Here is a 44,657-nt window from a genome sequence, read left to right on the forward strand (position 1 = left end):
CAAAGCCGGAGGCCTGCCAGACCGCCGCCATCACAATGGTGTAGATGGCGAAGTCGGAATTCACCAGCCAGTCGAAGCTGAAGGACGTCCAGCCCCAGTCGTGCATCAGTTTTTCCAGGCCCAGGCGCGGGTTAAGAATCCAGCGCCAGACGGTGCCGGTGACAATCATGGACAGCGCCATGGGATAGAGATAAATAGTCCGGATCGCGCCTTCCTGGCGGATGCGCTGGTCCAGAAAGATCGCCAGCACCACACCGATCAACAGGCAGATGCCGATAAAGAGCCCGCCAAATATCGCCAGATTCCATGAAGCGACGATCCAGCGCTCGCTCTCCATCAGCTTGGCGTATTGCTCAAGGCCGACGAAATTGTAACTGGGCAGGAAGCTGGAATTGGTAAATGACAGCACGCCCGTCCATAGCATGTAGCCATAGATCCCGATGCCAACCAGCAGGAAGGTCGGGGCCACCACCAGTTTGGGCAACCAGCGCTGCAGGCCATCCATCAGGCCAGACGATGCCCTGGCCACCCCGGTGGGGCGACGTTGAGTGTGTTCCATGAGGAATCCCCTGAAGAAACCCGAAGGCCGCCCATCGGGCGGCCTGATACGGCATTACATGGCGGACTGGATGGCGGCTGCCAGCTGGTCCGTGGTTTTTGCCGGGTCCGGGTTGTTGGAGTTTACGAAGTTGGTGACCACATCGAAGATCTGGCCCTGGATGTAGCTGGTGGTCGCCAGGCCGTGGGAGAAGCTTGGCACCAGACCGCCGTCATCCGCGCTGGACTTGAAGGTATCCATCGACGCCTGGGCACAGGTATCGAAATCACTCATGTCCATGTCGGTACGAACCGGGATTGAGCCCTTGTTCTGGTTGAACAGGGTCTGGAATTCCGGTTCCAGGATGGTTCGGGCGAGATCCTTCTGTGCCTTGATATCCTCCTCCTCGGACAGCGTGAACATGGCGAATGAGTCCACGTTGAAGGTGAACTGCCCGGTTGTGCCCGGGGCCGGCGCGCACACGTAATCCTCTCCTGGCGTCAGACCTGCGGCGGTGAATTCGCCCTTGGCCCAGTCGCCCATAATCTGCATGGCGGCCTCACCTCGAATGACCATACCGGTGGCAGTGTTCCAGTCGCGGCCCGCGGCATCGTCATCGACGTAGCTCATGACCTTGGCGAACTGTGCAAAGACCTCTTCCATTTTGTCGCTGTTGATCACGTCCATGTCGTGGTCGACAAAAGCCTTGCGGTAATCATCGGGGCCAAGCTCGGCAAGTGCCACGGCATCGAACACCGTTGCGTCCTGCCACGGCTGTCCACCGTGCGCCAGGGGAATGTAGCCCTCGGCCTTGAGCTTGTCGGCCACCTCGAAGAACTCGTCCAGCGTAGTGGGAACCTCAACACCAACATCTTTCATGACCTCCGGGTTCACCCACAACCAGTTCACCCGGTGGACGTTCACGGGCACAGCCACGTACTCGCCTTCGTATTTCATAACGTCGGAAATCATTGGCGGTATGAGCTGATCCCAGTTCTCCGCCTCAGCGACGCTGTCGAGGCTGGTCAGAAAACCCAGCTCCGCCCATTCACGAATATCCAGGCCCTTGATCTGGGCGGCAGCAGGAGGATTGCCAGAAACGGCGCGGGTTTTCAGGACGGTCATGGCGGCTTCACCACCACCGCCGGCTACGGCAAAGTCTTTCCAGGTGTGGCCCTAGTCTTCCATCATTTTCTTGAGGGCAGCCGCAGCACGCGCTTCACCGCCGGCGGTCCACCAGTGCAGAACCTCAACTTCTCCGGCCTGAACGGCCGCTGTTGGCATCAGGGCGGCAGAGACCGCCAGAGCTGTAAGATGACGCTTGAACGATTTCATATCATGACTCCTTATTCTTGTCGTGGAGACGTTTGTCAGGCTTAGAACCAGACTTCCATCTGGGTACCAAAGGTCCACTGGCTTCCGCCAAAGTCTTCCTGCCCCAGGGCATCGCCACCGTCGTAGCGGTTGAGCTCGTCGTCCCAGGTGGAGTAGGTAGCAAAAACCCGAATTTCCGGGCGGTTCCAGAAGCCGCCGACTTGAGGCTTGAAAGTCGGTGCAATGGTAAAGCGGGCGTAGTCACCATCCACATCACCACGGCCTTCGTAGCCTTCGGTTTGCAGGTCCATCACCTGCCAGGAGGCTTCGTACTGCATTTCAAAGTTGGCGCCAAGCTCATTGGCCAGGCGGGTGTTGAAGGTCAACCATTGGTACTCGTCCCCTTCCACATAACGGTCTTTGCTGGTTTCCGCCATGATCGCCGGGGCAATGCGCCAGCTATCACCCAGTCGGGTGGTGCCGTAGGCGGCGATTCGTGTGCTGGCGGCATCTTCATGCAGGTTGCCATCGGCACCAATGTTCTTGACCTCCGCGCCAAGCCCCTGGCCATGCAGCAGCGCCACCTTGAAGCTGCCATCGGAGAGTCCGAAGAAGCTGTCGCCGTGGTAGGCCAGCATGGTATGCACACCGGTGTCGGCCGCTTCCATAACACCATTGACGATGCGCTCGTCGTTATCCGCAGCGGACATGCCGCTGATCAGCCACTCAACGTTACCGAAATAGTTATTGGCGGTAAGAATCAGGTTGTCGGTGTCGGAAGTGCCGTCAGTGGTGGTGGGGTCGGAGGGGAAGTCCAGGAAACTGCGGCCATAGAAGGAAAAGTTGGATGTCACTGACTCGCTGAACGTCACGTCATAGATACCGGCGCCGGTGCCTCCCAGGAAGACGATATCGCTGTCGAGCCAATGGATGTCGAAATCCAGGTCGCGATCAAAGCGCTTTCCGGCCCAGATCGAGGCGTCCTCAAAGATACCCGTGAAGCTGGCCAGGTTACTGAACTGGACATAGGCCTGCCGCACGTTCAGGGCGCCATCATCAGCAGTCCAGTCGTTGCTGGAGGTTGTAGCGTCGGCAATCATCAGGCGGTAGTGAGCCTTGGTGCCGTTATCCGCCACGGTTTTGTAGTTGAGGATGGCCTCGAGATAGGTGTCCGGCTCGTTACCCAGCCGACCCACGGCCCCACCAACAGAGCCGGCGGGGGTCAGGTAGGGGCCGCCGGGGGCACTTTTACCATCGCTGTTGAGCAGCAGGCCCGAACGGGCGTAGGTGTTGAAGGAGAAGCCCTGCTCACCCTTGGCATGGGGTTCGACCTCAGCCAATTGTTGCTCCAGGGCGGACAAGCGTTCTTCCACGCTCTCCTGGGCATGCGCCTGGCCGGCAAACAACCCCAACGACGCCACGCCTACCGCGGCTGTCAGTCTGTGAAGAGGCTTGGCGCCCAGGATCAGGGCAGAACGATACGTTTTATGGGTATTCATAATGACTCCTTGTTTTTGTTGTATTAGCAATATCGGAGTCTATGGCAATACCTCGGGGAGGAACGTATCAAACTGAAAGGCCGATGTAACACGGTTGTTACATGCCACCTCAATGTCGGGGCAGCGTGAGGGTGACGTCCAGGCCACCGCCTGGCCAATTCGCGATTTCAAGGTCGCCACCATGGCTTTGGGCAATGTTACGGGCTATGCCGAGACCAAGCCCATGCCCTCGCCGGTGTTCCTGACCCAGGCGGTAGTAGGGCTCGAAAATCCGTCCAAGTTCGGCCTCCGGAATACCCGGCCCGTAATCCCGGACGTGGATCATCAACTGCTCTGGGGAGTCCTCCACACTGATGGTCGCAGAGTCCCCATACTTGACGGCATTGTCCACCAGGTTACCCAGGCATCGTTTGAGCGCCAGTGGTTTGCCGCGATAAGCAGCGCAGTTTCCTTCCACGACCACCCGCGGGCTCTCTCCTCCATACGCTTCCGCCATTCGCCGTAACATGCCGTCAATATCGACCAACTCCACGTTTTCATGGATGTCGGTGTCCTTCATACCCTGCAAGGCCCCCTTCACCAGCAATTCCAGCTCCTGAAGGTCGCTCTCGAATCGCTCGCGAATGTCGGCATCGTCAATCAGGTCGGCGCGCAGGCGAAGCCGGGTTATCGGGGTTTTCAGATCGTGGGAGATTGCGCGGAACAGCTGATCCCTGTCGCTGATGTAACTTTGTAGCCGCCGATGCATGGTATTGAAGCCACGGGTTACCGCCACAATTTCCGCACTACCCTGTTCTCTCAATGGTGATCGGTGTTCATCCAGCGGCAAGTCCCGCGCTGCCCTGGCCAGCTTGTGCAATGGTCGGGTCTGGCGACGCACCAGCCAGGCCAGCACCGGGAACAGAACCCCTATCATCACCAGGATAAACACGATCTGCTGGCCCGGGATGCTTTCATCATCCAGCGAGACATAGGGCGCCGGCAACAGCGAAGCCAGGTACAGCCACTCTCCTGTGGCTATCTCCACCTGAGTCACCAGAACGGGCGGTTTGATGGGTTCCAGCGTCAAAGCATAGTGGGCCCAGGATTTCGGCAACGCATCCAATGGCAACTGGGTATTCAGTATTCGCAGGTCATCGGGGTGAACAAATTCCACGTGCAGATTTATCGATTTGCCCAACCGGCTTTTCAACACCGCCACGACTTCGTCGGTCACCAGCCGCTTGCGTTCACTGTCAGGCAACGCACGCATATCGATGTGTTTGTCGTTGAGGGAGACAAAAAAGCGGGAGCCTCCCATATCCCGCAGCTGGTCCAGCACAATATGCCGGTATTCCAGTGGCAGGGACTTGAAGAACTGCGTTGTTGCCGCCGCTGATGAGGCCAGGTTGCGGGTGGTGCTGACCAGGCCCTCCACCTGCTGGGCGCGAAATGTGCCCACCCAGATCACGCTGGAGGCGATCTGGGCAACGCCCATGGCCAGCAGAGTCAGCAACAGAATGCGTCCGAGAAGCGACGAAGGCACAAGACGCCAGACTTTGCGGCCAGTTTCTAAGGCTCCCTCGTTATTCCGCGCCATGGGTCACCGTTGCCGCCAGCAGATACCCTGCCCCTCGCACCGTTTTGATCAGCCTGGGGCTCCGCCCCTGGTCTCCCAAGCGCTGGCGCAGGCGGCTGACCGCTACATCCACCACCCGGTCCAGCGGCATGGACTCCCGCCCCCGGGTAACGCCGGAAATGGTGTCACGGTCCAAGACTTCATTGGGGTGTGCCAGGAACAGTTGCAACAACGAAAAATCCGCGCCGGACAACGGCGTGGCCTCTCCCTGGTCCGAGATAAGCTCATGGGCCTGGGTGTCCAGCCGCCAGCGATCAAAGCATACGAACCGGGGATTGTCCGCACGATTGAACCCGGAGCGTCGCAACAGTGCCTTGACCCGGGCCTGCAACTCCCGGGCGCTGAAGGGCTTGGCCAGGTAGTCGTCGGCACCGATTTCAAGGCCGACCACACGGTCGGTTTCGTCCGAGCTCGCGGTCAGCATGATGATCGGCACCTGTGAGTGCTCACGAATCTCACGGCACAGCGTGAAGCCATCGTCGCCCGGCAACATGACATCAAGGACAATCAGATCGACCCGTGCCTCTGACAGAGTGCGGCGCATACTGTCGCCCTCGGCCGCGGTCATGACATCGTAGCCGACACGAGACAGGTGCTCATGCAACAACTCACGGATTGCCAGGTCGTCGTCAACAACCAGAATCGATGTTTTTACATCAGACATTCATAAGCCTTTATTGTTATTCATTCGAGCAGGGAGATGCCTGAACTTTGTCGGGCCGCTGTCAGACAAAATAACGCAAAACCCACATCCAAATGCTAGTCTTCAGTCAGCATTGTCAACAAAAGGGATGACACGGTCATCATGGATCTTCGGCCTATGGCCCTGAGCGTACTCGGCACCCTAGCTGTTTCCGTGTGCCACGCCGGGCCTCCCACACTCACTCTCTACACATTTGAATCCCCGCCTTACCAGATGTCTGCACAGACAGCGGATGGCGTAGCGAATGTGGTTGGCGAAACCGTAGATACCGTGACCTGCGCGGCCAACCAGGCCGGCTGGTCCACGAACATTCGGCTCGCTCCCCAGAACCGGGCTGCGCACTCACTCAGCCGCAATCTCATTGACGGATACTTTGCCATAGATCCGTCCACAGAGCTGGATATCACGGCAAAAAGAAGTGACCCGGTATCGCTGGAGAAGTGGTACCTTTTCAACACAGAACCCGGCCCCATCCCAGCCACCGCCCGTATCGGCGTTGTCGACGGCAGCAACGAGAAAGCCTGGCTCGAAGCCAATGGTTATAACATTTTTCTGAGCGTGTCATCACCAAGCCAATTGCCAGCCCTGCTCAGGCGCGGGCGAATTGACGCCGCTCTGATGGATGAGCGAACCATGAGTGGCCTGCAACACATGGAGGGTACGGGTTACAACGAGTTGAACGCACACTTTCTTCGCTACGCGCCGCTGTATCTGTATATGAGCGAGAATTTCACCGCCAACAACCCGGGCTTCATCTCAAGCTTTAACCGCTATCTACCCGGGTGCATGGAGGGGCAGATTACACTCTCCGCGGAGGAGGACAAGCGCATAAGGCAATTGGCGGAGCGGCTGTTCAGCGAGCTCGACAGCATGCTGGACCTGCAACAAGCCATTGATGCCGGCCCACGCCTCGAAACCCTGGCGGACGTACTGACCTTCGACAGCATGTGGCAGGCACGGGCACCGGAAAAGGCAACCGACCTTGCCACTACCATACTTGAGTTGCCGGGATCGCGAACTCTGAATGCCTGGACGCATACTCACCCGGAACTGGTCACCGAGGCATTGCTCTCCAATAACATGGGCACTCTGGTCGCCATGAGCCAACTCACCTCGGATTACTGGCAGGGGGATGAGCCAAAGTTCAACGCTGTCGTATCAAACATCCGCTCCGGTTTAACCGGGCTGGAGGCCATGTACCTTTCGGACATTCGATACGATGCCTCGACGTCCCGCTTTCAGGTGACGGTCAGCGCCCCCGTTGGGCCCATTACCGACAAGCTGCCAAAGGGCGTTATCTCCCTTGGACTCGACATCGAAGAGGCGCTGGCGAACAGCCGGCCTCACTGAGACTACGGCGGGCCGATTTCGCAGGCCAGCACCAGCGCCCAGAATTCCGAAAAGTCATTGACCACCACATCCGGCTTATCCGGATGCTTGTGAGTGCCCGGAAAGATCCGGTTCAGCCAGGGCAAATCCCACTGCGCACCGTTGAAAAACACTGCCGTCATGCCGGCGCGTTTGGCGGCTATCACGTCTGTGGTGCTGTCACCTACGTACCAGACGCTCGGGTCTGGCGGGTAATCCAGCTTCTGCACGGCAAGATAAAGCTGATCGGGATGAGGTTTTCTCAGCGGCGTGTCGTCTCCACAGACGTCCACATCAAACAGATGCGTCCAGCCGGTGTCCTCTACGGCGGCCAACTCATGCTCGAAGAATTCCCGGTCACGATTGGTAATAACACCCACCTGAATATTGATCCGCCGAAGTCCCTCAAGAACGGCCCGCACCTTCGGCTCAAAGGCTTTCACCGTGCCGTAGTGCTCGCGGTAGTGACGATTGAACGCTTTGTGGGCGATCTGCTTGGCCTCCTGATCCTCCCCGAACAAGACCTCGAAAATATCGGTGCGCGAAATCTTGCGGTCGGCCCGAACCTTGGGGTGAAGCTTGGCAAACTCCCGCACGTAAGCCACCAGCCGAGCGTCTTCCGGTGTCTTGCTGTCTTCCGGCGCCAGCATACGGCTGACCAGGCCCAGTTCCTCGAATTCCGGGAACATATCATCCACCGCGTGATACATGGCGTCCAGGGTATCCACCAGCGTGGCGTGCCAGTCAAACAACACCACCGACGGGCGGATCAGGCTGACCACGGCAGGATGCCAGTCCGGCTCAATGCGGGGCTGTGGCGGTTCCGGCCGCGGGTAGGGCCGTGGCCGGACTTCCGCCGGAGTGGCCCGAAACGCCTTTGGCTGATGTCGCTCCAACAACGCCAGCAGGTCTATGAGGTCTTCGAAACTGTCCAGTATGGCGGCCGGAGCGTCGCGGTAACTGAACCAACTGTCAATTCGATCCGGCTCCCAACAGGCGCCGTTGTAGAAAACACCCGATACCCCGGCACGGTTGGCCGTGAGCATATCCACGTAGCTATCGCCCACATACCAGGCCTGTTCGTCGACTGGCAGCCCCAGTTTCTCCAGCACGCGGGTAATCACTTCCGGGTCGGGCTTGTACTCGGTGACATCGTCGGCGCACACCGTAGCGTCAAACAGGTTGCGCCAGCGCCCCTCGTCCACCATGCTCAGCTCCTTGTCCAGGAACTCCCGGTTGCGGTTGGTGGACACCGCCAGCTGGATGCCCATTTCCTTCATGGCGGTCAGGTACTCGTAGGCGCCCTGCTGGAAGGGCCGTACCTTGCCGAAGTATTTCCGGTAACAATCGTTGTAGGCTTTATGGGCGACAAGCTTGGCGTCTTTATCGTCGCCAAAGATGGCGTTGAAGATGTCGGTGCGTGATACCCGCCGTTCCGCCAGAATGCGCGGGTGCAGCCGTCGGAAGATCCGTATGTAACGGACCAGGCGAGCATCGTCTGAGGTGCGACATTTGTCCTCGGGCAGCAGCCGGTCCACCAGGCCCAGGTCTTCCAACTGCGGCAGCATCTCTTCCATGGCGCTGAACATGGCATCGTGCGTATCCACCAGCGTGCCATGCCAGTCAAACATCAGCACCGAGGGTGCGGGCAGTCCATCGCTGAATCGGGCCATAATCAGTTTCCCGTTGGTTTCTTCGCGGTCTCCACGTGAACCACCCGCCCATTACGCAACTTGACGATGCGGCGGAACTGGGTCTTTCCAGTCTCGTACAGCCACTCTTCCACAGGCACCAGTTGATCGGCACGGTAGTGGCCGGCGACCGTTGATCCACGGCCAACGGGTTCCCAGGTGACCCGCCGGGAAAGCGGCTCACCGCAATAGGCCACCATTTCGAATTCGCTGAGCCCGCTTTGCAGCCGCGCCGGAGAGCAGTCACCGGCACTGTCGCCGGCGAAGCCATAGCCCAGGCTGTGCTCATGCCGGAGCTTGCCATTCCTGAATTCAAGGCGGCGAATAAATCCCTGTGGGCCGGGGTTGTAGTACCAATGCTCGACTTCGCCCACAACACCTATTCCGGGAACGGTGGCCGTTGGGTAGGTCGCTACGTAATCCGGCGCACCGCAGCGCTCTTCAACCTCCACTGGCCAGTCGCCGACGTCCACCAGTGACGAGCCACAGCGAAAAGCACCATTGGCGGCACCCGGCAAGGCAGCCAACCCCGGAAGAACCAAAAGCAACAACACTCTGATTGATAACGGCAACCGCATACCCTTCCTCCCCTGAACGCTCCTAACCTTCCATAGTAGAAGCATGAAAAGGAGTTGGGCACCCGTAAATCGTAAAAAACACGTAAACAACCACCGTCTGATCCTCGGCAATCAACGTTCACTGTTCAAAGGATCACGACTCATGGCCGGTTGGTAGTGGACTTTTCAAACGGTAGCCTCGCTCGAAGATGTTTCAAGGGCCCCTCCATATCAACGGTTGAAATACATCTTAAGACCCCAACGGATTTGTTTATCTACCGCAAAAAGGAGGACACATATGGCACGCCCACAAGACCTGTTTCCGACACGCCTCGAACGCAAACTTGGCATGTTTGAGCGACTGGATCTGTGGTACACACCCCTTCGGAGCGCCTGTCTGACGGCCCACTGTCCGCCAGACAGGTGCGAGAGTTCGATGAGAGGGGGTTTCTGTTTTTTGATTCCTTCTTCTCCAAGGACGAGATGGACGGGTTTATCAAAGAGCTTAAAGACTACGAGGACGATGACGACCTCAAGCTGTCTGAGGGCACCATCCTTGAGCCCGGAAAGGAGGAGATTCGATCCATCTTCGGCATTCATGACATTTCGGAACGCTTTGACCGGCTGACCCGTGATGCTCACCTGCTCAACATCGTGCGTCAGTTGCTGGACAGCGAGGTCTACATTCACCAGTCGCGGATCAACTACAAGCCCGGTTTCAAAGGCAAGGGGTTCAACTGGCATTCCGATTTCGAAACCTGGCACAGCGAGGATGGCATGCCGCGCATGCGCAGCCTCAGTTGTTCCATCGTGATGACCGACAACAACGAGTTTAACGGCCCGTTGATGCTGATTCCGGGTTCCCAGAAGTATTTTATCCCCTGCGTCGGTCGCACGCCGGAGGACAACTACAAGGAATCCCTCAAGAGCCAGGATCTCGGGGTGCCGGACGCCGCCAGTCTGACCCGGTTGATGGACGAGAACGCCATTGAGGCACCGAAGGGCCCACCGGGGTCGTTGATCATCTTCGAGTGCAACACGCTGCATGGTTCCAACGTGAATATGTCGTGCTGGCCGCGAAGCAACCTGTTTTTCGTTTACAACAGCATTCACAATACTCTGGAAGAGCCTTATTGTGGCAATAAACCACGGCCTGAATTTCTGGCCAACCGGAAAAATCTGGAACCATTGAAGCCGGTCAAGAACCCATAACGGTCTTGGCGGACAAACGGCAGGCGAACAACCATGAAAATTGGCGAAATCTCGAAAACCACAGGCATTCCGGTAGAAACCATTCGCTACTACGAAAAAATCGGGCTGGTGCCGGCACCCGACCGCCTGGCCAGTGGCTATCGCCAATACCGGCAAAGCCACCTTGATCGCCTGCTGTTCATCAAACGTTGCCGTAACCTGGATATGGCACAGGACGAAATCCGGGAGCTCATACGCCTGGCCGACCAGCCGGACTCTGATTGCAGTGAGGTGGATGCCCTTCTGGCTCGGCACCTCAGCCATGTACGCGAGCGTTTGCAGGAGCTTGAAAGCCTGGAAGATACCCTTGAACAACTGCAGCATGCCTGCTCCGAAGGCCGTACAGTCAGCGAGTGCGGCATCCTCGGCGGACTGACTTCGGAGCCGGCCCATGAAGCGTCCTCCGGCAACCACAACCATATTCCCGGCACTCACGGCTCTCGCTGAACACCAATTTCGCGACGGGGTTTGACTCTGTAGTAGCTACAGGGTTTTTAATGAATACAGTCTCACATAAGGAGGTATTCATGGCCTGCAGTAGCTGCTCCGCCCCCAACCCAAAATCCCCCGCTCCAGGCTTTCGAAAGGCATTGTGGATTGCGCTTTGGGTCAACCTTGCAATGTTTCTGGTGGAAGGCATCGCAAGCCTTCAATCCGGGTCGGTGTCGTTGATGGCCGATGCCATCGACTTCTTTGGCGACAGCGCCAACTACGTGCTGTCCCTGACCGTACTTTCCATGGGTATGCTTTGGCGCGGCCGGGCCGCCCTGGTGAAAGGTATTACGATGGCCGTTTTCGGTGTCATCGTACTCGCCCGGGCCATCTGGGTACTTCAGAGCGGCATCACACCGGAGCCGCTGACCATGGGGGTCGTGGGCCTTATGGCACTGGTGGCAAACGTCGTTGTGGCACTGATACTGTTCCGTTACCGGGATGGCGATTCAGACATGCGCTCGGTGTGGCTGTGCAGTCGCAACGATGCTATCGGCAATGTCGCTGTCATGGTGGCCGCCCTGGGGGTATTTGGTACTGGCACTGCGTGGCCTGACCTGGCCGTGGCGACCATCATGGGCGGCTTGGCTATTACCGCGGGTGTCAGCGTAGTGCGTCATGCCCGGAAGGATATTGAAGGCGCCAAACAGGCGTCAGTCAGTTCCGCCAGCCCGGAAGTCCGATAACTCGTACTGGCTGGCCCACACGGCCCTGACCACGAAGGCCTGCCGCGAATACTGCGGCCACAAGCCACCACCAGGAAACGGAACCGCCACCACCACCGCCTCCGGAATCCGAGCCGGTGGCTTCCGGCGTGCCTGATGTCGGTTCAGCGTCGTCCGGATCTCCCGTCGTCCCAGACTCATTGTCGGTAACCGCAATTTCCGTCAGTATCGAATCGTTTATCGGCCGGATATCCTTAACGTCACCGCTGTTGCTGGCCAGACTCACATTCTGCAGCAAACTGAAAGTTGGGCGATCGCCGGCAACCGCGTGAACGCTGAGCTGAAGCCCCGTTCTAGCCTGTATTTCACCACAGTCATAGGCATCGGTGCCCAGCAAGGTACAGGCTGCGCCACCTACACTGACGCCCAGCAAGCGCCCCTCCTGATCACCGATAGCCCCGGCAACGACAAGGCCGTCTGCTGGCTCGGCAGCCCGGCGATACGCAATGTCGAAATGCGCCTGAAACGACGACTGAGCCTGAACCTCACTCGGGTTTCCGGAGACGGCGGTGAGCCCCGCATCCGCCGGGAAGTTAAAACATTGTTCGACCGAATTTAGCTGGGAAATCCTGTTGGCGATGGCATCGTCGGAGCACTGGGAAAACTGCGTGGCCGAGGACACCACATAAGGGCTCATGATATTTACGCCTTCATCGCACCCATTATCTGGCGAGTCGTGGCTTGCCCCCAGGTTATGGCCAATCTCGTGGGCGATCACAACCGCAGTGGTTGCGTTAGAGTTATAAGCATTGGTAATACCGGAGGCATAGCCTTGCGAGTAACACACCGTACCAACCCACGCCAGACCTGCCGTGGAGCCAGCAAAATCGCGACCGCTGATCAGGTGAAATATCGACCGTTCGCTTTCCAGGAACGGTAAAATTCGGGCGCCTCTCCGGGCAGTTACGTCGTCCAGCAGGGTTCCCGCATCCGTGGTGCTGTCGAACGTCCCCGGCCCGGTGAACGTCAGCGATAAGGTATCGAACACAATCCCGAACTGATCGGCGTAGAAGCCCTCCACCATATTCAGTATGGCTCCTGCACGGCCCTGGAAGTCGCCCGGGAAGCGATCCAGGAACTGCTGGTCAAACGCCAGCTCAAGTTCCAGCATCAGGCAGGCGCCGTCTACCTTGTTTGCGCAGAGTGTGTCGTAACTGGCGGAGACCGCCTGCGCCATGGCACGACCGGTCAAGCTTTGCGGAGTGATGAATGTTCGGCCATGGAGATGATCAAGACCGCACTGCGGCGCCTCCAACTGGCTGGTACTAAAACTGGTCACCCGACTGGCACGAGGGGCATCGCCGATGGCATGCATGCGCCCGAAAACGTACGCCAAGCCTTCCCAGCCGCTGTCCAGGCGGGAAACCCTCACCCAACTGCCCGGGTATTCCGGGAAGTGCCCTTTATAGTGAGTGCCGGCAAGGTCGGAATCCCGGGCGTTGTCCACCCGCAAGTTCTCCTCCAGCACCGCTGCGTACTCATGGCCGTCGATCCAGATATCACGAACCGTGCTGGTGTCCGCAACCACAGGGGTTACAGCAAGGAGCATAAGGGTGATTATGGCCGCAACAACCTGTATAAACTTGAACTGCATTGAACATCCCTGTTTTGTTGTTTTGAGGGGGTGCACAAAATCTAATCACTTCGCAAGCAGGGCACCAGGCGTTTTGCGTAACGCCGTGTATTTATGACACACACACGATCACCACAACTATTCCCTTGCTGGCCGAGATTCACGGTACTGGCAGCGCTGCTGGCGGCTGCATTCCTGTGGCCGGCAAGCGCTCTGGAATGGTCTCGTGAGGGTATTCCTGGCGGCGAGTACTGGCGGCTGCTCACCGGCCACTGGACCCACCTGGGCCTGAACCACCTGCTACTCAACCTGGCGGGGCTACTGGTAACCGGCCTGTTGTTCACAAGGCATCCACCCCTGCCGAGCTGGATAAGCTACCTGATTCTCTCCCCTCTCGCCATCTCTTCAGGTCTGTTTCTGGCGGCGCCCGAGGTTGACTGGTATCGGGGGTTTTCAGGCTGTCTTCATGGGCTTCTGGTGTTTACGGCCTTGTTCAATATCAAAACGGATACCCGCTGGAGCATCACCATACTGGCATTCATTCTGCTGAAGATGGCAACGGAGGTGTTTCTATACCCGGCGGTTGGCGAAAACCCATTGATTGGGGGCCATGTCATCGTCCAATCCCACTGGCTTGGCGCGCTCACCGGCCTGATAGCGGGCTTGTTCACCTTACGCACCGCTCCCCGGGTTACGGCATAACCAGGGCCACCATCACCGGAATAAACGCCAGGGCAAACAAGGTGCTCAGCAAGGCGGTACCGGCGGCCTGTTTTGGCGCGGTGTCCAGCAGCGTGGCTATGACCACCGTATTGGCGGCAATGGGCGTTATGGAAATCAGGAAAATCGCCTGGTAGACGGCCAGGTTATAGATACCAAAGAAACGGGCATCCAGCCACCAGAGCACGATGGCCGCCAGCGGCCAGGACACGAACTTGCCGAAGAACGCCAGGCCGGTAAAACGCGGGTTGCCCGCCAGCCCGCGGAAACTGAGAATCCCCATGCCAATAATCATCATGCCGAGGACGCTGTAGGCCCCACGAAGGTTGTCGAAAAGCGGCGTGAAAACATCCGGGATGGAAAATCCGTTCAGGTTCAGCACAACCGCCAACATAAAGGCGTAGACTGAAGGCAGCCGCGCCACCCTCACGAGGGAATCCTTGAGGCTGTATCGTCCCCGGGCGGCCAGATAGAAGCCCACGGAATTCTCGAACAGCGTCGTACCCAGCATGCACACGATATAAAGCGCCAGTCCTTCCTGACCAAACAGCAGCAATGCCACCGGTATGCCAAAATAACCGGTATTGCCCGTGCCCACCGACAACGGAATAAGACTGGCACTGCCGTCCGAAATTATTCCGCGGGCAATCCTCATGTGCGCAAAACCGAGCACCGAACACAGCGTAAAAACCAGTAGTGGCAACAGGATCACTTCCGTCGAGAGCGGTGCCGCCATAACGCCGGAAAACACCACAGAGGGCGTTACAATGTAGAGCATGATACCGGCGATGTGTTTACCGCTGGCCTGAAGATAACGCCCGGCAACCCAACCCAGGGCAACCGTGATATACAGGGGGAGCAGTTTGTAGAACAGTGCGAGGGCCGCGGCCATGCTGACTCCGGTACAGGGCAAGAAAGGCACCGAGTTTAACACCAGCAGGAATATTGATTCAGCCGCTAAGACAAACTGGTTTAATTTATTTTGAATGTACCTATCCAGATGCCAAACTCCGACAACCGACTCAGCCAAGGTGCTCCCATGAAACAGGAACCGATTGCCAGCTCATCGCCCCCCTGCATGCTGGCAGAGCGACACCGGGATATTATCTGGCATGAGCCCGCGCCGGAGTCCCATGCGTTACTCAGCGGGCTCAGCCACTGCTTTGGCATTCATCTGAGCAACGACAGCGACAACCCCCAACAGCGCTTCGTCAGTGAACTGGGCGGACTGTTCCAGAAATGCCGGGTGGACGCTGAAACCGATCTGGAGCGACACAACCGCCCCTGGGGTAACGTGTACCTGATCCAGCACGGTGTGCTTCGACTGTTCCGGGAATCACTGGCGGGAAAGGTGGCCATCCACCATTTTTTCACGGAAGGGGATCTGATCTGGCCTGTCTTTGGCAGAAGCCGAACTTCCCGCAACACCCTGTGCCTCACAGCCGTTACCCCCGCAACACTATGGGTGGCCGATTTTTCCGCGTTCCGGGCAGCAGTCCAGGCACAGGGGGATGGCGCCTGGGAAAAGTTCGCCATTGTGCTGACGGAGGAAGTCGCCGAACTGACCAGCATGAGGGAGTTCCGCAAGCAAACCATGCCGGCCCAAGAGCGTTACCGGCTGTTGCTGGACGAGTATCCCGAGCTGATCAAGCGGGTGCCGGACAACCAGCTGGCGTCGTGGCTGGGCGTGGTGCCGGCAACTTTCTCAAGGCTGAAGAAGGCCACCGGCAACGGCCGCAGTTCGGGATAATCCGTCGAACAGCGTTCTTACAGGCTCGAGCTGAACAACACGTCACACTTCGTCTATTGCGTACACCTGTACGCTGAAGTACCGTAGCGGCATGACAGAACCGAACCAGGTACCCATGAAAGCTCGCGAGAACCCCGAAGAATCCGTCCATCACCGTATCGAGGAATGGCTGAACAGTGCCACCCACGGCCTCGGCGCCCTTCTTAGCGTGATCGGCACGGTTGCATTGATCGTCGCGGCCAGCCAACTGGGTGATGTCTGGAAGGTTGTAAGCTTCAGCATTTTTGGCGCGTCCCTGATCATGCTTTACCTGGCATCGGCGCTTTACCATGGTGCTCGCCATCCCCGGATGCGAGCGCTGTTCAAGACCCTGGATCACTGCGCCATCTTCGTGCTGATCGCCGGCACCTACACCCCTTTCCTGCTGGTCAACATGCGCGGTACCAGCGGCTGGACCCTGTTTGCCATCATCTGGTCCCTGGCGGCTACCGGCGTGGTTCTGAAAGTCATCTTCCAGAACCGCTTCAAACTGGCACGTGTAGGTATCTACATTGCCATGGGTTGGCTGATCACCTTCGCCTCATCGGACCTGGTAGCGAGCATCAGCGAGACAGCCCTCTACCTGACCATCGCGGGTGGCGTGGTCTATACAGCCGGCGTCGGCTTCTACCTCGCGGACCGCATTCCCTACATGCATGCGGTATGGCACCTGTTCGTCATCGGCGGCAGCGCCCTGCACTTCAGCGCAATCTACTACGGCGTCCTGCCCCATACCCTTTGACAGCGTGACTGTGCCATAACGGCCAGACGAGCCGGATTTTGGTTATACTGTATAACCTCACCATGTCGGGAGCCGAGCGATGGCAAAGTGGCTGGTCAAGACCGAACCGTCCGAATGCAGCATTGATGACTTTGAGAACGCGAAGGATCAGACCATCCCCTGGGACGGAGTGCGCAACTATCAGGCGCGAAATTTCCTGCAGGAAATGGCCGAGGGGGACGACGTGCTTGTTTACCACTCCAGCTGCAAACACATTGGCGTGGCAGGGATTGTCCGCGTCGTCACGTCCGCCTATCCGGACCCGACCCAGTTCCGGGAAAACTCGCCCTACTACGACCCCAAAAGCACACCGGACAAGCCACGCTGGCAGGCCGTTGATATGGCCTTTGAGAAAAAGCTGCCGCGACTGATCCCACTGGATGAAATCAAGTCCCTGCCGGGGCTTGATGGCCTGGCGCTGATCAGGCGTGGCAACCGCCTGTCGGTGATGCCCGTTACTGAAGAGCAGTGGCGGATCATACTCGCCAACGCCTGAGCACAGTTCCCGCTACCCAATCCGGCCCACTCCCTTTAGAATTCAGGCTCCGCGATCGTTATGGAGTTGCTGTTTTCCCATGTCTGCCCAACCAAGCCCCACAACCGGATTCGAACAACTGCGCCGCATTGAGTCCAGCCGGATATTCCAGAGCGTGGTTATCGGCATTATCATCCTGTCGGCGCTCACCATTGGCGCAAAGACCTATGAGCTTCCGCCACTGGTGGAGGGTTCCCTTAGCGTGATGGACAACGCCATCACCTTGTTTTTCCTGATAGAAATCCTGTTCCGTTTTGCTGCCTGCCCCAACAAGAAACGCTTTCTGATGGACGGCTGGAACCTGTTCGACACACTGGTCGTGGTTGGCAGCCTTATTCCACTGGACAACTCCGACGCCGTGCTGCTTGGCCGATTGTTGCGAGTGTTCCGGGTGTTGCGCCTGGTCTCTGTGGTGCCAGAGCTGCGATTCCTGATCAACTCTCTTCTGAAAGCCATCCCGCGCATGGGCTACATCGCCCTGTTGATGTTTATCATTTTCTACATTTATGCGGCCATGGGCTCAATGTTCTTTGCCGACGTGGACGAGACCCTTTGGGGCGATGTCGCCATAGCCATGCTTACTCTGTTCCGGGTGGCAACCTTCGAGGACTGGACGGATGTAATGTATGCCACGATGGAATCCTACCCGCTCAGTTGGCTCTACTACCTGACGTTCATATTCCTGACGGCGTTCGTATTCCTCAACATGATGATCGGGGCGATCCTGGAAGTCATGAGTGAAGAACAGAACGCGGAGCAGGCCCAGAAAGCCCACGATGAACGGGACGAGATCGCACGCCAGTTAAAGGCGGTTCAGCAACAGCTGCAGGAACTGACGAAGCAGGTATCCGAAAAATCCGGGGGGCGCTGACCTCCGGAGTCGTTGGCCAGGGTGGCGTCGCCATGGCGAAGTGGAAAATCGTCACAGAAAATTTGTGCCCGACTGCAAACTGCAACCAATGGTCAATAGCCTTAGCGGTAATACCAGCTAAAGTATAAGAAACCATTTTGTAACAGGAACACTGGCATTATGACCCCTGATCACTTTACCAAGGCCGATCTGGAAGCCTGCGGACAAGGCACGCTCTTCCCCGGCAAGATGCGACTGCCCATCAATGAAATGCTGATGATGGACCGCGTTACCCATTTCAGCGAAACCGACGGGCTCTATGGCAAAGGCAGCATCGTTGCCGAGCTGGACATCAACCCGGACCTCTGGTTCTTCAAGGTTCATTTTGTGGACGATCCGGTCATGCCCGGCTGTCTGGGCCTGGACGCCATGTGGCAGTTGGTGGGCTTTTTCCTGGCAGCCACCGGAGGTGAAGGCAAGGGGCGCGCGCTTGGAAGCGGTGAGGTGAAGTTTTCCGGCCAGGTGCTACCCACGAACAAACTCGTGCGTTATCACCTCGACATCAAACGGGTCATCCGCCGCAAGCTCACCATGGCCATTGCCGATGCCCGTATGGAAGTGGATGGCCGGGAAATATACACCGCCAAAGACCTGAAGGTCGGCATGTTCAATTCTACGGATGACTTCTAGGAGCCATTAAATGCGTCGTGTTGTTATTACAGGCATGGGAATCGTCTCCAGCCTCGGAACCAATAAAGACGAAGTAACCCGGTCCCTGCGGGATTCAATACCTGGCATTGGCTTTAGCCAGGAAGCCAAGGACAACGGTCTGCGCAGCCATGTGTGCGGACAGATTGACCTCAACCTGCCGGAACTGATTGACCGCAAGCTGATGCGCTTCATGTGCCCGGCCTCGGGCTACACCTACCTGGCGATGAAAGAAGCCATTGAGCAAGCCGGGCTGACGGAAGAGCACATCCGCGCCAACTCAACCGGCGTCATCACCGGTGCTGGTGGTGCGTCAACGGTCGAGCTGATGGATGCGATCGATACCCACCGCGAGAAAGGCATCCGCCGGGTAGGTCCGTACCGTGTGCCACGCACCATGGGCAGCGCCATCAATGCTTCTCTTGCTACGGCATTCGGCATTACCGGCATCAACTACGGCATTACCTCCGCCTGCGCCACCAGCGCCCACTCCATTGGCCACGCCGCCGATATGATTGCGCTGGGTCGCCAGGACGTGATGTTTGCCGGTGGTGGTGAAGACATCCACTGGACGCTGAGCCTGATGTTCGATGCCATGGGTGCGCTCTCCACCAAATACAACGACACTCCCGGAAAAGCCTCCCGCACCTATGATCGGGATCGGGACGGTTTCGTGATTTCCGGTGGCGGCGGCATTCTGGTACTGGAAGCCCTGGAGCATGCAGAAGCACGTGGGGCCAACATCCTGGCCGAACTGGTCGGCTTCGGCTCAACCTCTGATGGCGCCGATATGGTGGCGCCCAGCGGCGAAGGCGCCATTCGCTGCATGCAGCAGGCGATGAAAAACGTTGATGGCGAGATCAGCTACGTCAACACCCACGGCACCAGCACGCCGGCGGGGGATGTCACCGAACTCAAAGCGCTGAAGGAAACCTTTGGCGACAAGATACCGCCACTGAGCTCAACCAAGCCACTTTGCGGCCATGCCCTGGGCGCAGCCGGTGTGCACGAAGCCATCTACAGTCTGATCATGCAGCGGGGGAACTTTATTGCTCCGTCTGCCAATATCGAGAACCTGGATGAAGGCGCCGAAGGCTACCCCATCGTGAGAGAGCGGCAGGACAACGTGGACCTGCCTCTGGTGATGAGCAACAGCTTTGGATTCGGCGGCACTAACGGCACGCTGATCTTCAAGAAAGCCTGACCACCAGGCAACAAACCGCCGGGGCATGCACAAATTTGCGGCCCCGGCGTTTTCAATATTCCTTAAGCAACCCGCGAGCGGTAGGCTCCTGGCGATTTACCCATCCAGCGTTTGAACGCACGGCTGAAAGCACTGAGTTCGGAGAACCCGAGCTGTTCAGCGATTTCCACCAGGGGCTTACTGCGATCCTTCAGGTAGGCCAGCGCCCGTTCACGCCGGATGTCCTCAAGCAACGCAGCAAAGGTCAGATTTTCTTCTTTCAATCTTTTATGGAGCGTGTGCCGGCTCATGTGCAGTTGAGAGGCAACAGCCTCCACCCCTACCCGACCTCGCTCCAGATGCCCGGCAATCAACGAAGTCACTCGCGCACTGAACGGTGCCATAGCCGCGCGGGGCTTCATCGGTTCTGAGTGCATGTCACGGTCTCCTGATCATTCCCTGCAGGCACGCTTTACCTGCGCCGGTCAGCGTACACATGTTAGCCGAAAATAACCATATTGGGCTTTAGTCGCAGACAGGAAGACACGCACCGCCTAAAGGCACAAATAGCCTGGCTATCGACTCGATTACCGCACCCTTAGTGCCACAAGGGTCGATTAAGGTATAATCACGACACGCGCAATTTAATACCTGACTATTTTACTCTGGTATTGTATACTCACTCACCAGAAGAAACGGATATTGCCCTTGATTTTCAACAGGGCCGCACCCAATCCGTCATCCAAAAACCGATTGCAGGGCGCACCCAGATCTGGGGCGATCACTGCGACGCATGAATTTATGACATCCGCCCGGCAGCCCTGAACACGAGACTACCGGCGACACCAGGGGCTGCAAGGCCCGAGATGAGAGAATACGGAGCGACGATCATGGCGACCACCGATAAAGAGGTGAACGAGCTGATCAAACGGGAATACGAACACGGTTTCGTGACAGACATCGAAGCCGACACGTTCGAGCCCGGCCTTAACGAAGACGTCATTGCCCGCCTTTCCGCCATCAAGAAAGAGCCGGAATGGATGCTGGAATGGCGCCTGAAGGCCTACCGTCGCTGGCTGGAAATGGACGAGCCGGACTGGGCACACGTGGGTTACCCGAAAATCGACTACAACTCGATTTCCTATTACTCCGCGCCCAAGCGCAAGGAAGACATGCCCCAGAGCCTCGACGAAGTCGACCCTGAGCTGCTCAAGACCTACGAGAAACTGGGCATTCCACTGCACGAGCGTGAAAAGCTCGCCGGCGTGGCTGTTGACGCCGTATTCGACTCCGTTTCGGTGGCGACCACCTTCAAGGAGCCGCTGGCCAAGGCTGGCGTCATCTTCTGCTCCATTTCGGAGGCCATTCAGGACTACCCGGAACTGGTGAAAAAGTATCTGGGCTCTGTGGTTCCTGCAGGCGACAACTTTTTTGCGGGCCTGAATTCCGCCGTGTTTTCAGATGGCACGTTCGTGTACGTACCCAAGGGTGTTCGCTGCCCCATGGAACTGTCCACTTACTTCCGCATTAACGCGGCCAACACCGGTCAGTTTGAGCGCACCCTGATCATCGCCGAGGACAGCAGCTACGTCAGTTATCTGGAAGGCTGCACCGCGCCGATGCGCGACGAAAACCAGCTTCACGCTGCCGTTGTTGAACTGGTGGCCCTGGACGATGCACAGATCAAATATTCCACGGTGCAGAACTGGTACCCGGGCGATGAGAATGGCAAAGGCGGCATCTTCAACTTCGTCACCAAACGTGGCGCCGCTATTGGCAAGAACTCAAAGATCTCCTGGACCCAGGTTGAGACCGGCTCTGCCGTCACCTGGAAGTACCCGAGCTGCGTGCTGCGCGGTGACAACAGCGTGGGCGAATTCTACTCGGTGGCACTGACCAACAATTACCAGCAGGCGGATACCGGTACCAAGATGATTCATCTGGGCAAGAACACGTCCAGCACCATCATTTCCAAGGGCATTTCCGCCGGCAAGAGTTCCAACGCCTATCGCGGGCTGGTGAAGTTCGGCCCGGGTGCGGAAGGTGCACGTAACTACACCCAGTGTGATTCGCTGCTGATCGGCGACCGCTGTGGCGCCCACACCTTCCCTTACATCGAGAGCAAGAACAAGTCGGCCATCGTTGAGCACGAGGCAACCACCTCCAAGGTCAGCGACGAGCAGATGTTCCTCTGCCGCCAGCGTGGCATCGACCCGGAGCAGGCGGTTTCCATGATTGTGAACGGCTTCTGTAAAGAGGTGTTCAAGGAGCTGCCGATGGAGTTCGCCGTGGAAGCTGGCAAGTTGCTTGAAGTCAGCCTTGAAGGGTCCGTTGGTTAAGCCCAGGCTCATATACAGATTTTCAGATTCCAGTTTTCAGATTATAGAGAGACGCCAGAAATGCTAAGCATCAAGAACCTGCACGCATCCGTTGAGGGTGAAGAGATCCTCAAGGGCATCAACCTGGAGATCAAGGCCGGGGAAGTTCACGCCATCATGGGCCCCAACGGCTCAGGCAAGAGCACCCTGTCCCAGGTGCTGGCAGGCAATGAGACATTTGAGGTAACCCAGGGCGAAATCAGCCTGAACGGCGAGAACCTGCTGGACCTTGAAACCGAAGAGCGGGCTCGTGAAGGTATTTTCCTGGCGTTCCAGTATCCGGTGGAGATTCCCGGCGTCAGCAACCTGCAGTTCCTGCGTACCGCCGTCAACGCCATGCGCACACACCGTGGCGAGCCGGAGATGAACGCCGCGGAGTTCATGAAGCTGGCCAAAGAGGTTTCCAAACAGGTGGACCTGGACCCGGCGTTCCTCAAGCGCGGTGTCAACGAAGGCTTCTCCGGTGGCGAGAAGAAGCGCAATGAGATTCTTCAGGCGCTGTTGCTGCAGCCAAAGCTGGCCATTCTGGATGAGACAGACTCAGGGCTCGACATTGATGCCCTGCAGGTGGTTTCCAAGGGCGTAAACGCCCTGCGCGCCGAAGACCGTGCCATTCTGATGGTGACTCACTACCAACGCCTGCTGAACCACATTGTGCCAGACCATGTTCACGTACTGGCCGGTGGCAGGATCGTCAAATCCGGGGGTCGAGAGCTGGCCCTCGAGCTCGAAGAGCGTGGCTACGGCTGGCTCGGCGTGAAAGACGAAGAAGCCACCCCCAGTGCAGCCAGCTAAGGAGGCTGTGGAATGAAACCAGCACCAACCATTTCCAGCGCCTTCCTCGAGCCGGGCGGGCATTCGCTGCCCGAACCGTTGCTTGAGCTGCGCAAACAACGGGGTACGGCACTGGTGGATATGCCATTGCCCACCCGCAAAACCGAAAACTGGAAATACTCCAGCCGGCACCTGAAGCTGACCGACGAACTGGCCAACACCCTGCCCGCGACCGGCAAGGATGGCTATAGCTTGTCGATTCCCGGTTATCGCGTGGTGTTCCATAACGGCGTGATGATTCCAGAAGCCTCGGACTTTCCGGACCTGGACGGCATCCGCATTCAACGTTTCGCCGATCTGGACGATGACGAGGCCGCGGGCCTGGCCGAGCGCCTGGACAACACACTGGACACTCGTGCCGTACAGATGGCGCGACTGAACTCCGCCCGCTTTGAAGACGGCCTGTACATCCAGCTGGACAAGGAAGCGGTTCTTGATCAGCCCCTGTTCATCGTGCACGAAGTAACCGGCACGGCTTCAGGCTCGGCGTACCCGCGTATTTATGTGGATGCCGCACGTCACAGTCAGATTACGGTGGTAGAGGAATATCTCTCCAGCGGCGAGGAGCCGGTCATGGTGGATACCGTCACCGAGTTTGTATTGGCAGACGGGGCCCAGGTCACGAATGTGCGGCTGGTCATGGAAGGCGAAAATGTACAGCACATCGGGGCTACCGGTGTTCGCCAGGCCGCCAACTCCCGTTTCGAGAGTCACTGCGTGGGCTTCGGTGGGCCACTGCGTCGCCATGACCTGCAGGTTCGGCTGGAAGGCGAAGGCGGTGAGTGCAAGCTGAACGGCGTGGTTGTCACCCAGGGCAAGCAGCACTACGACAACCATACCTCTATTGAACACGTGGCCGCCCACTGCGACAGCGAAGAAACCTATCGCAACATCGCTGCGGACGAATCCCACGCCGTGTTCAATGGCCGCATCCATATCCATGAGGATGCCCAGAAGTCCAACGCGAACATGAACAACAAGAACCTGTTGCTCTCCACCGGTGCTGAGATCGATACCAAGCCCGAGCTGGAGATTTACGCGGACGACGTCAAATGTGCCCATGGTGCGACCATCGGCCAGCTTGACAGGATTTCCCTGTTCTACCTGGTATCCCGCGGCATCGGGCGTCGCGAGGCCAATACCCTTTTGACAATGGCCTTCATTAACGAACTTGTTGAACAGATTCCGGTTCAGGCGGTCAAAGACGCTGCCCAGCTCCGGCTGAATGAATTTTTCGATCAGACGTTTCAGGAGGCCTGACCGGTTATGACAGACCTTTCCATGGCCAAAAAGGCGGGCACTGCGGCGTTCGACGTCGAGGCGATCCGCCGGGACTTTCCGATTCTTGATCAGCAGATCAACGGCAAGCCCCTCGTGTATCTGGACAACGGCGCTTCGTCACAGAAGCCCATCGCCGTTCTGGACGCCATGGATCGCTATTACCGGGAAATGCATTCCAACGTCCATCGGGGCGCCCACACGCTTGGCGACCGCGCCACCAGCGCCTTCGAGGGCGCCCGGGAGAAGGTTCGCGCGTTCCTGAACGCTGGCAGCACCCGCGAGATTATCTGGACCCGTGGCACCACCGAGGCCATCAACGTGGTGGCCAATGGCCTGGCCGGCCGCCTCAAGCCTGGTGACGAAATTCTCGTCAGCCATATGGAACATCACGCCAACATCGTGCCCTGGCAGATGGTGGCCGAGCGCACGGGCGCGAAGGTGGTTCCCATCCAGATCACTCCACAGGGTGAATTGGATCTGGACTCGCTCAATAGTTTGCTGGGCGAGCGCACCCGGGTACTGGCACTGACGCATGTGTCCAACGTCCTGGGCACCGTGAACCCGATTGCACCGTTGATTGAGCAGGCCAAGGCTCACGGCGTGATCACCGTTATCGATGGTGCCCAGGCGGTGCCGCACTTCCAGCCGGACGTACAGGTGCTGGGCTGTGATTTCTACGTGTTCTCATCCCACAAATTGTTCGGACCAACCGGCGTTGGCGTACTGTACGGCAAGGCCCAGTTGCTGGAAGAGATGCCTCCTTTCCAGGGGGGCGGTGAGATGATCGAGCGGGTGTCGTTCGAGCGCACCACCTGGAACGTGCTGCCTTACAAGTTTGAGGCCGGCACACCACCGGTTGCTGAGGCCGTTGGCCTGGGCGCAGCCATTGATTATCTGGGCGACCTCGATCGCAATGGCATGGAAGCGGCGGAAAACGCGCTTCTCACCCGCGCCAACGAACTCGTCGAGTCAGTCCCGGGCATGGAAATCATCGGTACGGCCAGCCAAAAGGTGCCGGTCATGTCCTTTAAAATCGCCGGCCTGCACCCCAGTGATATAGGAACACTGCTGGATCAGCAAGGCATTGCGATCCGCACTGGCCACCACTGCGCCATGCCGTTGATGGACTTTTACGGGGTTCCCGGTACAGCCCGGGCATCCTTTGCGTTTTACAATACGCTGGAGGAAGTGGAACAGTTATTCACTGCCCTGCAGAAAATCCAGCGTCTGTTTGCCTGATGGAGGTGGAAATATGACAGCCGAAGTCTTCACACCAACCGTGGCGGTCACCATGACCCCGACAGCGGTAAAACACGTTCGCAAACAACTGGACAAGAAGCCTGAGGCGAAAGGTATTCGCCTGGCCATCAAGAAAAGCGGCTGTTCCGGCTTCAAGTATGAAACCCAGTGGGTGGAAGAAGCCGCGTCGGACGACAAGGTGTTTCACATTGATGGCGTGGACGTATACGTGAAGGAAGAGCATCTGCCTCTGGTGAACGGCATTGAAATTGATTTCGTGACTGAAGGGGTTAACTCCCTGTTCCAGTTCCGGAATCCGAACGCGACGGCAGAGTGCGGTTGTGGCGAGAGCTTTACAGTCGCCTGAACCCGACAAACCAGATAGAGAATACGAGGCCCATTAAGGCATGCAAGAACGGGAAGTGGTCCTGACCAAACGCGAAGTAGAGGCACGCCTGGTGCCCGCCGGAACCGAAATCATGATTCCGTCGGACACCTTCGTCACCATCACACAGTCACTCGGTGGTAGCTTCACCGTGGCGGTGAACGGCAACCTCGCTCGTATTGAAGGCCACAATGCCGATGCTCTGGGCAAGAAACCCCTTGAAAGCAGCTTCGACACCCCCGAAGACGGTACAGTGAACGAAAACCAGGTGTGGGAAGCGATGCGCAACTGCTACGACCCGGAAATTCCGGTCAACGTGGTGGAGCTGGGCCTGATCTACGAGTGTGAAATACAGAATGGCACGGAAGACGGCAACCATGTGTACGTCAAGATGACACTCACGGCCGCCGGCTGCGGCATGGGCCCGGTGATCACTGAAGACGTCAAGACCAAGCTTGAGCATGTACCCAATGTGGACAAGGTGACCGTCGAACTGACCTTCGATCCGCCCTGGAACAATGACATGCTCACCGACGAAGCCAAGCTTGAACTGGGGATGCTGTAATGACTGCCGCTGAACAGGAATTTTTGAACAATCCGCTCGGGAAAGACACCACCCTCGAAGACGTCCTGGATGGCTTTGAATTCCTGGACGACTGGGAAGAGCGTTACGCGTTCATTATCGACCTTGGCAAGCAGCTACCGGCATTTCCGGACGACGAGCGCAGGGAAGAGAATTACGTCCACGGCTGCCAGAGCCAGGTGTGGCTGATTCATCATTACGATGAGCAAAGTGGCAAGCTATACCTGCTGATTGACTCTGACGCCATCATCGTTCGCGGCCTTGCCGCCATTATCCTGGTGGCCCTGAATGGCAAGTCTCCCAGGGACCTGCTGGCTACGGACATCGACGAACTGTTCGAACAACTGGATCTGTTCCGCCACATCTCGCCCACACGGGGCAACGGCCTGAGAGCCATGGTTGGCAGGATCCGGGATGTGGCTGCGGAAACCGCCGCAGCCTGATTGAGCAGCCCTACCAGACGATAGCCACGTCATCCCGCTGTATATTGATCAGCCCGCCATAGACAGGAATGCTGCCGTTGCTGAAGTCCGGATGAACATTGTTCACCGTCATGGTGGCGCGGCTGTCCACCAGTTCCGGGGTCGCCCCGGGTGAATCGAAGAAACTGGCACTGCGATAGAGTTTCAGCTCATCCCCCGGGCGCAAGCCTGCCGTGGCTCCGGAATCCAGCGTGACCTTGTCGCCGTCGACTCTGGTCACCCGCGTGATGAACGGCTGACAAGCAAGCGCATCATTGACCGCAGACACCATGTTGTTCATCAATCCCGCAACAGCCTGTCCGTACTCGGTTTCCCGGAAACCCGCCGACCCGAACCCATCAGAAGACCCCGGCCCAGCATTCCAACGTGCCTCCGCCGAAAACCGCTCCTGATAGACAGGTGCGCCGCTGAAGCCGTCATAAACCATCATGTCCACCACAAACCGCCGGTTCTGGTTCGCCGCACCAATGCCCCGTTGCAGGCGGTCGATAACAGAACTTCCCCAGGCGTCCGGGTCGGACACGCCAACATCACGGATGACACCGGTAACCACGAACTGCACCCCGAGCTCGCGAGCCACCTGGATCACGTTGCTCAATCGATTGTTGAATTTCTGGTGCGTTGGGGCATTAAGCAGGTCATCAAACAGGCGCTGGGTGGTCGCACCAAAAACCTGGAGTTGGCCACTTCTCTGCAGATCTGCCTGCAACAATTGCGGCAAGACTTCGCCGGCATCCCCTATTCGACCTATCCGGGCCTGATCCGGATACACCATGGGAAAACCGGTCACGGCCACGCGCTTTCTCAACTCCGCGGCATCGCCGGCCTGGCACTGGCCGCCCGCTGACATGTCGGCGCGAACCGTGACACGTAACAGATTGCCCCGCCGGTACTCGTCCACCACTTCAACGGACTTTGCCCGCGCCGACGAGGCAACCTGCAGGCGGGATTCCGTCACCACACCGTTTTCCATGGTGTCGCGGCTACTGATCCTGGCTTCGTACTGCAGGGAAACATCCCTTAACGCCGCCTTCTTAGCCTCCTGCCGTGCGCTGTCGACGTCATCGTTGTAAATGGTGGCGTGGCCGACGCCCTCCAGCACCACTGCCTGGGCACCGCCACACGCAATTACCAACAGCGCTGTGACAACAGAAATAGCCAGCTTCATGGGAAATCGTTCTCTTATTCGAGGTAGTAGAGGGAATCAACGCCCCGGCTCTGGAAATCTCCGGTGCTGTCATTGCCTCTGGGCATCGGAATCGGGCACAGGTCCTGCACTTCCCGATCGGTTACGCGGGAAACACAGGCACGGAACCTGGGCTCCAGCTTGAGTTCCATAACGGTTTCCACCACGCCGTCACTGTGTTCATTCACGGCAACCATTTTGGCGCCACGGATGTAGCTATCAACGTAGGTGCGGAACATATCGTTCTGCAAAACGAAATCGTTCACCGTTGAGCTGCCGTAAATCACGGTGCCATAGACCCGCTCCGCCAGGTTGCGATAGGCATCCAACTGGGACGCACGCCGGGCAAGCAGGCGCTTGCGCGTGTTCAGGCGATCTTTCGACACTTCCTCATAGGTCCCGAAGCCGCTAACTCGCACGGTAATCGGGTCCAGTTCGGTCTGCTGCCCGTCGGCACCGGCGTTCCGGTGCTGGCCCACGGGGGCGCAGCCGATCATTGTCACCATCAGCGCAGGTATCAGTATCCACCGCAGGGTCATGTTGGTTCTCCGAAAAAACATCTGTTCACTGCCCTTATGAAAAATTCACGCCAACCTTTGTAACCGACTGAATTCCATAATTTCATGTCCCACCGGGCCCGCCACACAGAAACCAGGCGGCAAAAAACTACCGCTATTTACAGTAAAAAAACAAACCGTTACCGCATCACCGGTGAGTCACGGCGGCAACTGGATTAACCTGAACTGCATGTCACTTTTAACTTAGCATCATCGCTTCATCAGGACTCATCATGACCCCAACCCGTCTGACCAAGCTATCACTGGCCATCGGCCTTTCCATCGCCACCACCTCCGCCATCGCGAGCCCGCAGGCGTTCATGTCGTCACGCTCCTTTGCCATGGGCGGCACCGGTGTCGCCGTCGCCCATCCGGCTGCGGCGGGCGCCACCAATCCGGCGATGATGGCTGCGGACCACCATGAATGGTCCAACGATTTTGGTCTGATGCTGCCCTCCGTCAACGCCCGCTTTGCGGACGAAGAGGAAACCGTTGACCAGATCGACGATATTCAGGACACGATTGATCGCTTCCAGGAACTGGACAAGACGTCCAACCCGGACGATGCCCGCCAAGCCGCCGGCGACCTGAGACGTCAGCTCAACGACTTTGACCGCGACACCGTGCGGATTGACGGCGGCCTGGGCGTCGCCCTGGCCGTGCCCACGGAGTCTTTTGCCGTCGGCTTTTTCACCAACGGCAACATCCGCGCCACCGTCCGCGGGGAGTTTGACGAGGACGACGAGCAGTTTCTGGCCGACCTGGAAACCGCAAGCACCGTCGACCTGATTGCCGCCGATCTCGACCGTGACCTGGAGTCCCGCGGCCGCATCCTGGCCTCCGCTGTCGCCGAAGTAGGCCTTTCCATCGCCACTTCCATAGAGCTTCAGGACAGCTCACGGCTGCAACTCGGCGTATCGCCAAAATACGTTCAACTGCGCACCTTCCAATACACCGAAACCGTCTCCGGGTTTGAAGACGACGAGTTCGACAGCGACGAATACCAGACCGACAAGAGCGGGTTCAACCTGGACGTGGGCGCCGCCTACGCTTTCGGATCCCGCAACCAGTGGAATGCCGGCATTGCGGTCAAGAACCTGATCCCCATGGAGCTGGACTCTGCAGCCAGCCGCCCCGACGAGGAAAAGCGCACTCTGGAACTTGACCCGATGGTAACCGCGGGCATCGCCCATAAAGGCGACTTCCACGTGCTGACCGCAGAAGTGGACCTGACGGAAAAGAAAGCCTTCGGCTATGAGGATGACACCCAGTGGGTTGCCCTCGGCGCGGAATTCGACGCTTTCCGCTACGCCCAACTTCGCTTCGGCGTGCGCCAGAACCTGGCCAGCAATGACGACAACGATGGCATCGAGGAAGACACCCAGTTTACGGCCGGTATCGGCCTGTCGCCCTTCGGTGCCCGCCTCGATATCGGCGGCCTGATCAGCGATGCCGATCTGGGCGCGGCGATTGAGCTCGGTGCTGCATTCTGAGCCTGTTGTATAGAAGCAGTCCACCAAGCCCGGTTTGATACCGGGCTTTTTTGTGGCCAACCGGTTTGCCTGTGGCCCGCCTTGCCGGGATAATCCCTAGAGCAACATCCCTCAAGGAGCAGAACCCGATCCATGAAAACCTATCTGGTGGGCGGAGCCGTCCGTGATGAACTTCTTGGTCTGCCGGTCAAAGACCGGGACTGGGTGGTCACCGGTGCAACGCCGGAAGACATGTTGCGACAGGGCTTCAAGCAGGTAGGCGCGGATTTTCCGGTATTCCTTCACCCAGACACGCGGGAGGAATACGCATTAGCACGAACGGAACGAAAGCAGGGACGAGGCTACCACGGGTTTGCCGTGTACAGCGCCCCGGACGTGCCCCTTGAGGACGATCTGAAGCGCCGTGACCTGACCATCAACGCCATGGCAAAGTCCACCGCAGGTGAAATTGTCGACCCCTTCCACGGCCGCCAGGACCTGCAGGATCACAAACTACGCCACGTTTCCGAGGCCTTCGCCGAGGACCCGCTGCGCATACTGCGCACTGCACGCTTTGCTGCCCGCCTGCAGCCCCAGGGATTCACCATTGCCGAACCCACCATGGCGCTGATGCGGCAGATGGTGGACCAGGGAGAGGTCGGCGACCTGGTGCCGGAGCGGGTATGGCAGGAAATCCAGCGAGCGTTGCATGAGCAGGAACCCGGCACCTTCTTCGAGGTCCTGCATGAATGCGGCGCACTGGCCATCCTTATACCGGAGCTTGAGCCACTCAAGGCGTTTTCAGGCGCCATCGGCGCCTTGCGCCGTGCCCACGAAAGCAGCGACGACACCAGTGTCCGCTTCGCCGCGCTGCTTTCCCCCCTGGCGCCAGCCGAAGCCCGGAATCGAGCCAGGGCACTGAAAGCCCCCAACGACTGCCAGGATCTCACCCGCCTCATCACCGACGTGATACCAAAGATTCACACTATGACGTCTCACGACGCCGACCTGTTGCTGGACATGCTGGATGGAGCAGACGTGTGGCGTCGGGCAGACCGATTTTCCGGCCTGTTGGTTGCTCTGAAATGCGCGCTGCCGGAGACAGAGCGGCACAAGGTGGATTGGCTGGAATCCGCGCAACACGCCGCCACCGGGGTGCAGGCGAAAACCCTGATGGAACAGGGGTTTCGTGGAAAAGAACTGGGTGAAGCAATCCGCAAAGAGCGGTTGCGGCGTATCCTCGCATTTCTCAACAAAGAGTAGACACGCGATGGCATCCTCAACACCTGTAGTGCTCATTACCGGCGCAGCGCATCGGCTTGGCGCCCATACCGCCAGACATCTCCACCAACGCGGCTGGAACCTGGTCATTCATTACCGTTCGCGGGAGGCGGACGCGGATGCCCTTCGTGACGAGCTCAACAGCATCCGACAGAAATCGGCGGTTGTCATCCAGGCCGATCTTGCCGCCCCGGATCAGACAGAACTGCTGGCCCGCAAGGCAATTTCCACCTGGGGTCGGCTTGATGGCCTGGTGAACAACGCCTCGGTGTTCTACCCGAACCCTACACAGGACGCCAGCGCAGGTGACTGGGACGCGATCATGAACACCAACCTGCGGGCGCCTTTTTTTCTCGGCCAGGCCTGCCTCTCTGCCTTGAAACAGTCACAGGGCGCCATCGTGAATCTTATCGATATCTACAGCCAACGACCGCTGGCCGACCATCCGCTTTACTGCGCCAGCAAGTCCGGGCTCGCTTCACTGACCCAGTCGTGGGCGAAGGACCTGGCACCGGAGGTACGTGTAAATGGGGTTTCACCGGGCGCGATCCTCTGGCCAGAGGGTGATGCGGCGATCGACGAAGGTTACCAGCAGAGTATACTGGCCAAAACGCCCCTGGCCCGTACCGGCAAGCCGGAGGACATTGCTGGCGCCATCGCCTTCCTGCTGTGCGACGCCCCGTTTGTCACCGGCCAGATCCTCGCGGTGGATGGCGGACGCAGCCTCAATATGTAAGATCCCTCAATATTTAAGACCATCGCAGCTGCCTGCTTTGGCCCACTCTCGCTTTCCGATACAATGAAGCCAGCTTTTAAAATCTGCGTGCAAACCGGAGAGACTCCATGCGTGATGTAGTTATCGTAGCCGCCAAACGTACCGCCGTCGGCAGCTTCGGCGGCGGGCTGTCCAGCCTGAGTGCCGATAAGCTGGGCAGCGCCGTTATCAAAGCCCTGCTTGAAGAAACCGGTGTTGCTGCCGATCAGGTCAACGAAGTGGTCCTTGGCCAGGTTCTGACGGCCGGTTGCGGACAGAATCCGGCACGCCAGGCGTCCATCAACGCCGGCATCCCCGCCTCTGTACCGGCAATGACGATCAACAAGGTATGTGGCTCGGGACTGAAGGCGGTGCACATGGCGGTCCAGGCCATTCGCTGCGGCGATGCCGAGCTGATGATTGCCGGTGGTCAGGAGAGCATGAGCCAGGCTCCCCACGTGCTGCCCAACAGCCGCAACGGCCAGCGCATGGGTAACTGGAACATGGTGGACACCATGATTTCCGATGGCCTTTGGGACGCCTTTAACGACTACCACATGGGCGTCACCGCAGAAAACATCGTGGAGAAGTACGGCATCACCCGTGAAGAACAGGATGAGTTTGCTGCCGCGTCCCAACAGAAGGCGGCCGCCGCGATCGACGCGGGCTACTTCGAAAGCCAGATTGTTCCCATCACTATTCCTCAGCGCAAGGGCGATCCACTGATCGTCAACACGGACGAGAACCCGCGCGCTGGCGTAACCGCGGACAGCCTGGGCAAGCTTCGTGGCGCGTTCAAAAAGGATGGAACCGTCACCGCCGGCAATGCGTCTTCCCTTAACGACGGCGCGGCGGCCGTCATCGTGTGCAGCGCCGACAAGGCCAAGGAACTTGGGCTTGAGCCTCTGGCCACGATCAGGGCTCATGCCAATGCCGGTGTCGACCCGGCCATTATGGGCACCGGCCCGATCCCGGCAAGCCAACGCTGCCTGAAACTGGCCGGTTGGTCGGTGGACGATCTGGATCTGGTGGAAGCGAACGAAGCCTTCGCCGCCCAGGCCATTTCCGTTAATCGGGACTTGGGATGGGATACCGCGAAGGTCAATGTGAACGGTGGTGCCATCGCACTGGGCCATCCAATCGGGGCTTCCGGTTGCCGGATTCTGGTCAGCCTGCTGCACGAGATGGCTCGCCGGGATGCAAAGAAGGGTCTTGCCACCCTGTGCATTGGCGGCGGCATGGGTGTTGCCCTCGCCGTGGAGCGTTGATCACAGGATGTTGAACGTGGTGCTGTTCGAGCCGGAGATACCGCCGAATACCGGCAATATCATCCGGCTTTGCGCCAACACCGGCTGCCGGCTGCATCTGATTGAACCCCTGGGTTTTACCCTGGAGGACAAGCAGATGCGCAGGGCGGGCCTGGACTACAGTGAGTACGCAACGGTAACGGTACACTCCGACTACCAGGCCTTTTTGGAGAGTGAGCAACCTTCAAGGCTTTTCGGGCTGACCACCAAAGGTAGCCGCGGCTATCATGATGTCGAATACCAGAACGGTGACTATCTGATGTTCGGCCCCGAAACTCGCGGGCTGCCACAGGACGTCCGAGAGGCGATGCCGGAGCACCATCGCCTGAGAGTGCCCATGCGACCGGAAAGTCGCAGCCTTAACCTATCCAACACGGTAGCACTGGTGGTTTATGAAGCGTGGAGGCAGTTTGGATTTGAAGGGTCGCAGTAACCCTCGCCAGAGCGGATGGCCCGTTTTTGCCGTTTTGCTCATGCTGACCACCAGCAACGCCTGGTCCAATAACAATACGCTGGCTACCCGTGTTATCACCACGCCCTCGACAACGTCAGAAGTGTCTGTGGTCCTTGGCAAACAGATCATCAGAAAGCTCTATGACAGCTGCGGGCTGGACATAAGATATCTGGATGTCCCGGCTGCACGGGCCGTGCTTATGGCGGAGAAAGGCCAGTCAGACGGCGAGCTTGCCCGAATCCCGATGGCCGTCAACGACAATGCCCCGCTGCTACCGCTGACGACGCCCATCCAGGAGGCGCGCCTGGTTTCGGTGGTTCTCAACGGCAAGGCCGGCGATTCAAAGGCCTCTTTGAAGGGAAAACGGATTGGTTTCCTCAATGGCTATCGAATGATTGCGCGGGTGCTGCCCGAGGATGTGACACAGGTTGCCACCAGTGACACCTTTCAATTGATCGATCTGCTGGAACGAGGCCGTATCGACGTGGCACTGACCCTGGAGTGGGATGCCCTGGCGGCCAAACGCAAGAACCCAAACCTGTCCATTGGCGAGCCACTGCTGCAAGCCCCCCTCTATCACTGGGTTCATGAATCCCGAAAAGACGATATCCCTTGCCTGTCCCGGGCGCTGGAGTCCATGAAGGCATCCGGCGAGATCGACCAGATAATCAGTGACGGTATCGGGCAGGAAATCGCCCAATAAAAAACCCCACGAACCTGAACCGTTGGCGGGGTTTTTCTGACGCTTGTGACGAGAGCGTATCAGTGAGTCTGCTCTTCCTTCGCTTCCCCTGACGCCTCTTCCTGCTTGCGCTTCAATGCCTGTGCGTAGATGGCATCAAAGTTAACCGGTGCCAGCATCAGCGCCGGGAAGCTACCCCGACCGACCACGCCGTCAATGGCTTCCCGAGCGTAGGGGAACAGGATGTTGGGGCAATAGGCACCCAGCATCTGGCCAAGCTGCGGGCCTTCAATACCTTTCACCAGGAAAACGCCCGCCTGCTGAATCTCGACGATGTAAGCCACTTTTTCATCGACTTTCGCGGTCACAGTCAGAGACAGGACCACTTCGTACTGGTTATCGCTGATCTTGTTGTGGGAGGTGTTCAGATCCAGATTAACCTGAGGTTTCCACTGGTCCTGAAAAACCGTCGGGGAATTCGGCGACTCGAACGACAGATCCTTCACATAGATACGCTGGAGCGCGAACTGTGGTTGATTCTGGTTTTCGTTGCCTGCTGCGGCCTGCTCATTTTCAGCCATGTTCTATCCTTTCATTCTCGATAAGGGGCAACCAGGGCCCGTTGTTATGTCAGTGCTGCCGGAACAGTGTAATGCCTGGCTCCGCCGGCCGATGTGAAACAGTGCGACAGTTTACCGTTCAGTTCAAGGCCTGGCAGGGCCGTTACTTCTTCACCAACGGCAGATTGCTGCCTTTCCAGTCCGCAACGCCACCGTTGAGGCGAACCACATTGGCGTAGCCTTCCGCATTCAACTGCTTGACCGCCATGGCGGAATGCTGACCCATCTTGTCAGCCACAATAATCTGCTTGTCCTTGAACTTCTTCAGTTCCGACGCACGACTTTTGATACTATTAAGGGGAATATTGATTGAACCGGTTATCCGGCCCTCGTTAAAATCCTTGCGATCACGGATATCGACGACGACAGCTTCGTCGCGGTTAATCAGATTCACGGCTCCCTGCGCAGAGATTTTCTTGCCGCCACGGCGAGACTCGAGCACCAATATGGCCAGCAGGAAAGCGACAAACAGAGATACCAGAATGTAATGGTTAACCGCGAACTCGAACACCCTTTCCATGAAAACACCTTGCTGAATAGTTTGTGGCGGGATTATACACACCCTTCCCCAAGGACAGAAGGTGACCAGGCCGAAGGTGACGCCACTGGCCGGAGGGTGCGAAAATGTTTAGAATCAATGTTCGTTTTAGTAAATTTACCAAACTACCATCGGACTAAGTGATGACTGCCACGCGTAAGCCTACCGCACTGATCATTCTTGATGGCTGGGGCCACCGTGACCCGGCTGAAGACAACGCCATCAGCAACGCCAACACCCCGTGTTGGGATAAGCTCTGGGAAAATCAGCCGAAAACACTCATCAACACCTCCGGCATGTTTGTCGGCCTGCCCCAGGGACAGATGGGTAATTCCGAGGTTGGGCACATGAACCTGGGCGCTGGCCGGGTGGTTTATCAGAGCCTGACACGCATCGACAAAGATGTAGAAGAAGGTAGTTTTACGGAAAATTCCGTACTTTGCGCCGCCATTGATAAAGCCGTCAGCAGCAACCGTGCTGTGCACCTGATGGGCCTGCTTTCCCCCGGCGGCGTTCACAGCCATGAAGACCACGTACTGGCGGCCGCTGAGATGGCAGCCAAGCGCGGCGCGAAGGAAGTCTATATCCACGCCTTCCTCGATGGCCGCGACATGCCTCCCCGCAGTGCAAAAGCGTCACTGGAAAAAGCCGCCACCAAACTCAAGCACCTGGGCGTGGGCCGGGTGGCCTCCATTGTTGGCCGCTACTACGCCATGGACCGAGACAATCGCTGGGACCGTGTGGAAGAAGCCTACAACGTTATGACCCTGGGCGAAGCAGAGTTCACCTCAGCTGATCCGGTGTCCGCGCTGGAGCAAGCCTACGAGCGCGGCGAGAACGACGAGTTTGTAAAAGCCACCCGTATCATGGCCAGCGGCGATAACGAAGGCACCATCAACGACGGTGACACCGTTATATTCATGAACTTCCGCGCCGATCGCGCCCGCGAGATGACACGCTGCTTCGTGGAAAAGGACTTCGACGGTTTTGAGCGTCGCAAGCATCCGGAACTGGCTGACTTCGTCATGCTGACCGAGTACGCAGCCGACATTAACACTTCCTGCGCTTATCCCCCGGAGCAGTTGACCAATGGCCTGGGCGAGTATGTGGCCAGCCTCGGCAAAACCCAGCTGCGGATTTCCGAAACCGAGAAGTACGCACACGTTACCTTCTTCTTTAACGGCGGTCTCGAAACACCGTTTGAAGGTGAGGACCGAATCCTGGTTCCTTCGCCCAAAGTGGCGACTTACGATCTGCAACCGGAAATGAGTGCGCCCGAGGTCACTGACAAGCTGGTCGAGGCGATCAAGAGCGGGAAATACGACCTGGTTGTTTGTAACTATGCCAATGGCGACATGGTGGGCCACACCGGCAAGCTGGATGCCGCCATCAAGGCCGCGGAATGCATCGATCAGTGTGTAGCCCGTATTACCGAAGCCTTGCAGGAAGTGGGCGGTGAAGCATTGATCACCGCTGACCACGGCAACTGCGAACAGATGACCGACCCCAATTCCGGCCAGGTACACACGGCCCACACGATCGGCCCCGTACCGCTTATCTACGTTGGCCCACGCAAGGTCAACCTCAGGGACGACGGTAGCCTCAGCGACGTGGCACCCACCCTGCTGAGCTTGATGAACCTCGAACAACCGGCTGAAATGACCGGGCACAGCCTGGTGGAGATCGGTTGAGTCTGCGTCTTTGGCTGGCGGTGACGATGCTTGCAGTCGTCACGCCAGCACTGGCGGAGCAACAGGTCACACCTGGCCAGATAGAAGATCTCAAGGAAGAGATTGCCGATATTGATGAGTGGCTTGCCGACGCCGAGGAAGACCGTTCCTCGCTGGAGCAACAGCTCTCCGGGCTCGAACAGGAAATAGGCCGGCTCACCCGCGAACGCCGGGAGCTCCGCCAGCAGGCACGGGAACAGCAACAGCGCCTGACCAAGCTCGGCAAGGAAGAGACCGAACTCACCCGCGTGCTGGAAAGCCAGCGCGACAGCCTGAAGAAACAGATCCGCGCCGCCTGGATGGAAGGCGACGCACCCGCCGTCAAAGTCCTGCTCAACGAGATTGACCCGGACAAGATCGCCCGCACGATGACCTACTACGAGTACCTCAGCCGGGACACCATTGACCGCCTCGAGGCGTTCGCTGCCAATCTCCGCCAATTGAAAGAAACGCAAAAGCAGGTCAAGGCCGGGCGGATGCGGCTGGCAGAACTGGAAGAGAATGTCGCCGACCGCCAACAAAAGCTGAGCAGCAGCAAAAAGGAACGGGAACAGACCCTGGCGGCCCTGAAAACCGACATCAGCAATCGGCTGAGCGAACGCGAGGAACTGGAAGAGGATCGCAAGCGCCTGGAAAAACTGCTGCGGGAGGTCGAAGAGGCCATCGCCAACATCCCCACGCCCAATGAGTCAGATCCGTTCGGATCACTCAAGAACAAACTGCCGTGGCCGGCGGAAGGCAAAGTCGTCCGCAACTTCGGAGACAGTTACGCCAGCGGAAAACTCAAGCACAACGGACTGCTGATCAACACCGCCGAGGAAGGCGACGTAAAAGCCGTTCACTATGGCCGCGTTGTTTTCGCCAACTGGCTACGCGGGTTTGGCCTGATCACCATCCTCGACCACGGCGACGGCTACATGACGCTCTACGGCCACAGCAGTAGCCTGTTCACCAGCCCCGGAGACTGGGTTGAAGCGGGCGAGGCAATTGCCCAGGCTGGCCGAACCGGCGGGACCAATGACCCCGCGGTGTATTTCGAGGTCCGCCACAATGGAAAACCGGACAATCCCCGACGCTGGCTCGGCAACCGATGAACTGGTTCACGCTACCCCAAAGGCTGACAAATCAGCCCGGTAACGCCATACTGTCCAGCAATACTTGGGAACAACCAGTCATCGGATTAACACAGGACATGTGAATGAGACGGGTAAGAAGTCTACACCACGCCAGCACACGCGCACTCGCCCTTGCCACCTGCTTAACCGTTCTGCCCGGCCTTATTCATGCCCAGGAAGCCGATGAAGAAACCCGACGCCTGCTGGAAGGCATCCAGCACGGTGAGCAGGTGGAAATACAGCTGCCCGATCCGGAAGAACAGCTACCACTGGACGACCTTCGCAAATTCGCCGAAGTGTTTGGCCGAATCAAGGACGCCTATGTGGAAGAGGTGGACGACCGACAGCTCCTCGAAAGCGCGATCAAAGGCATGTTGTCTGACCTGGACCCGCACTCCACCTATCTGGCCCCGAAAGACTACGAACAGCTCGAAGAGAGCACCTCCGGCGAGTTTGGCGGCCTGGGCATCGAAGTGGGCATGGAAGATGGCTTCGTAAAAGTTATCTCCCCCATCGATGACACCCCTGCTCAGAAGGCCGGCGTACAGGCGGGTGACCTGATCATCAAGCTGGGTGACCAGCCGGTGAAAGGCATGTCGCTGGAAGAAGCCGTTAAACTGATGCGCGGCAAGCCCGGAACCGTCCTCACCCTGACCATCATACGCGAGGGAGAATCAGCGCCGATCGAGATTGATGTGGAACGTGACATCATCAAGGTCACCAGCATCAAATCCCGCATCATCGAGAACGGCTATGGCTACGTCCGCATAACTCAGTTCCAGGCGGATACCGGCACGCAGTTCACCAAGGCACTGGAAGCCCTGGAGAAGGAACATGGCAGCGACCTGGACGGCCTGGTGATTGACCTGCGCAACAACCCCGGCGGCATTCTCCAGGCGGCGGTTGAAGCGGCCGATGCCCTGCTGGATAGCGGCTTGATCGTCTACACGGAAGGCCGCATCCAGAGCTCGCGCCTGCGCTTCAATGCCAAACCCGGAGATGTGATGCCGGATACGCCCATTGTTGTTCTGATTAACGGCGGTTCCGCCTCTGCATCCGAGATTCTTGCGGGCGCGCTTCAGGATCACCAGCGTGCCGTGGTCATGGGCACCCAGTCGTTCGGCAAAGGCAGCGTGCAAACTGTCATCCCCCTGGATGAGACTCACGCCATCAAGATGACCACCGCCCGCTATTACACCCCGGATGGGCGCTCCATCCAGGCCAAGGGGATCAAACCGGATATTGAAGTGAAGCCGGCGCAGCTGACTGAGCTCGACAGTCAGCCGTTCTTTACCGAGGCGGATCTCAGCGGCCACCTTGAGGGGCAGGATGAGGGGCAGCAGGAAGAACCGCAAAAGCAGGAGGACGCACAAAGCACGTCGCCGGCGAACAAGGACTTCCAGCTACGCTCTGCACTGAACCTGCTGAAAGGCATGAGCATTCTCAACAAGCGTAACAAGCCGACACAGGAAAGCGCGGATTGAAAGTTCTAGCAACACTGATTGCCGCCCTTTTGGCCACCTCCCCGGTTGTTGCCGGGGAGCATGAGGGGCAACTCCCGCCCACTATCGCCATCATCATCGATGACATGGGGCATAACCTGGTGGAAGGTGAGCGCCTGATCGCCCTGGATCAGCCCATCACCCTGGCTTTCCTGCCCTACCGCAGATACACCACCAGACTGGCGGAGTTGGCCCACCAAAAGCACAAGGAAATCATGCTGCATGCGCCAATGGCCAATACCCGTAACATCGGCCTTGGGCCCGGCGGCCTGAACCCGGACATGGACCAGAACAGCATAGCCACTACCTTGCGGCGAGCGCTCCAGTCCATTCCCCATGTGCAGGGCGTGAACAACCATATGGGCAGCCTGCTAACTCAACAACTTCAGCCGATGGACTGGGTGATGTCTGAACTCGATCACTACCCGGTCTATTTCGTGGACAGCCGCACCATCGCTTCCTCCATTGCGGGCGAAGTCGCAGCCGCTTACCGCATACCCACCCTCACCCGCGACGTGTTCCTGGATCACGAGCAAACCGAGGAATTCGTGGATCAGCAGTTCGAGCTTCTTATCAAGCGGGCAAAGGAAAACGGCAGCGCCATCGGCATTGGCCATCCTCACAAGGTAACGGTGGATTATCTAGAGAAACGTCTGCCAGAGCTGGACGAGCAGGGAATTGCCGTAGCGACCGTCAGCGGCGTATGGGCGATGAGGAATGGCAACCGACCAATGTTTGCGGAAGGGGAAAAGCGGGCGATTCGGCCCGCGCTGGCGAAGCAGGAATGAGGCCCGACCTCAATCCCGCACCACAATCCCCTGGGCCTTCATAAATGCCTTTGCTTCGGGAATCGTATGCTGACCGAAGTGAAAGATGGACGCCGCCAGCACGGCATCCGCGCGACCTTCGGTCACACCGTCTGCCAGATGCTGCAGCTCGCCCACACCCCCTGAAGCAATGACCGGCACTGATACAGCGTCGCTGATGGCGCGGGTCAGCCCCAGGTCGAATCCGATTTTGGTGCCGTCACGGTCCATGCTGGTCAGCAGCAACTCACCGGCACCCATCGCGGTCATCTTGCGAGCCCATTCAACGGCATCCAGCCCTGTCGGCTTGCGCCCACCGTGGGTGAAGATCTCCCATCGGGGCTCCTCTCCTTCACCACTGACACGCTTGGCATCAATGGCGACAACGATACACTGGCTACCAAAACGGTCAGAAGCCTCGCGCACGAAGTCCGGATTGAACACCGCCGCAGTATTGATTGACACCTTGTCCGCGCCTGCATTCAGGAGCTTGCGGATGTCCTCAACGGTGCGCACACCACCACCCACCGTCAGCGGGATAAACACTTCAGCCGCCATGCGCTCCACAGTTTCATAGGTGGTATCGCGGCTTTCGTGACTGGCGGTGATGTCCAGGAAGGTGATTTCGTCGGCGCCCTGTTCGTTGTACTTGCGGGCCACTTCCACCGGGTCACCAGCATCGCGGATATCGACGAAGTTCACGCCTTTTACAACGCGGCCTTTATCGACATCCAGGCAGGGAATAATGCGTTTTGCCAGAGCCATAATTCGCGTTACCCCTTCAGGCTGTCGCAGAAGGCCTGGGCCTCGGCCACATCCAGGGTGCCTTCATAGATGGCTCGGCCGGTAATCGCACCGAGGATGCCCTTGTCAGCCACGGTAGCAAGGCGCTTGAGATCGTCCATGTTGGTAACGCCGCCAGAAGCGATCACGGGAATGCCGCCTTCTTCCGCCAGTGCAGCAGTGGCTTCCACGTTCACGCCCTGCATCATGCCGTCGCGGCTGATGTCGGTGTAAACAATGGACTCGACGCCGTCGTTGGCAAAACGTTTCGCCAGATCGGTCGCCATGACTTCAGACACTTCCGCCCAGCCGTCAGTGGCAACGCGGCCGTCTTTGGCGTCCAGGCCCACGATAATGTGGCCGGGAAAGCGCTTGCACATCTCGGTAACGAATTCCGGTTCTTTCACCGCCTTGGTACCAATAATGACCCACTGTACGCCGGCTTTCAGATAGGCCTCGATGGTTTCCGCCGAACGAATACCGCCGCCAATCTGGATGGGTAAATCCGGGAATTTGCGAGCGATGGCCTGGACGATTTCGCCGTTGACGGGTTCACCGGCGAAGGCGCCATTCAGGTCCACCAGATGCAGGCGGCGGGCGCCAGCATCCACCCAGCGGGTTGCCATATCAACAGGATCGTCACCGAAAACGGTGGAGTCGTCCATACGGCCCTGGCGCAGTCTTACGCATTTGCCGTCTTTAAGATCTATGGCCGGGATGATCAGCATGTTCCAGTCCAGTTGGTAAAGTTTTTCAGTAACTGCAGCCCCGCCCGAGCGCTTTTTTCAGGGTGGAACTGCACCGCAAAGATGTTGTCTCTCGCCACGGCTGCAGCCAGGTCAACGCCGTAATGGGTACAGCCGGCAATATCCGGGTTGCCCTCGGCTTCAGCGTAGTAGCTGTGCACGAAATAGAAGCGGTCGCCGTCGGGAATATCGTGCCAAAGCGGGTGATCCATGGTCTGGCGCACTTCGTTCCAGCCCATATGAGGCACTTTCAGGCGTTCGCCGTTCTCGGTGAGATTGTCACCGAAGAAGCGCACCTCCGACTGGAACAGGTCGATACAATCCACCCAGCCGTTTTCCTCGCTGCGGGACATCAGCGCCTGCATGCCTACGCAAATGCCGAGCAACGGACGGTCAGCGGAGACTTCCCGCACCAACTCATCAATTCCCAGGCGGCGGATTTCCGCCATGCAGTCGCGGATGGCGCCCACGCCAGGGAGGATCACCCGGTCCGCGCTGCGGATCAGCTCGGCGTTGTCGGTGACCAGAACACGGGTATCCGGTGCAACGTGCTCCACCGCTTTGCTGACGGAATGAAGGTTACCCATGCCGTAGTCGATAATGGCAACGGTTTTCATGCGAAGAGAAACTTCCTGAATCGTGGTTCTTTTAGTTGAGCCCAGGGCCGCTTACAGCGACCCCTTGGTGGACGGGGTAATACCCGCCATTCGCTCGTCCATTTCAATGGCCATACGCAGGGCACGACCGAAGGCCTTGAACACGGTTTCGATCTGGTGGTGGGTGTTCTTACCCTTCAGGTTATCAATGTGCAGGGTGACCATGGAGTGGTTCACAAAGCCGTGGAAGAACTCCTCGAACAGGTCGACGTCGAAGCCTCCTACAGCACCACGGGTATAGGGCACATCCATCATCAGGCCGGGACGGCCAGACAGGTCAATCACCACGCGGGACAGTGCTTCGTCAAGCGGCACGTAGGCATGGCCGTAACGACGGATGCCCTTCTTGTCGCCAACCGCCTGCTTGAAAGCCTGGCCCAGGGTGATACCAATATCTTCCACCGTGTGGTGGTCATCAATGTGCAGATCGCCCTTCGAGACAATGTTCAGGTCCACCAGCCCGTGGCGGGCAATCTGATCCATCATGTGCTCAAGGAAAGGCACGCCCGTGTCGAAGCTGGACTTGCCGGTGCCGTCGAGATCGATCTCGACGGTGATCTGTGTTTCCAGGGTATTTCTTTCTACCCGAGCCTTGCGTTCGGCCATGGGGACTCCAAAGTCATCAGTCGGCACATGCCGGAAAAGTGTCTGCGCGCATTATACCTTTTATGATTCCCCGCGTCCCGCAATGGCCTTTATAGCCTTGATAGCGACGACCATCAGAACGCTTTCTTGAGGTTACTCATGTAGGTATCGACCAGACTATTGAACTCGTGCTTGATCACGGGGCTGATGGCCAGTTTCAACAGGCTCGGCAGCGGAACGGTCAACTCGGCGCTGGTCTGGAATTTCACCGAAGTAGTGCTGTCGTCTTTCTTCTTGAGGGTCCAGGAGCCTTTTACCACACCGTTACCCTCGCCTTTCACCGGCTCCCAGGTAATCCTGCCGTTGTCCTTGTCCGCGAAGTATTTGCACGCGTATACAGACTGGATGGCATGCTTGTCCACGCCCACCTTTTCCATTTCCCAGCGATAGGCGTTGTCACCCAGATCCACCAGGTTATGCACCTTGGGAAAATGGCTTGCCGATGCGGGCACGTCCGCCAGCAGCTCGAATACTTCGTCATATCCGGCGGGCAGATCCAGTTCCCGGTTAAGCTCAATAGAGACAGTAATAGCCACTGTTTGCTCCTTTTTATCGTTGTAAGACGCGCTTTATATCGTTGTGTAGAAATAAGGTGCCTATTTTGGCTGATCACTAACGTATTGTCATACACTCAGGCTTTTATTTGGTTCATCGCGGGTTAGCGTGAAAAAGTAGGAGACGGCGGTAAAACCGGTTAGTTTTGAGTTCGCCAAAACAACAAAATTAGCCAATCCACCGCCGCCTCT

Annotated in this window: 46 protein-coding genes and 1 pseudogene; 28 read left to right on the forward strand and 19 right to left on the reverse strand. The window is 58.1% G+C overall.

All coding sequences use genetic code 11. The features are described 5' to 3' along the window. The 5 genes and pseudogenes from AXW11_RS12300 to AXW11_RS12320 form a co-directional block, all read right to left on the reverse strand. Positions 1 to 559: carbohydrate ABC transporter permease (locus AXW11_RS12300; RefSeq protein WP_502690967.1), on the reverse strand; the 559-nt coding region annotated here is incomplete at its 3' end. A 54-nt stretch (positions 560 to 613) separates the two neighbouring features. Next, positions 614 to 1,873 (reverse strand): annotated as a pseudogene (locus AXW11_RS12305) (ABC transporter substrate-binding protein). 41 nt (positions 1,874 to 1,914) lie between these two features. Beyond that, on the reverse strand, positions 1,915 to 3,351 hold the full coding sequence (locus tag AXW11_RS12310; RefSeq protein WP_198324904.1) for a carbohydrate porin: 1,437 nt from the start codon (positions 3,349 to 3,351) through the stop codon (positions 1,915 to 1,917). A gap of 109 nt (positions 3,352 to 3,460) precedes the next feature. Then, a complete protein-coding gene (locus AXW11_RS12315; RefSeq protein WP_091642907.1) occupies positions 3,461 to 4,930 on the reverse strand; it encodes an ATP-binding protein in 1,470 nt (489 codons plus the stop codon). Next, positions 4,917 to 5,633: a response regulator gene (locus tag AXW11_RS12320; protein ID WP_091642905.1), complete on the reverse strand. Its 717-nt coding sequence runs from the start codon at positions 5,631 to 5,633 to the stop codon at positions 4,917 to 4,919. The genes AXW11_RS12315 and AXW11_RS12320 overlap by 14 nt, the downstream gene beginning before the upstream one ends. A 141-nt stretch (positions 5,634 to 5,774) precedes the next feature. Between AXW11_RS12320 and AXW11_RS12325 the strand changes: the two genes are divergently transcribed. After that, positions 5,775 to 7,022 carry a substrate-binding periplasmic protein gene (locus AXW11_RS12325; protein WP_143071150.1) on the forward strand — a complete coding sequence of 416 codons (1,248 nt, stop codon included), beginning with the start codon at positions 5,775 to 5,777 and terminating at the stop codon, positions 7,020 to 7,022. Between the two features lie 2 nt (positions 7,023 to 7,024). Here AXW11_RS12325 and AXW11_RS12330 read toward each other — a convergent pair whose 3' ends face one another. Beyond that, positions 7,025 to 8,713 carry an HAD family hydrolase gene (locus AXW11_RS12330; protein WP_036208863.1) on the reverse strand — a complete coding sequence of 563 codons (1,689 nt, stop codon included), beginning with the start codon at positions 8,711 to 8,713 and terminating at the stop codon, positions 7,025 to 7,027. 2 nt (positions 8,714 to 8,715) lie between these two features. Continuing rightward, positions 8,716 to 9,309, reverse strand: a complete 594-nt coding sequence (locus AXW11_RS12335; RefSeq protein WP_036208860.1) for a DUF2845 domain-containing protein — start codon at positions 9,307 to 9,309, stop codon at positions 8,716 to 8,718. A gap of 348 nt (positions 9,310 to 9,657) precedes the next feature. Here AXW11_RS12335 and thpD point away from each other — a divergent pair, with 348 nt between their 5' ends. From thpD to AXW11_RS12350, 3 genes are all read left to right on the forward strand, one after another. Continuing rightward, a complete protein-coding gene (gene thpD, locus AXW11_RS12340) occupies positions 9,658 to 10,500 on the forward strand; it encodes an ectoine hydroxylase (protein WP_309599031.1) in 843 nt (280 codons plus the stop codon). A 33-nt stretch (positions 10,501 to 10,533) separates the two neighbouring features. After that, positions 10,534 to 10,986 (forward strand): Cd(II)/Pb(II)-responsive transcriptional regulator, encoded by a 453-nt coding sequence (gene cadR, locus AXW11_RS12345; protein WP_085679212.1) that lies wholly within the window; start codon positions 10,534 to 10,536, stop codon positions 10,984 to 10,986. Positions 10,987 to 11,066: 80 nt separating this feature from the next. Continuing rightward, positions 11,067 to 11,717, forward strand: coding sequence for a cation efflux transmembrane domain-containing protein (locus AXW11_RS12350; protein ID WP_041334016.1), 651 nt, complete (start codon positions 11,067 to 11,069; stop codon positions 11,715 to 11,717). Here AXW11_RS12350 and AXW11_RS12355 read toward each other — a convergent pair. Beyond that, positions 11,689 to 13,350 (reverse strand): M12 family metallo-peptidase, encoded by a 1,662-nt coding sequence (locus tag AXW11_RS12355; RefSeq protein WP_091642899.1) that lies wholly within the window; start codon positions 13,348 to 13,350, stop codon positions 11,689 to 11,691. The two genes, AXW11_RS12350 and AXW11_RS12355, sit on opposite strands and share 29 nt — an antisense overlap. 93 nt (positions 13,351 to 13,443) lie before the next feature. Between AXW11_RS12355 and rrtA the strand changes: the two genes are divergently transcribed. Further along, positions 13,444 to 14,031: a rhombosortase gene (gene rrtA / locus AXW11_RS12360; protein WP_091642897.1), complete on the forward strand. Its 588-nt coding sequence runs from the start codon at positions 13,444 to 13,446 to the stop codon at positions 14,029 to 14,031. On the opposite strand, the gene AXW11_RS12365 is transcribed toward rrtA, so the two are convergent. Next, a complete protein-coding gene (locus tag AXW11_RS12365; RefSeq protein ID WP_036208847.1) occupies positions 14,021 to 14,941 on the reverse strand; it encodes an AEC family transporter in 921 nt (306 codons plus the stop codon). The two genes, rrtA and AXW11_RS12365, sit on opposite strands and share 11 nt — an antisense overlap. A 147-nt stretch (positions 14,942 to 15,088) precedes the next feature. Here AXW11_RS12365 and AXW11_RS12370 point away from each other — a divergent pair, with 147 nt between their 5' ends. From AXW11_RS12370 to fabB, 6 genes are all read left to right on the forward strand, one after another. Next, positions 15,089 to 15,799: a Crp/Fnr family transcriptional regulator gene (locus tag AXW11_RS12370; RefSeq protein ID WP_036208845.1), complete on the forward strand. Its 711-nt coding sequence runs from the start codon at positions 15,089 to 15,091 to the stop codon at positions 15,797 to 15,799. 91 nt (positions 15,800 to 15,890) lie between these two features. Further along, positions 15,891 to 16,580, forward strand: a complete 690-nt coding sequence (trhA, locus tag AXW11_RS12375; protein ID WP_081899296.1) for a PAQR family membrane homeostasis protein TrhA — start codon at positions 15,891 to 15,893, stop codon at positions 16,578 to 16,580. A gap of 79 nt (positions 16,581 to 16,659) precedes the next feature. Next, positions 16,660 to 17,115, forward strand: coding sequence for an EVE domain-containing protein (locus AXW11_RS12380; RefSeq protein ID WP_091642894.1), 456 nt, complete (start codon positions 16,660 to 16,662; stop codon positions 17,113 to 17,115). 79 nt (positions 17,116 to 17,194) lie between these two features. Next, positions 17,195 to 18,025, forward strand: a complete 831-nt coding sequence (locus AXW11_RS12385; RefSeq protein ID WP_091642891.1) for an ion transporter — start codon at positions 17,195 to 17,197, stop codon at positions 18,023 to 18,025. A 159-nt stretch (positions 18,026 to 18,184) separates the two neighbouring features. After that, complete coding sequence (gene fabA / locus AXW11_RS12390) at positions 18,185 to 18,694, forward strand: bifunctional 3-hydroxydecanoyl-ACP dehydratase/trans-2-decenoyl-ACP isomerase (protein WP_007153372.1); 510 nt, start codon at positions 18,185 to 18,187, stop codon at positions 18,692 to 18,694. 10 nt (positions 18,695 to 18,704) lie between these two features. Further along, the gene (gene fabB / locus AXW11_RS12395; protein ID WP_091642888.1) at positions 18,705 to 19,916 is read left to right on the forward strand and encodes a beta-ketoacyl-ACP synthase I; all 1,212 of its coding nucleotides are present in this window, start codon (positions 18,705 to 18,707) and stop codon (positions 19,914 to 19,916) included. 62 nt (positions 19,917 to 19,978) lie between these two features. On the opposite strand, the gene AXW11_RS12400 is transcribed toward fabB, so the two are convergent. Beyond that, positions 19,979 to 20,332, reverse strand: coding sequence for a helix-turn-helix transcriptional regulator (locus tag AXW11_RS12400; protein ID WP_041334002.1), 354 nt, complete (start codon positions 20,330 to 20,332; stop codon positions 19,979 to 19,981). A gap of 453 nt (positions 20,333 to 20,785) precedes the next feature. Here AXW11_RS12400 and sufB point away from each other — a divergent pair, with 453 nt between their 5' ends. Genes sufB through AXW11_RS12435 form a run of 7 tightly spaced genes read left to right on the forward strand, consistent with a single transcriptional unit; the run spans position 20,786 to position 27,038 of the window. Beyond that, positions 20,786 to 22,234 carry a Fe-S cluster assembly protein SufB gene (gene sufB, locus AXW11_RS12405; protein ID WP_075194399.1) on the forward strand — a complete coding sequence of 483 codons (1,449 nt, stop codon included), beginning with the start codon at positions 20,786 to 20,788 and terminating at the stop codon, positions 22,232 to 22,234. A 60-nt stretch (positions 22,235 to 22,294) separates the two neighbouring features. After that, on the forward strand, positions 22,295 to 23,068 hold the full coding sequence (sufC, locus tag AXW11_RS12410) for a Fe-S cluster assembly ATPase SufC (protein WP_007153376.1): 774 nt from the start codon (positions 22,295 to 22,297) through the stop codon (positions 23,066 to 23,068). Positions 23,069 to 23,080: 12 nt separating this feature from the next. Then, positions 23,081 to 24,367 carry a Fe-S cluster assembly protein SufD gene (gene sufD / locus AXW11_RS12415; protein ID WP_091642885.1) on the forward strand — a complete coding sequence of 429 codons (1,287 nt, stop codon included), beginning with the start codon at positions 23,081 to 23,083 and terminating at the stop codon, positions 24,365 to 24,367. Positions 24,368 to 24,373: 6 nt separating this feature from the next. Beyond that, positions 24,374 to 25,627: an aminotransferase class V-fold PLP-dependent enzyme gene (locus AXW11_RS12420; RefSeq protein WP_091642882.1), complete on the forward strand. Its 1,254-nt coding sequence runs from the start codon at positions 24,374 to 24,376 to the stop codon at positions 25,625 to 25,627. Between the two features lie 13 nt (positions 25,628 to 25,640). Next, on the forward strand, positions 25,641 to 25,994 hold the full coding sequence (locus tag AXW11_RS12425) for a HesB/IscA family protein (protein WP_075194396.1): 354 nt from the start codon (positions 25,641 to 25,643) through the stop codon (positions 25,992 to 25,994). 40 nt (positions 25,995 to 26,034) lie between these two features. Next, positions 26,035 to 26,577 carry a putative Fe-S cluster assembly protein SufT gene (gene sufT, locus AXW11_RS12430; RefSeq protein WP_007153380.1) on the forward strand — a complete coding sequence of 181 codons (543 nt, stop codon included), beginning with the start codon at positions 26,035 to 26,037 and terminating at the stop codon, positions 26,575 to 26,577. Beyond that, positions 26,577 to 27,038 (forward strand): SufE family protein, encoded by a 462-nt coding sequence (locus AXW11_RS12435; protein ID WP_075194395.1) that lies wholly within the window; start codon positions 26,577 to 26,579, stop codon positions 27,036 to 27,038. Before sufT ends, AXW11_RS12435 begins: the two co-directional genes overlap by 1 nt. A 10-nt stretch (positions 27,039 to 27,048) precedes the next feature. Here AXW11_RS12435 and AXW11_RS12440 read toward each other — a convergent pair whose 3' ends face one another. Next, on the reverse strand, positions 27,049 to 28,245 hold the full coding sequence (locus AXW11_RS12440) for a flagella assembly protein FlgT (RefSeq protein WP_075194394.1): 1,197 nt from the start codon (positions 28,243 to 28,245) through the stop codon (positions 27,049 to 27,051). Positions 28,246 to 28,259: 14 nt separating this feature from the next. Beyond that, positions 28,260 to 28,802, reverse strand: coding sequence for an LPP20 family lipoprotein (locus AXW11_RS12445; RefSeq protein WP_075194393.1), 543 nt, complete (start codon positions 28,800 to 28,802; stop codon positions 28,260 to 28,262). 251 nt (positions 28,803 to 29,053) lie between these two features. Between AXW11_RS12445 and AXW11_RS12450 the strand changes: the two genes are divergently transcribed. The 6 genes from AXW11_RS12450 to AXW11_RS12475 all read left to right on the forward strand — a co-directional run bounded on the left by AXW11_RS12450 (position 29,054) and on the right by AXW11_RS12475 (position 34,791). Then, positions 29,054 to 30,313: a conjugal transfer protein TraF gene (locus AXW11_RS12450; RefSeq protein ID WP_177190628.1), complete on the forward strand. Its 1,260-nt coding sequence runs from the start codon at positions 29,054 to 29,056 to the stop codon at positions 30,311 to 30,313. Positions 30,314 to 30,445: 132 nt separating this feature from the next. Continuing rightward, entirely contained in the window at positions 30,446 to 31,555 is a 1,110-nt protein-coding gene (locus AXW11_RS12455) for a tRNA nucleotidyltransferase/poly(A) polymerase-related protein (RefSeq protein ID WP_091642879.1), read from the forward strand. A 7-nt stretch (positions 31,556 to 31,562) separates the two neighbouring features. Then, entirely contained in the window at positions 31,563 to 32,309 is a 747-nt protein-coding gene (locus AXW11_RS12460; RefSeq protein ID WP_091642876.1) for a pteridine reductase, read from the forward strand. Between the two features lie 107 nt (positions 32,310 to 32,416). Then, positions 32,417 to 33,595, forward strand: a complete 1,179-nt coding sequence (locus AXW11_RS12465; RefSeq protein WP_007153388.1) for an acetyl-CoA C-acetyltransferase — start codon at positions 32,417 to 32,419, stop codon at positions 33,593 to 33,595. 7 nt (positions 33,596 to 33,602) lie between these two features. Beyond that, the gene (trmL, locus tag AXW11_RS12470) at positions 33,603 to 34,067 is read left to right on the forward strand and encodes a tRNA (uridine(34)/cytosine(34)/5-carboxymethylaminomethyluridine(34)-2'-O)-methyltransferase TrmL (protein WP_075194389.1); all 465 of its coding nucleotides are present in this window, start codon (positions 33,603 to 33,605) and stop codon (positions 34,065 to 34,067) included. Next, entirely contained in the window at positions 34,045 to 34,791 is a 747-nt protein-coding gene (locus AXW11_RS12475) for a substrate-binding periplasmic protein (RefSeq protein ID WP_177190627.1), read from the forward strand. Before trmL ends, AXW11_RS12475 begins: the two co-directional genes overlap by 23 nt. Before the next feature lie 59 nt (positions 34,792 to 34,850). Here AXW11_RS12475 and secB read toward each other — a convergent pair whose 3' ends face one another. Together secB and AXW11_RS12485 are read right to left on the reverse strand one after the other, a co-directional pair. Next, the gene (secB, locus tag AXW11_RS12480; RefSeq protein WP_007153391.1) at positions 34,851 to 35,351 is read right to left on the reverse strand and encodes a protein-export chaperone SecB; all 501 of its coding nucleotides are present in this window, start codon (positions 35,349 to 35,351) and stop codon (positions 34,851 to 34,853) included. A gap of 142 nt (positions 35,352 to 35,493) precedes the next feature. Then, a complete protein-coding gene (locus AXW11_RS12485) occupies positions 35,494 to 35,910 on the reverse strand; it encodes a rhodanese-like domain-containing protein (protein WP_007153393.1) in 417 nt (138 codons plus the stop codon). A 161-nt stretch (positions 35,911 to 36,071) separates the two neighbouring features. Here AXW11_RS12485 and gpmM point away from each other — a divergent pair, with 161 nt between their 5' ends. From gpmM to AXW11_RS12505, 4 genes are all read left to right on the forward strand, one after another. After that, positions 36,072 to 37,619: a 2,3-bisphosphoglycerate-independent phosphoglycerate mutase gene (gene gpmM, locus AXW11_RS12490; RefSeq protein ID WP_091642873.1), complete on the forward strand. Its 1,548-nt coding sequence runs from the start codon at positions 36,072 to 36,074 to the stop codon at positions 37,617 to 37,619. 26 nt (positions 37,620 to 37,645) lie between these two features. Continuing rightward, positions 37,646 to 38,752: a murein hydrolase activator EnvC family protein gene (locus tag AXW11_RS12495; RefSeq protein WP_091642870.1), complete on the forward strand. Its 1,107-nt coding sequence runs from the start codon at positions 37,646 to 37,648 to the stop codon at positions 38,750 to 38,752. 104 nt (positions 38,753 to 38,856) lie between these two features. Then, positions 38,857 to 40,257: a S41 family peptidase gene (locus tag AXW11_RS12500; RefSeq protein WP_091642867.1), complete on the forward strand. Its 1,401-nt coding sequence runs from the start codon at positions 38,857 to 38,859 to the stop codon at positions 40,255 to 40,257. Then, the gene (locus AXW11_RS12505) at positions 40,254 to 41,063 is read left to right on the forward strand and encodes a divergent polysaccharide deacetylase family protein (RefSeq protein ID WP_075194386.1); all 810 of its coding nucleotides are present in this window, start codon (positions 40,254 to 40,256) and stop codon (positions 41,061 to 41,063) included. Before AXW11_RS12500 ends, AXW11_RS12505 begins: the two co-directional genes overlap by 4 nt. Positions 41,064 to 41,072: 9 nt before the next feature. Here AXW11_RS12505 and hisF read toward each other — a convergent pair whose 3' ends face one another. The 5 genes from hisF to AXW11_RS12530 all read right to left on the reverse strand — a co-directional run bounded on the left by hisF (position 41,073) and on the right by AXW11_RS12530 (position 44,447). Further along, positions 41,073 to 41,846 carry an imidazole glycerol phosphate synthase subunit HisF gene (gene hisF / locus AXW11_RS12510; RefSeq protein ID WP_036208768.1) on the reverse strand — a complete coding sequence of 258 codons (774 nt, stop codon included), beginning with the start codon at positions 41,844 to 41,846 and terminating at the stop codon, positions 41,073 to 41,075. A gap of 8 nt (positions 41,847 to 41,854) precedes the next feature. Further along, positions 41,855 to 42,592, reverse strand: a complete 738-nt coding sequence (gene hisA / locus AXW11_RS12515) for a 1-(5-phosphoribosyl)-5-[(5-phosphoribosylamino)methylideneamino]imidazole-4-carboxamide isomerase (protein ID WP_075194384.1) — start codon at positions 42,590 to 42,592, stop codon at positions 41,855 to 41,857. Beyond that, entirely contained in the window at positions 42,586 to 43,227 is a 642-nt protein-coding gene (gene hisH, locus AXW11_RS12520) for an imidazole glycerol phosphate synthase subunit HisH (RefSeq protein ID WP_075194383.1), read from the reverse strand. Before hisH ends, hisA begins: the two co-directional genes overlap by 7 nt. A gap of 51 nt (positions 43,228 to 43,278) precedes the next feature. Then, a complete protein-coding gene (gene hisB / locus AXW11_RS12525; protein ID WP_007153401.1) occupies positions 43,279 to 43,872 on the reverse strand; it encodes an imidazoleglycerol-phosphate dehydratase HisB in 594 nt (197 codons plus the stop codon). Positions 43,873 to 43,985: 113 nt separating this feature from the next. Next, a complete protein-coding gene (locus tag AXW11_RS12530; protein ID WP_075194381.1) occupies positions 43,986 to 44,447 on the reverse strand; it encodes an SRPBCC family protein in 462 nt (153 codons plus the stop codon). Between the last annotated feature and the right edge of the window lie 210 nt (positions 44,448 to 44,657).

Origin of the sequence: Marinobacter sp. Hex_13 (assembly GCF_001566815.1) — a bacterium.
GTDB lineage: Bacteria > Pseudomonadota > Gammaproteobacteria > Pseudomonadales > Oleiphilaceae > Marinobacter > Marinobacter salarius.

What these genes read in the sequence shown, in the direction of transcription:
- AXW11_RS12400 (WP_041334002.1), bottom strand. Translation starts at nt 20,332, where the DNA reads ATGCACTCAGAACCGATGAAGCCCCGCGCGGCTATGGCACCGTTCAGT.
- AXW11_RS12380 (WP_091642894.1), top strand. Translation starts at nt 16,660, where the DNA reads ATGGCAAAGTGGCTGGTCAAGACCGAACCGTCCGAATGCAGCATTGAT.
- AXW11_RS12440 (WP_075194394.1), bottom strand. Translation starts at nt 28,245, where the DNA reads ATGAAGCTGGCTATTTCTGTTGTCACAGCGCTGTTGGTAATTGCGTGT.
- AXW11_RS12385 (WP_091642891.1), top strand. Translation starts at nt 17,195, where the DNA reads ATGTCTGCCCAACCAAGCCCCACAACCGGATTCGAACAACTGCGCCGC.
- AXW11_RS12500 (WP_091642867.1), top strand. Translation starts at nt 38,857, where the DNA reads ATGAGACGGGTAAGAAGTCTACACCACGCCAGCACACGCGCACTCGCC.
- AXW11_RS12450 (WP_177190628.1), top strand. Translation starts at nt 29,054, where the DNA reads ATGACCCCAACCCGTCTGACCAAGCTATCACTGGCCATCGGCCTTTCC.
- AXW11_RS12350 (WP_041334016.1), top strand. Translation starts at nt 11,067, where the DNA reads ATGGCCTGCAGTAGCTGCTCCGCCCCCAACCCAAAATCCCCCGCTCCA.
- secB (WP_007153391.1), bottom strand. Translation starts at nt 35,351, where the DNA reads ATGGCTGAAAATGAGCAGGCCGCAGCAGGCAACGAAAACCAGAATCAA.
- AXW11_RS12370 (WP_036208845.1), top strand. Translation starts at nt 15,089, where the DNA reads ATGAAACAGGAACCGATTGCCAGCTCATCGCCCCCCTGCATGCTGGCA.
- AXW11_RS12445 (WP_075194393.1), bottom strand. Translation starts at nt 28,802, where the DNA reads ATGACCCTGCGGTGGATACTGATACCTGCGCTGATGGTGACAATGATC.
- sufD (WP_091642885.1), top strand. Translation starts at nt 23,081, where the DNA reads ATGAAACCAGCACCAACCATTTCCAGCGCCTTCCTCGAGCCGGGCGGG.
- trmL (WP_075194389.1), top strand. Translation starts at nt 33,603, where the DNA reads ATGTTGAACGTGGTGCTGTTCGAGCCGGAGATACCGCCGAATACCGGC.
- hisB (WP_007153401.1), bottom strand. Translation starts at nt 43,872, where the DNA reads ATGGCCGAACGCAAGGCTCGGGTAGAAAGAAATACCCTGGAAACACAG.
- hisH (WP_075194383.1), bottom strand. Translation starts at nt 43,227, where the DNA reads ATGAAAACCGTTGCCATTATCGACTACGGCATGGGTAACCTTCATTCC.
- AXW11_RS12465 (WP_007153388.1), top strand. Translation starts at nt 32,417, where the DNA reads ATGCGTGATGTAGTTATCGTAGCCGCCAAACGTACCGCCGTCGGCAGC.
- hisA (WP_075194384.1), bottom strand. Translation starts at nt 42,592, where the DNA reads ATGCTGATCATCCCGGCCATAGATCTTAAAGACGGCAAATGCGTAAGA.
- cadR (WP_085679212.1), top strand. Translation starts at nt 10,534, where the DNA reads ATGAAAATTGGCGAAATCTCGAAAACCACAGGCATTCCGGTAGAAACC.
- fabA (WP_007153372.1), top strand. Translation starts at nt 18,185, where the DNA reads ATGACCCCTGATCACTTTACCAAGGCCGATCTGGAAGCCTGCGGACAA.
- AXW11_RS12330 (WP_036208863.1), bottom strand. Translation starts at nt 8,713, where the DNA reads ATGGCCCGATTCAGCGATGGACTGCCCGCACCCTCGGTGCTGATGTTT.
- AXW11_RS12325 (WP_143071150.1), top strand. Translation starts at nt 5,775, where the DNA reads ATGGATCTTCGGCCTATGGCCCTGAGCGTACTCGGCACCCTAGCTGTT.
- AXW11_RS12420 (WP_091642882.1), top strand. Translation starts at nt 24,374, where the DNA reads ATGACAGACCTTTCCATGGCCAAAAAGGCGGGCACTGCGGCGTTCGAC.
- AXW11_RS12425 (WP_075194396.1), top strand. Translation starts at nt 25,641, where the DNA reads ATGACAGCCGAAGTCTTCACACCAACCGTGGCGGTCACCATGACCCCG.
- AXW11_RS12455 (WP_091642879.1), top strand. Translation starts at nt 30,446, where the DNA reads ATGAAAACCTATCTGGTGGGCGGAGCCGTCCGTGATGAACTTCTTGGT.
- gpmM (WP_091642873.1), top strand. Translation starts at nt 36,072, where the DNA reads ATGACTGCCACGCGTAAGCCTACCGCACTGATCATTCTTGATGGCTGG.
- hisF (WP_036208768.1), bottom strand. Translation starts at nt 41,846, where the DNA reads ATGGCTCTGGCAAAACGCATTATTCCCTGCCTGGATGTCGATAAAGGC.
- AXW11_RS12485 (WP_007153393.1), bottom strand. Translation starts at nt 35,910, where the DNA reads ATGGAAAGGGTGTTCGAGTTCGCGGTTAACCATTACATTCTGGTATCT.
- fabB (WP_091642888.1), top strand. Translation starts at nt 18,705, where the DNA reads ATGCGTCGTGTTGTTATTACAGGCATGGGAATCGTCTCCAGCCTCGGA.
- AXW11_RS12310 (WP_198324904.1), bottom strand. Translation starts at nt 3,351, where the DNA reads ATGAATACCCATAAAACGTATCGTTCTGCCCTGATCCTGGGCGCCAAG.
- AXW11_RS12495 (WP_091642870.1), top strand. Translation starts at nt 37,646, where the DNA reads ATGCTTGCAGTCGTCACGCCAGCACTGGCGGAGCAACAGGTCACACCT.
- AXW11_RS12355 (WP_091642899.1), bottom strand. Translation starts at nt 13,350, where the DNA reads ATGCAGTTCAAGTTTATACAGGTTGTTGCGGCCATAATCACCCTTATG.
- sufC (WP_007153376.1), top strand. Translation starts at nt 22,295, where the DNA reads ATGCTAAGCATCAAGAACCTGCACGCATCCGTTGAGGGTGAAGAGATC.
- AXW11_RS12435 (WP_075194395.1), top strand. Translation starts at nt 26,577, where the DNA reads ATGACTGCCGCTGAACAGGAATTTTTGAACAATCCGCTCGGGAAAGAC.
- AXW11_RS12315 (WP_091642907.1), bottom strand. Translation starts at nt 4,930, where the DNA reads ATGGCGCGGAATAACGAGGGAGCCTTAGAAACTGGCCGCAAAGTCTGG.
- sufB (WP_075194399.1), top strand. Translation starts at nt 20,786, where the DNA reads ATGGCGACCACCGATAAAGAGGTGAACGAGCTGATCAAACGGGAATAC.
- AXW11_RS12460 (WP_091642876.1), top strand. Translation starts at nt 31,563, where the DNA reads ATGGCATCCTCAACACCTGTAGTGCTCATTACCGGCGCAGCGCATCGG.
- rrtA (WP_091642897.1), top strand. Translation starts at nt 13,444, where the DNA reads ATGACACACACACGATCACCACAACTATTCCCTTGCTGGCCGAGATTC.
- trhA (WP_081899296.1), top strand. Translation starts at nt 15,891, where the DNA reads ATGACAGAACCGAACCAGGTACCCATGAAAGCTCGCGAGAACCCCGAA.
- AXW11_RS12365 (WP_036208847.1), bottom strand. Translation starts at nt 14,941, where the DNA reads ATGGCCGCGGCCCTCGCACTGTTCTACAAACTGCTCCCCCTGTATATC.
- sufT (WP_007153380.1), top strand. Translation starts at nt 26,035, where the DNA reads ATGCAAGAACGGGAAGTGGTCCTGACCAAACGCGAAGTAGAGGCACGC.
- AXW11_RS12335 (WP_036208860.1), bottom strand. Translation starts at nt 9,309, where the DNA reads ATGCGGTTGCCGTTATCAATCAGAGTGTTGTTGCTTTTGGTTCTTCCG.
- AXW11_RS12320 (WP_091642905.1), bottom strand. Translation starts at nt 5,633, where the DNA reads ATGTCTGATGTAAAAACATCGATTCTGGTTGTTGACGACGACCTGGCA.